This is a genomic window from Mesorhizobium intechi, assembly GCF_002879535.1.
In the GTDB taxonomy this organism is placed as follows: Bacteria; Pseudomonadota; Alphaproteobacteria; order Rhizobiales; family Rhizobiaceae; genus Mesorhizobium; species Mesorhizobium intechi.
In genome coordinates, this window is the sequence record NZ_PNOT02000189.1 from 1 (window position 1) to 55,772 (window position 55,772).

The 55,772-nt window shown below is 64.0% G+C and carries 55 protein-coding genes, 1 other RNA gene and 1 pseudogene (1 of these 57 running past the window's edge); 26 read left to right on the forward strand and 31 right to left on the reverse strand.

Translation table 11 applies throughout. The annotated features are described in order from the left end of the window. Positions 1-796, forward strand: a 796-nt coding sequence (locus C1D09_RS15850) for an ABC transporter permease (protein ID WP_143975198.1), incomplete at its 5' end; no start/stop codon positions are given. Positions 797-828: 32 nt separating this feature from the next. Continuing rightward, complete coding sequence (locus C1D09_RS15855; protein WP_167514634.1) at positions 829-1,782, forward strand: D-ribose ABC transporter substrate-binding protein; 954 nt, start codon at positions 829-831, stop codon at positions 1,780-1,782. A gap of 184 nt (positions 1,783-1,966) precedes the next feature. Here C1D09_RS15855 and C1D09_RS15860 read toward each other — a convergent pair whose 3' ends face one another. The 5 genes from C1D09_RS15860 to modA all read right to left on the reverse strand — a co-directional run bounded on the left by C1D09_RS15860 (position 1,967) and on the right by modA (position 5,953). Then, positions 1,967-2,716 (reverse strand): class I SAM-dependent methyltransferase, encoded by a 750-nt coding sequence (locus tag C1D09_RS15860; protein ID WP_143975199.1) that lies wholly within the window; start codon positions 2,714-2,716, stop codon positions 1,967-1,969. A gap of 177 nt (positions 2,717-2,893) precedes the next feature. Next, positions 2,894-3,235 (reverse strand): winged helix-turn-helix domain-containing protein, encoded by a 342-nt coding sequence (locus tag C1D09_RS15865; RefSeq protein ID WP_143975200.1) that lies wholly within the window; start codon positions 3,233-3,235, stop codon positions 2,894-2,896. 89 nt (positions 3,236-3,324) lie between these two features. After that, positions 3,325-4,437, reverse strand: coding sequence for a molybdenum ABC transporter ATP-binding protein (gene modC, locus C1D09_RS15870; protein ID WP_143975201.1), 1,113 nt, complete (start codon positions 4,435-4,437; stop codon positions 3,325-3,327). Next, positions 4,434-5,138, reverse strand: coding sequence for a molybdate ABC transporter permease subunit (modB, locus tag C1D09_RS15875; RefSeq protein ID WP_143975202.1), 705 nt, complete (start codon positions 5,136-5,138; stop codon positions 4,434-4,436). The genes modC and modB overlap by 4 nt, the downstream gene beginning before the upstream one ends. A gap of 20 nt (positions 5,139-5,158) precedes the next feature. Further along, positions 5,159-5,953: a molybdate ABC transporter substrate-binding protein gene (gene modA, locus C1D09_RS15880; RefSeq protein ID WP_143975203.1), complete on the reverse strand. Its 795-nt coding sequence runs from the start codon at positions 5,951-5,953 to the stop codon at positions 5,159-5,161. Positions 5,954-6,165: 212 nt separating this feature from the next. Between modA and C1D09_RS15885 the strand changes: the two are divergent. After that, positions 6,166-6,370, forward strand: a pseudogene (locus tag C1D09_RS15885) (TOBE domain-containing protein); the annotation flags it as partial. A gap of 33 nt (positions 6,371-6,403) precedes the next feature. Here C1D09_RS15885 and C1D09_RS15890 read toward each other — a convergent pair. Together C1D09_RS15890 and C1D09_RS15895 are read right to left on the reverse strand one after the other, a co-directional pair. Beyond that, complete coding sequence (locus tag C1D09_RS15890) at positions 6,404-7,198, reverse strand: thymidylate synthase (protein WP_143975204.1); 795 nt, start codon at positions 7,196-7,198, stop codon at positions 6,404-6,406. A 260-nt stretch (positions 7,199-7,458) separates the two neighbouring features. Continuing rightward, positions 7,459-7,770 (reverse strand): DUF2853 family protein, encoded by a 312-nt coding sequence (locus C1D09_RS15895; RefSeq protein ID WP_143975205.1) that lies wholly within the window; start codon positions 7,768-7,770, stop codon positions 7,459-7,461. Between the two features lie 169 nt (positions 7,771-7,939). On the opposite strand from C1D09_RS15895, the gene ssrA reads away from it, so the two are divergent. Further along, positions 7,940-8,300: a transfer-messenger RNA gene (gene ssrA, locus C1D09_RS15900) on the forward strand. A gap of 110 nt (positions 8,301-8,410) precedes the next feature. After that, positions 8,411-8,962 carry an AAA family ATPase gene (locus tag C1D09_RS15905; RefSeq protein ID WP_143975206.1) on the forward strand — a complete coding sequence of 184 codons (552 nt, stop codon included), beginning with the start codon at positions 8,411-8,413 and terminating at the stop codon, positions 8,960-8,962. Between the two features lie 48 nt (positions 8,963-9,010). Here the strand turns inward: C1D09_RS15905 and C1D09_RS15910 are convergent, their stop codons facing one another. Beyond that, positions 9,011-10,216: a multidrug effflux MFS transporter gene (locus C1D09_RS15910; RefSeq protein ID WP_019859029.1), complete on the reverse strand. Its 1,206-nt coding sequence runs from the start codon at positions 10,214-10,216 to the stop codon at positions 9,011-9,013. A gap of 186 nt (positions 10,217-10,402) precedes the next feature. On the opposite strand from C1D09_RS15910, the gene C1D09_RS15915 reads away from it, so the two are divergent. From C1D09_RS15915 to C1D09_RS15930, 4 genes are all read left to right on the forward strand, one after another. Continuing rightward, complete coding sequence (locus C1D09_RS15915) at positions 10,403-11,092, forward strand: TetR/AcrR family transcriptional regulator (RefSeq protein WP_143975207.1); 690 nt, start codon at positions 10,403-10,405, stop codon at positions 11,090-11,092. A gap of 146 nt (positions 11,093-11,238) precedes the next feature. Then, positions 11,239-11,775 carry an SspB family protein gene (locus tag C1D09_RS15920; RefSeq protein ID WP_140889441.1) on the forward strand — a complete coding sequence of 179 codons (537 nt, stop codon included), beginning with the start codon at positions 11,239-11,241 and terminating at the stop codon, positions 11,773-11,775. Between the two features lie 16 nt (positions 11,776-11,791). After that, positions 11,792-11,986 (forward strand): DUF4169 family protein, encoded by a 195-nt coding sequence (locus C1D09_RS15925; protein ID WP_143975208.1) that lies wholly within the window; start codon positions 11,792-11,794, stop codon positions 11,984-11,986. A 10-nt stretch (positions 11,987-11,996) separates the two neighbouring features. Beyond that, positions 11,997-12,224: a ribbon-helix-helix domain-containing protein gene (locus C1D09_RS15930; RefSeq protein WP_143975209.1), complete on the forward strand. Its 228-nt coding sequence runs from the start codon at positions 11,997-11,999 to the stop codon at positions 12,222-12,224. Here the strand turns inward: C1D09_RS15930 and C1D09_RS15935 are convergent. Beyond that, positions 12,221-14,017: a chloride channel protein gene (locus C1D09_RS15935; RefSeq protein ID WP_143975210.1), complete on the reverse strand. Its 1,797-nt coding sequence runs from the start codon at positions 14,015-14,017 to the stop codon at positions 12,221-12,223. The two genes, C1D09_RS15930 and C1D09_RS15935, sit on opposite strands and share 4 nt — an antisense overlap. Before the next feature lie 149 nt (positions 14,018-14,166). Between C1D09_RS15935 and C1D09_RS15940 the strand changes: the two genes are divergently transcribed. The 3 genes from C1D09_RS15940 (at position 14,167) to C1D09_RS15950 (ending at position 15,952) form a co-directional block, all read left to right on the forward strand. Next, complete coding sequence (locus C1D09_RS15940; protein WP_143975211.1) at positions 14,167-14,604, forward strand: MarR family winged helix-turn-helix transcriptional regulator; 438 nt, start codon at positions 14,167-14,169, stop codon at positions 14,602-14,604. A gap of 122 nt (positions 14,605-14,726) precedes the next feature. Continuing rightward, positions 14,727-15,032: a hypothetical protein gene (locus C1D09_RS15945; RefSeq protein WP_143975212.1), complete on the forward strand. Its 306-nt coding sequence runs from the start codon at positions 14,727-14,729 to the stop codon at positions 15,030-15,032. A gap of 32 nt (positions 15,033-15,064) precedes the next feature. Continuing rightward, positions 15,065-15,952, forward strand: a complete 888-nt coding sequence (locus C1D09_RS15950) for an RNA polymerase sigma factor (RefSeq protein WP_167514636.1) — start codon at positions 15,065-15,067, stop codon at positions 15,950-15,952. Between the two features lie 41 nt (positions 15,953-15,993). On the opposite strand, the gene C1D09_RS15955 is transcribed toward C1D09_RS15950, so the two are convergent. After that, on the reverse strand, positions 15,994-19,989 hold the full coding sequence (locus C1D09_RS15955; protein ID WP_143975214.1) for an AsmA family protein: 3,996 nt from the start codon (positions 19,987-19,989) through the stop codon (positions 15,994-15,996). 133 nt (positions 19,990-20,122) lie between these two features. Between C1D09_RS15955 and C1D09_RS15960 the strand changes: the two genes are divergently transcribed. Then, on the forward strand, positions 20,123-21,109 hold the full coding sequence (locus tag C1D09_RS15960) for a Dyp-type peroxidase (protein ID WP_143975215.1): 987 nt from the start codon (positions 20,123-20,125) through the stop codon (positions 21,107-21,109). Between the two features lie 30 nt (positions 21,110-21,139). Here C1D09_RS15960 and C1D09_RS15965 read toward each other — a convergent pair whose 3' ends face one another. The 3 genes from C1D09_RS15965 to C1D09_RS15975 all read right to left on the reverse strand — a co-directional run bounded on the left by C1D09_RS15965 (position 21,140) and on the right by C1D09_RS15975 (position 23,760). Further along, positions 21,140-21,661, reverse strand: coding sequence for a hypothetical protein (locus C1D09_RS15965; protein ID WP_143975216.1), 522 nt, complete (start codon positions 21,659-21,661; stop codon positions 21,140-21,142). Between the two features lie 176 nt (positions 21,662-21,837). Continuing rightward, the gene (locus tag C1D09_RS15970) at positions 21,838-22,341 is read right to left on the reverse strand and encodes a hypothetical protein (RefSeq protein WP_143975217.1); all 504 of its coding nucleotides are present in this window, start codon (positions 22,339-22,341) and stop codon (positions 21,838-21,840) included. Beyond that, the gene (locus C1D09_RS15975; RefSeq protein WP_143975218.1) at positions 22,342-23,760 is read right to left on the reverse strand and encodes an FAD-binding oxidoreductase; all 1,419 of its coding nucleotides are present in this window, start codon (positions 23,758-23,760) and stop codon (positions 22,342-22,344) included. A 102-nt stretch (positions 23,761-23,862) separates the two neighbouring features. Here C1D09_RS15975 and C1D09_RS15980 point away from each other — a divergent pair, with 102 nt between their 5' ends. Together C1D09_RS15980 and C1D09_RS15985 are read left to right on the forward strand one after the other, a co-directional pair. Continuing rightward, a complete protein-coding gene (locus C1D09_RS15980; protein ID WP_143975219.1) occupies positions 23,863-24,342 on the forward strand; it encodes a thioesterase family protein in 480 nt (159 codons plus the stop codon). A 247-nt stretch (positions 24,343-24,589) separates the two neighbouring features. Then, positions 24,590-24,787 (forward strand): hypothetical protein, encoded by a 198-nt coding sequence (locus C1D09_RS15985; RefSeq protein ID WP_010910205.1) that lies wholly within the window; start codon positions 24,590-24,592, stop codon positions 24,785-24,787. A gap of 83 nt (positions 24,788-24,870) precedes the next feature. Here C1D09_RS15985 and C1D09_RS15990 read toward each other — a convergent pair whose 3' ends face one another. After that, the gene (locus C1D09_RS15990; RefSeq protein WP_143975220.1) at positions 24,871-25,350 is read right to left on the reverse strand and encodes an Lrp/AsnC family transcriptional regulator; all 480 of its coding nucleotides are present in this window, start codon (positions 25,348-25,350) and stop codon (positions 24,871-24,873) included. 89 nt (positions 25,351-25,439) lie between these two features. On the opposite strand from C1D09_RS15990, the gene C1D09_RS15995 reads away from it, so the two are divergent. The 3 genes from C1D09_RS15995 to C1D09_RS16005 all read left to right on the forward strand — a co-directional run bounded on the left by C1D09_RS15995 (position 25,440) and on the right by C1D09_RS16005 (position 28,096). Beyond that, positions 25,440-26,360, forward strand: coding sequence for an EamA family transporter (locus C1D09_RS15995; RefSeq protein WP_143975221.1), 921 nt, complete (start codon positions 25,440-25,442; stop codon positions 26,358-26,360). Positions 26,361-26,504: 144 nt separating this feature from the next. After that, on the forward strand, positions 26,505-27,653 hold the full coding sequence (locus C1D09_RS16000; RefSeq protein ID WP_143975222.1) for a histidine kinase dimerization/phosphoacceptor domain -containing protein: 1,149 nt from the start codon (positions 26,505-26,507) through the stop codon (positions 27,651-27,653). Continuing rightward, on the forward strand, positions 27,650-28,096 hold the full coding sequence (locus tag C1D09_RS16005) for a response regulator (protein ID WP_143975223.1): 447 nt from the start codon (positions 27,650-27,652) through the stop codon (positions 28,094-28,096). The genes C1D09_RS16000 and C1D09_RS16005 overlap by 4 nt, the downstream gene beginning before the upstream one ends. Before the next feature lie 5 nt (positions 28,097-28,101). Here the strand turns inward: C1D09_RS16005 and C1D09_RS16010 are convergent, their stop codons facing one another. Together C1D09_RS16010 and C1D09_RS33180 are read right to left on the reverse strand one after the other, a co-directional pair. Then, a complete protein-coding gene (locus C1D09_RS16010; protein ID WP_167514639.1) occupies positions 28,102-28,950 on the reverse strand; it encodes a dienelactone hydrolase family protein in 849 nt (282 codons plus the stop codon). A 158-nt stretch (positions 28,951-29,108) separates the two neighbouring features. Beyond that, the gene (locus tag C1D09_RS33180) at positions 29,109-29,336 is read right to left on the reverse strand and encodes a hypothetical protein (RefSeq protein ID WP_167514637.1); all 228 of its coding nucleotides are present in this window, start codon (positions 29,334-29,336) and stop codon (positions 29,109-29,111) included. A 49-nt stretch (positions 29,337-29,385) separates the two neighbouring features. Here C1D09_RS33180 and C1D09_RS16015 point away from each other — a divergent pair, with 49 nt between their 5' ends. Beyond that, positions 29,386-29,823, forward strand: a complete 438-nt coding sequence (locus tag C1D09_RS16015) for a hypothetical protein (protein WP_143975225.1) — start codon at positions 29,386-29,388, stop codon at positions 29,821-29,823. A 154-nt stretch (positions 29,824-29,977) separates the two neighbouring features. Here the strand turns inward: C1D09_RS16015 and C1D09_RS16020 are convergent, their stop codons facing one another. Beyond that, positions 29,978-32,293, reverse strand: coding sequence for a glucose/quinate/shikimate family membrane-bound PQQ-dependent dehydrogenase (locus C1D09_RS16020; protein WP_143975226.1), 2,316 nt, complete (start codon positions 32,291-32,293; stop codon positions 29,978-29,980). Between the two features lie 219 nt (positions 32,294-32,512). Between C1D09_RS16020 and C1D09_RS16025 the strand changes: the two genes are divergently transcribed. Then, entirely contained in the window at positions 32,513-33,319 is an 807-nt protein-coding gene (locus C1D09_RS16025) for a DUF2059 domain-containing protein (RefSeq protein ID WP_246135765.1), read from the forward strand. An 82-nt stretch (positions 33,320-33,401) separates the two neighbouring features. Beyond that, positions 33,402-35,942, forward strand: a complete 2,541-nt coding sequence (locus tag C1D09_RS16030) for an ATP-dependent helicase (protein WP_143975228.1) — start codon at positions 33,402-33,404, stop codon at positions 35,940-35,942. Between the two features lie 52 nt (positions 35,943-35,994). On the opposite strand, the gene C1D09_RS16035 is transcribed toward C1D09_RS16030, so the two are convergent. The 5 genes from C1D09_RS16035 to C1D09_RS16055 form a co-directional block, all read right to left on the reverse strand. Next, complete coding sequence (locus tag C1D09_RS16035; RefSeq protein ID WP_143975229.1) at positions 35,995-37,041, reverse strand: ABC transporter permease; 1,047 nt, start codon at positions 37,039-37,041, stop codon at positions 35,995-35,997. Further along, positions 37,038-37,835 carry an ATP-binding cassette domain-containing protein gene (locus tag C1D09_RS16040; protein ID WP_143975230.1) on the reverse strand — a complete coding sequence of 266 codons (798 nt, stop codon included), beginning with the start codon at positions 37,833-37,835 and terminating at the stop codon, positions 37,038-37,040. Before C1D09_RS16040 ends, C1D09_RS16035 begins: the two co-directional genes overlap by 4 nt. A gap of 85 nt (positions 37,836-37,920) precedes the next feature. Further along, on the reverse strand, positions 37,921-38,928 hold the full coding sequence (locus C1D09_RS16045) for a substrate-binding domain-containing protein (RefSeq protein ID WP_143975231.1): 1,008 nt from the start codon (positions 38,926-38,928) through the stop codon (positions 37,921-37,923). A gap of 93 nt (positions 38,929-39,021) precedes the next feature. Next, on the reverse strand, positions 39,022-39,930 hold the full coding sequence (locus tag C1D09_RS16050; RefSeq protein ID WP_143975232.1) for a sugar phosphate isomerase/epimerase family protein: 909 nt from the start codon (positions 39,928-39,930) through the stop codon (positions 39,022-39,024). Beyond that, positions 39,927-40,958: a Gfo/Idh/MocA family protein gene (locus C1D09_RS16055; protein WP_143975233.1), complete on the reverse strand. Its 1,032-nt coding sequence runs from the start codon at positions 40,956-40,958 to the stop codon at positions 39,927-39,929. Before C1D09_RS16055 ends, C1D09_RS16050 begins: the two co-directional genes overlap by 4 nt. A gap of 196 nt (positions 40,959-41,154) precedes the next feature. Here C1D09_RS16055 and C1D09_RS16060 point away from each other — a divergent pair, with 196 nt between their 5' ends. Next, complete coding sequence (locus C1D09_RS16060) at positions 41,155-42,180, forward strand: LacI family DNA-binding transcriptional regulator (RefSeq protein ID WP_143975234.1); 1,026 nt, start codon at positions 41,155-41,157, stop codon at positions 42,178-42,180. 15 nt (positions 42,181-42,195) lie between these two features. Here C1D09_RS16060 and C1D09_RS16065 read toward each other — a convergent pair whose 3' ends face one another. From C1D09_RS16065 to C1D09_RS16080, 4 genes are all read right to left on the reverse strand, one after another. Beyond that, entirely contained in the window at positions 42,196-42,513 is a 318-nt protein-coding gene (locus C1D09_RS16065) for a ferritin family protein (protein ID WP_143975235.1), read from the reverse strand. 54 nt (positions 42,514-42,567) lie between these two features. Then, entirely contained in the window at positions 42,568-43,323 is a 756-nt protein-coding gene (locus tag C1D09_RS16070) for a bestrophin-like domain (RefSeq protein ID WP_167514638.1), read from the reverse strand. Positions 43,324-43,428: 105 nt separating this feature from the next. Beyond that, on the reverse strand, positions 43,429-44,982 hold the full coding sequence (locus C1D09_RS16075; protein ID WP_143975237.1) for a trimethylamine methyltransferase family protein: 1,554 nt from the start codon (positions 44,980-44,982) through the stop codon (positions 43,429-43,431). A gap of 13 nt (positions 44,983-44,995) precedes the next feature. Next, a complete protein-coding gene (locus tag C1D09_RS16080) occupies positions 44,996-47,407 on the reverse strand; it encodes a GcvT family protein (RefSeq protein WP_143975238.1) in 2,412 nt (803 codons plus the stop codon). A gap of 292 nt (positions 47,408-47,699) precedes the next feature. Between C1D09_RS16080 and C1D09_RS16085 the strand changes: the two genes are divergently transcribed. Beyond that, positions 47,700-49,169 (forward strand): esterase-like activity of phytase family protein, encoded by a 1,470-nt coding sequence (locus tag C1D09_RS16085; RefSeq protein ID WP_143975239.1) that lies wholly within the window; start codon positions 47,700-47,702, stop codon positions 49,167-49,169. Between the two features lie 74 nt (positions 49,170-49,243). Here the strand turns inward: C1D09_RS16085 and C1D09_RS16090 are convergent, their stop codons facing one another. Continuing rightward, positions 49,244-50,035: a L,D-transpeptidase gene (locus C1D09_RS16090; protein ID WP_143975240.1), complete on the reverse strand. Its 792-nt coding sequence runs from the start codon at positions 50,033-50,035 to the stop codon at positions 49,244-49,246. 222 nt (positions 50,036-50,257) lie between these two features. Between C1D09_RS16090 and C1D09_RS16095 the strand changes: the two genes are divergently transcribed. Both C1D09_RS16095 and C1D09_RS16100 read left to right on the forward strand, forming a co-directional pair. Then, complete coding sequence (locus C1D09_RS16095) at positions 50,258-51,718, forward strand: MATE family efflux transporter (RefSeq protein WP_246135766.1); 1,461 nt, start codon at positions 50,258-50,260, stop codon at positions 51,716-51,718. 120 nt (positions 51,719-51,838) lie between these two features. Then, positions 51,839-52,414 carry a TMEM175 family protein gene (locus C1D09_RS16100; RefSeq protein ID WP_143975242.1) on the forward strand — a complete coding sequence of 192 codons (576 nt, stop codon included), beginning with the start codon at positions 51,839-51,841 and terminating at the stop codon, positions 52,412-52,414. A 15-nt stretch (positions 52,415-52,429) separates the two neighbouring features. Here the strand turns inward: C1D09_RS16100 and C1D09_RS16105 are convergent, their stop codons facing one another. After that, on the reverse strand, positions 52,430-52,711 hold the full coding sequence (locus C1D09_RS16105; RefSeq protein ID WP_095773965.1) for a hypothetical protein: 282 nt from the start codon (positions 52,709-52,711) through the stop codon (positions 52,430-52,432). 177 nt (positions 52,712-52,888) lie between these two features. On the opposite strand from C1D09_RS16105, the gene C1D09_RS16115 reads away from it, so the two are divergent. Continuing rightward, positions 52,889-53,755 (forward strand): SDR family NAD(P)-dependent oxidoreductase, encoded by an 867-nt coding sequence (locus tag C1D09_RS16115; protein WP_143975244.1) that lies wholly within the window; start codon positions 52,889-52,891, stop codon positions 53,753-53,755. An 11-nt stretch (positions 53,756-53,766) separates the two neighbouring features. Here the strand turns inward: C1D09_RS16115 and C1D09_RS16120 are convergent, their stop codons facing one another. From C1D09_RS16120 to C1D09_RS16130, 3 genes are all read right to left on the reverse strand, one after another. Beyond that, positions 53,767-54,192, reverse strand: a complete 426-nt coding sequence (locus tag C1D09_RS16120; RefSeq protein WP_143975245.1) for a low affinity iron permease family protein — start codon at positions 54,190-54,192, stop codon at positions 53,767-53,769. 387 nt (positions 54,193-54,579) lie between these two features. Further along, positions 54,580-55,221 (reverse strand): transferase hexapeptide repeat family protein, encoded by a 642-nt coding sequence (locus C1D09_RS16125; RefSeq protein WP_143975246.1) that lies wholly within the window; start codon positions 55,219-55,221, stop codon positions 54,580-54,582. Positions 55,222-55,307: 86 nt separating this feature from the next. Then, positions 55,308-55,772, reverse strand: partial view of a CreA family protein gene (locus C1D09_RS16130; protein ID WP_143975247.1) — the 3' portion only. 54 nt of this gene lie beyond the right edge of the window; only the last 465 of its 519 coding nucleotides appear in the window; its start codon lies beyond the right edge, outside the window; it ends in the stop codon at positions 55,308-55,310.

Consider the following 55,772-nt stretch of genomic DNA (forward strand, 5'->3'; position numbering starts at 1 on the left):
CCCGCCGGTCTGGGTCGTCGCGGTACTGGTCTGCGTGCTCGGCGCGCTGGTCGGCCTGGTCAACGGCGTCCTTATCGCCTGGCTGAAGGTACCCGCCTTCGTCGCCACGCTCGGCATGCTGTACGTCGTGCGCGGCGCAGCCCTGCTGATGACCAATGGCCTGACCTACAACGATCTCGGCGGCAAACCGGAACTCGGCAATACCGGCTTCGAATGGCTGGGCTTCAACCGCCTGCTCGACATCCCGATCGGCGTGCTGGTCATGGCCGTCATCGCCATCATCGGCAGCATCATCCTCAACCGCACCGCCTTCGGCCGCTGGCTCTACGCTTCGGGCGGCAACGAGCGCGCCGCCGAACTCTCTGGCGTGCCGGTCAAGCAGGTGCAGGTCTCGGTCTATATGCTCTCGGGCATCTGCGCGGCCGTGGCCGGCCTCATCCTGTCCTCCGAGCTGACCTCGGCGGGCCCGACCGCCGGCACCTCATACGAGCTCACGGCAATTGCCGCGGTCGTCATCGGCGGCGCGGCCCTCACCGGTGGTCGGGGCAACATCCGTGGCACGCTGGTCGGCGCCTTCGTCATCGGCTTCCTGTCCGATGGTCTGGTGATCATCGGCGTCTCCGCATATTGGCAGACAGTCTTCACCGGCGCGGTCATCGTGTTGGCGGTGCTGCTCAATGCCATCCAGTACCGCCGCCGCGTCAAGCTTCCGAGCCCGGCCGGCAGCTCTCCCACTTCTCCACAAAAGGACAAGGCCACAACGGCCGATCCCGCCCTCGAGAAGACCGCCGGTTGACCGGCGCGATTGCTAACCAAAGGAGGAACTCTATGTATCGCAGTGCCAGAATTCTGATGCTCTCGGCCTTTGCCCTGGCCGCACCGATCGTCGCGGCAAGCGCGGCGTCGGCCGGCGGCCTCATCTCGATCATCGTCATCGATCCCGCCAACCCCTACTGGCTCACCGAAGGCAATGTCGCCAAGGCCGAAGCCGAGAAGCTCGGCTACACCGCGACCGTCGGCGCCTCCAAGGCCGACACCAACACCGAGAGCAAGCTGATCGACACGGCGATCACCAACAAGTCCGTGGCCATCATCCTGGACCCGGCCGACGCCAGCGGTTCGATCGGCGCGGTGAAGAAGGCGATCGCCGCCAACATCCCTGTCTTCCTCGTCAATGCCGAGATCAACCAGGAGGGCCTCGCCAAGGCGCAGCTCGTCTCGAACAACGCCCAGGGCGCCGCACTCGGCGGCCAGCAATGGGTGACGGCCATTGGCGAGAAGGGCAACTATGTCGAACTGCTCGGCGCGCCGTCCGACAACAATGCCGCGACACGGTCAAACGGCTACGAGACCGTGATCAGCCAGTATCCCGACCTCAAGAAAGTCGGCTCGGAAGTCGCCAACTGGGACCGCACCCAGGGCCACGACAAGATGCAGAGCCTGCTCCAGGCCCATCCCGACATCATCGGCGTGACCAGCGGCAATGACGAAATGGCGCTCGGCGCGATCGCGGCGCTGAAGGAGGCCGGAAAACTGTCAGGCATCAAGGTCGGTGGCTTCGACGGGTCGCCGGACGCTGTAGCCGCCATCAAGGCGGGTGACCTGCAATACACCGTGCTGCAGCCGGTGGCCGTCTACTCGGCGAAAGCCGTGCAGCAGGCTGACTCCTTCATCAAGACCGGCAAGACCGGCGCCGCCACCGAGAAGCAGCTCTTCGACTGCCTCCTCATCACCAAGGACAATGTCGACAAGTACACGGCTCCGTTCACGCTCTCGGAGTAAGAAAACGACGGGGGCGGCCTTCTGGTCGCCCCTCGTCCGGTGATGCGGGCCGGCACGGCTGCGCCATTGCAATCGAGGGCAGGATCTCGGCCCTGCGCCTCGTCGAGCCAGGCCTGAGGGTCACCCATGAGCAGCAATCTGGGTCCGGCGAGCAGTCCCCGCCCGATCGCCACGCGCTGCTTCTCTACGCCAGCCGTCGCTTCAAGATGGCGCAGAACTCAAAAGTGTTGTGCGGCGTGGCATAGACTTGCTCTACTTCCAGCCCAATGAGACCGAGATTGGAAAGTACCTCTATTCCCGAGCGAAAACTTTGAGGTGTAAATTGCCAAGCGTGAACATCGATGTAGGCCCCGCCGGAGGTGTCGTACTGGCTCATGGCCACGGAAACACTGGACAGATTGTGCCGAAATCTTGGCACCCCGTGATCGCCGGCCCAATGGCGAACCGGATCATTATGCGTGGCTAGAGCTATGTGTTCGATGACGCTCTTTGCGCTGTGAACTTTGTTGCCTCGAGCGCCGATGAAATCGGCAATTGAACTCTCTGCGATGAAATGGTCGAAGCAGTAGCGCTTGTCCGGGATAATCAGGAGGTATCTGCCCGTCGCGGTGAGAATCCTTGCGACTTGGTTCAAGTGGTAAATCAGGTCTGGTTGATGCTCGACGCAGTGACTGCTCAGGCAAAAATCAAACTTTTTGTCCACGATGCTCAAGTCGCCGGTGCTGGAAACATAGTCGATATCCACCGGGACGGTATAGACATAACCGATCGCATTAGCCCTGTTGATCAGTCCTTGTTTGTCCATGACGTCGAAATATTTAACGTTTGGACCGCGCAAAGTCGGATTCGTGAAAGGCCCCACCTCAAGCGTTGATTTGCCGTCGACAAGAGAAGCGAGGGCATTTCGGTTGAACTCTGGCGGAGCGGCGTCCATCTCAAATTCCTCATTGGTCTTGTTGGCGAAATTGCGAAACTACCAATCATGGTCGAGCGCGACAATCAATCGAGAGCTGGGGATTGCGGTGATGGTATAGGCGGCACGATCGCGGTATGTGGTCCGGGCGGTGAGCTGACCCGATTGCGTTGGCGGTGAGAAACCTCCCTCCGCCTCTCAGCCCGCATCAATCTCCGCCTGCAGCGCGTCCATATGCATCGCCGCCGCCGCCGTGGCCGCACGCTCGATGGCGCGGAAACGGCTGACCACCGCCAGGCCAATGGCCGTCAGCTGTGCGCCGCCGCCCTTGCGGCCTCCGGTCTGCGCGGCGACCAGCGGCTTGCCGAACACCCGGTTCATGTCCTCCACCAGATCCCAGGCGTGCTTGTAGGACATCTCCATGCAGCGCGCGGCGGCCGAGATCGAGCCGAAGGTGGCGATCTGCTCCAGAAGCTCGATCTTGCCCGGACCGATCCGCCCGTCGGGGTCGAGATTTATCCGCAGGCTCAGCGATGGCATCTTTGCTCCTCCGCGGTCGCCATGACTCCTGCCGAAGCCTTCGGCGACACCGTTATTCCAAATCAATATAGCGGCGATCGTCGCTTCTGTCAGCCATCGACATCGAGCGTCAGGCCGGCGCTGGTGTTGGCCCGGTCGAAACTCACTGTCTTGACCACGGCGAAAACCTTGCCGCCGAGCCGCAGTTCCAGCGCCTGCCGCGACTGTTCGGTGATGCGGGCGAGCACGGTTGCGCCATTGCAATCGATGTCGACCTCGACCGCCGGCCCTTCGCCCGGGCGAATCGCGACGATTGTGCCGGGCAGGATGTTGAGCGCGCTGAGGCCCGTCGGCTTTTCCGTGGCGATCATCACATCGCGAGCACGGATGCGAACACGCACGGGAGCCCCGGTTTTCATCGCCACGCGCGGGACGCGGATTTCTCCGGCGGCCGAGGCGAGCACGGTCATGCCGAAAGTCTCGTCGTGGCGAAGCACCTTGGTGTCCAGCACCGCACCGCCCTCGCCGCGCTCTTCCGCCGGCAGCAGGTCGAGCCTTTGCATCACCGCCTCGGTCGGACCGCTGGCAACAACCTTGCCTTGCGCCAGCATCACCACGTCACTGGCCAGCCGCGCCACCTCGGCGACCGAATGGCTGACATAGACGATCGGGATCTTCGTCTCATCGCGCAGCCGTTCGATATAGGGCAGGATCTCGGCCTTGCGCGCCTCGTCGAGCGAGGCCAGCGGCTCGTCCATGAGCAACAGTCCGGGGCTGGCGAGCAGCGCCCGGCCGATCGCCACGCGCTGCTTCTCGCCGCCCGAGAGCTTCAACGGGCGCCTGTTCAGCAGCGGGCCGATGCCGAGCAGGTCGACGACGGCATCCATGTCGGCGTAGCGCTCCTTGGCCGGCGTGAACCAGCGGCCATAGCGCAGATTGCTGGCCACGCTCATATGTGGAAACAGGCGCGCGTCCTGGAACACCATGCCGATGCGGCGCCGGTGCTTCGGCACGAAAATGCCGGCACGGGTGTCGACCAGTGCACGGCCATCCACCTCGATGCGGCCCTTGTCGGGTCGGATCAGCCCGGCGATCATGTTGATGAGTGTGGTCTTGCCCGACCCGGACGACCCGAACAGCGCGGTGAGCCGCCCGGCGCTCTCGAAGCGTGCCTCGATGGCGAAATCGCCGACCCGGTGGCCGATGTCGAGAACCACGCTCATTCGATGTCCATGTGCCGCCCGACCCGCCGCGCCAAAACTTCGGAAGCGACCAAAGCCGCCATCGAGATGACGATCGAGATCAATGTCAGCCGCAATGCGCCCTCATCGCCGCCCGGCACCTGCGTGAAAGTGTAGATCGCCGAGGGCAGCGTCTGCGTTTCGTTGGGGATGTTGGACACGAAGGTGATGGTCGCGCCGAACTCGCCCATCGCCTTGGCGAAGGCCAGGATGGCGCCGGCGATCAGCCCGGGCAGGATCAGCGGCAGCGTGATGGTGGCGAACACCCACAAGGGATTGGCGCCAAGCGTTCCTGCCGCCGCCTCCATCTTGCGGTCCACCGCTTCGATCGACAGCCGGATTGCCCGCACCATCAGGGGAAAGCCCATGACGCCGCAAGCCAGTGCCGCACCCGTCCAGCGAAACGAGAAGACAATGCCGAAATGCTCGGCCAGGAAGGCGCCGGCCGGACCGCGCCTGCCAAAGGTCAAAAGCAGGAGATAGCCCGTCACGACAGGTGGCAGGATCAGCGGCAAGTGAACGACGCCGTTAAGCAGCGTCTTGCCCCAGAATTGTCCGCGGGCAAGCAGCAGGGCAATCAAGATGCCCGGTGGCAGGCTGAAAAGCATCGCCACGGTCGCCACCTTGACGGACAGCCGGACCGCATTCCATTCATCGGGAGTGAGGTCCAGCAGCCAGGTCATATTGCGCGATCGGGCCCTGTTCAGTTGCTCGGCGTAAGCACGGTAAAACCCTGTTCCTTGAAGAGCGCGCCGGCCTTGGCGGACTGCAGGCATTTCAGGAAGGCGGTCGTATCCTTGTCCTTCGAATCGGCCGTCTGGGCAACCGGGTAGATGATCGGCGGATGCGAATCCTCCGGGAAGGTGCCGACCACCTTGACGCCCGTGTCGGCATGCGCGTCGGTGGCATAGACGATGCCGAGAGCGGCCTCGCCTGTCGAAACCAGCTTGAGCGCCGCGCGCACATTCTCGGCCTGCGCCACCTTGCCCTCGACCGAGGACCAGACGCCGAGCGATTCCAGTGCCGCCTTGCCGTACTTGCCGGCCGGCACCGCCTTGAAGTCGCCCATGGCGAGCTTGCCGTCGCCGACAAGCTTGGCGAGGTCGAAACCCTTCTCGATATTGGTCTCGACCTTCGAATCCTTCGGTGCCACCAGCACGATCTGGTTGCCGAGCAGCTTCACCTCGGTGTCGGCCTTGGTCAGCTTCTTGTCGGAAAGATATTTCATCCAGTCGAGATCGGCCGAAATGAAGACGTCGGCAGGCGCCCCCGCCTCGATCTGCTTGGCCAGGGCCGAGCTTGCCGCGTAGGAGACGGTCGCGGCCGAGCCGACATCGGCCTCGCAGGCTTTGTTCACCCCATCGAGCCCGTCCTTGAGGCTGGCCGCCGCGAAAACGACGACCTTGTCTTGCGCATGTGCGGCCGGCACCACAGCCATCAACGTCGCCGCGAGACCGCCAATGGCGATCGCCCTCAACCCGAAACCTTTGCGCGTCATCCAAAACTCTCCCTGGTTTGAAACCCGTGCGGCGCGAGGCCCGTCGATCGATATATCCATATGAATATAACAAGGGAAGGCTGACGACTTGCGAAAACGCCCATGCCCCGTCGATTGTTCTGGGTACGACGAGTGGGAAACCCCAATGCATGTTACCCAGAAGTGACCTCGGTTTTCGGAGAACGGCATCCATAAAAGCAATGGAGAGCACGATGAAGATCAGCGCCCCAGTGTGCTCAAGGGAACGATCATCGGGATCGTCACGAGAGCCACCACTTCGCATGTCAGGATCGACATTGGCGGCGGCGCCATCGTCACCGCGTCGATCACCAACGAGGCCGTCGCCGACCTCAAGCTCGAAAGGGCAAGCACCCCTGCGCCGTGGTCAAGGCCTTGGACGTGATGGTCGGACGGGGGCTCAGGCCGGCATCACCTGAATATCGGCATGCCTTAGACGGCGATCGGCGCCTTGATCGAGGCATCGGCCACGTAGTTTTCCAGCCGGAAATCCTCGAAGCGGAAGGCGAACAGGTCCTTCACCTCAGGATTGATCCACATCGTCGGCAGTGCCCTCGGCGTGCGCCGCAACTGCTCGCGCGCCTGTTCGAAATGGTTCGAATAGAGATGCGCATCGCCCAGCGTATGGACGAAATCGCCTGGCTTCAGCCCGGTCACCTGCGCCACCATCAGCGTCAGCAGCGCGTAGGACGCAATGTTGAACGGCACGCCGAGGAAGATGTCGGCCGAACGCTGGTAGAGCTGGCAGGACAGCCGACCCTCGGACACGTAGAACTGGAACAGGCAGTGGCAGGGCGGCAGCGCCATCGCCTCCACTTCGGCTGGATTCCACGCCGAAACGATCAGCCGACGCGATTGGGGATTGCGGCGTATCTCCTTGAGCAGGCCCGCGATCTGGTCGATCGAGCCGCCATGGCCGTCCGGCCAGGAGCGCCACTGCCTGCCGTAGACGGGGCCAAGATCGCCATTCTCGTCGGCCCATTCGTCCCAGATCGTGACGCCGTGGTCGGTCAGGTACTTGATGTTGGTATCGCCGGCCAGGAACCACAGGAGCTCGTGGATGATCGACTTCAGGTGCAGCTTCTTGGTCGTGGTGACCGGAAAGCCGCGCGACAGGTCGAAACGCATCTGGTAGCCGAAGACGGAGCGCGTGCCGGTGCCCGTGCGGTCGCCGCGGTCGGCGCCGTTGTCCAGCACATGCTGCAAGAGGTCGAGATATTGGCGCATCGGTTCCAGCTCGATTCGAGTCTACGCTTAATATAGCGATCAGACCGGCGCTCGAACACAGCGAAACGGCGCTAGTCGGACCTGCGCACCACTCTTGTTGTAGATGCCTGCGCCGCCCTCATTGCCCTACCGGGCGTTCGTCGTTCGAAAAGCCAAGCAGCTGGCTTTTCGTCCGCTGTGCGTGCCCTCACCCACGTGAACGGGGAGAAAGTGGCTGGCCGCAACGCCGGCGCCAGCCTTCGCGGATTGACGCGCGATCGTCAGAGGGCGCCGAGTTTGCCCAGATCCTTGGCCACTAGGTAGTAAAAGGTCACACGGCTCTTGGTGTTGTCGGCGTGCATCGCCTTGCAGGTCTTCTCGATCGAGGCGTCGGCCTTGGCCCCGTCGCTGACACCGAGCTTCTTGGACACCCAGCTCTCCTTGACGCGCTCGAGCTCCTTGGGGTCGGTGCAGGATACCAACGAGGAATCACGGTTCCTCAGCGCAATGCCCAGATGCTTGACGATCTTTTCGACCGCGTCGGCGCTGGCGCCCGCGTCGTATTTCTTCACATCCGCAAGATAGTCGGCCATCAGAAAATTCCCCTCGTCGGCGCCACGGATCCGATCGATGAGGGCTGTGGCGCGCTTCGCAACTTGTGCGCTAGGTCGGTAACTCCTCACCGCTCGCAAAGCTTCCGTTGAGACCGCGTCCAAGTCAACCCTTGCCGTCGCGATTTGACACAGGACAAAGCCTCATTGCGGCCTTTCATTTCCGGCGAACGCCCCCTATATTCGATTTGTCGGCTTGACCGACTATGGCGATAAATGGGCGATGAAATAAGCCGTTCGGACCCGGGGGCGGTACCCGGCGCCTCCACCAAAAGCCGCTGTTGACGACACAACGGTTTTTGCTGGGGGCGAAATAGGATCGACGAAGGTGTAAAGATCGTACTTTTGCCCGGCATTGTACCACCGTCATCGGGCTAAACTTATAGTTGCCAACGACAACTATGCGGAAGCACGTCTCGCTGCTTAATGCAGTGCGATAGCTTCAAATCAAGCCCTAGGGGTTCGCACTTCTAGGCGGGGTTCGGAGGTACCTGGCAACAGAAACCTCCACTTCTCCCCTCCTCAACCGACGTCACGCGCAACGGCCGCTTTTTGCTGTCCGGGCTTCATACGGCCATGGGCGGCGAAGGCGCATCGCGTGCCTCTTTCTCCATGGACAAGAATGCAAAACGATTCCGATCGATTCTTCGTGCTGACCGGTGGCCCGGGCTCCGGCAAGACCACTTTGATCGCAGCCCTGCGCCAGGCTGGCTTCGCGACGTCAGTCGAAGCCGGGCGCGCCATCATCCGCGACCAGTCCTCGATAGGCGGAACCGCCCTGCCCTGGAGCGACCGCGCGCTGTTTGCCGAACTCATGCTGTCGTGGGAAATGCGCTCATATCGGAACGCACTCGAACAGAAGGGACCGGTCTTCTTCGATCGCGGCGTGCCGGACACGCTCGGCTATCTCAGGTTGACCGGCCTGCCCGTGCCAGACCACATCGCCACCGCTGCCAAGCGCTTCCGCTACAATCCTCGTGTGTTCATCGCTCCGCCCTGGCCGGACATTTTCGCGCAGGACGGAGAACGCAAGCAGACTTCAGACGAGGCCGAGCGCACCTACCATGCCCTGGCCGGCGTCTATACGGAGCTGGGCTACGAGCTTGTTCCGCTGCCCCTGGCGCCAGTCGAGACACGGTTGCGTTTTGTATTGGCCGAGGCTGGGCTGAACTGAAAAGGCCGGGAAAACCCGGCCTTTTCATGGGCTTGCGGATGACACGCCTTACTCGGCTGGCGCCTCGACGGCTTCGCGCGAGCGGCCGAGCGTGACCTTGGCCAGCGTGAACGAGATCACCGCGCAGAGCGTAATGCCGGCGACCATCGGCAGCGGCGTGCCGTCGAAGAACACGCCGGCGACACCCATGGCGAGCGCGCCGATGGCGAAGTGCAGCGTGCCCATCAGTGCCGAGGCCGTGCCGGCGATCTCGCCATGCTCTTCCATGGCCAGCACCGAGGTGGTCGGAATGACCAGACCAAGGAAGCCGTAGCCGACGAACAGCAGGGCTGCCATCACGTCGAGCCGGTCGACGCCCGTCGCCATGATCGCCAGCAGCACCACCATCGTCGAGGCGTAGCCGGTCACCGCGACGCGCACCACGCGCCGCAGCCCGAAACGCTCGGCCAGCAGGCCCGTCAGCTGCGACATGCCGATGAAGGCCACCGCATTGATCGAGAAGAACACGCTGTAGACCGAAGGCGACAGCCCGTAATGGTCGATCAGGATGAAGGACGAGCTCGACAGATAGACGAAGAAGCTCGCAATGCCGAAGCCCGCGATCGCCACAAGGCCTAGGAAGTTGCGGTCACCCATCAGGAAGCGGTAACCGGCAAGTGCGGTGCCAAAGGAAGAACCCACGCGCTCTGCCGCCGGCCGCGTTTCCTTGAGCGAAGTCGCGAGCAGGATGGTGGCAAGGGCTGCCGCACCGGTCACCGTCCAGAACACGGCACGCCAGCCGAAATTCTCGATGATCTGGCTGCCGGTCAGCGGCGCCAGGATCGGCGACACCGAAAACACCAGCATCAGCAGGGACATCAGCTTGGCCGCCTCATTGCCGGTGTGCAGGTCGCGCACGATGGCGCGCGGCACGGCCATGCCGGCGCTGGCGCCAAGACCCTGCAGGAAGCGGAAGGCGATCAGCCACTCGATGGTCGGCGCCATTGCCGAACCGATGCCGCCGACCATGAACAACGCAAGCCCGCCATAGAGCGGCAGCTTGCGGCCGACCATGTCGGAGATCGGCCCGACGACGATCTGGCCGAAGCCCATCGACAGGAAGAAGATCAGCAGGCTCATCTGCACGGCGGCGGTGCCGGCGTGCAGATCCGCGCCGATCGACGGCAAAGCCGGAAGGTACATGTCGATCGCGAAGGGGCCGATAGCGGACAACAGGCCGAGCACGACCGCGATGCGGAGGAATTTGGGACTCATGATATTGGCTTCTTTCGAAATCTGGTTGCCGCCGCCAGGCGGCGTCTGGCCTAGGACGTTCCATCCCGTGAGCTTCCGACGCCCAGCAGGGAATTTTATCGTCTCCCGGCGCGAAATCTCTTTGTCTTATGTCCACAAATTTAGACAGTCTTGTCCAAATCGTCAATCGCCTCTATATACATTTCCATGAGAGCGAGCGTTTCTCCTGACACTTTCCCGCCACGCGGCCACGAGGCCAAGCGCCTGTCGATCGTCGATGCAGCCGCTGGCGTGTTCTGCCGCGAAGGCTTTGCCGGCGCCAATATCGACCTGATCGCCGCCGAGGCCGGCGTGTCGCGTCAGACCGTCTACAACCACCATGGAGACAAGGAAAAGCTCTTCATGGCCGTGGTGCGCGACCTCACCGATCGCTGCAATGTCGGCATCTTCGCCACCATTGCCACCTTCCCTGACCAGCCCGGCGATCTCGAAGCGGATTTGATCGGCTTTGCCGTGCGCATGAACCAGAACTGCATCTGCAACCGCGACGGAAAATTCCTGCGCAAGCTGATCCAGACCGAAGGCGAGCGCTACCCCGAACTGTTTGCCGAATGGCGCGAACAGGGTCCGGGCACGACATTGCCGGCAATCGCCGCCCGCTTCGCCCGCCTCGCCTATGGCGGTTACCTGACGATCGACGACCCCGACGTCGCGGCGCGCCAGTTCTTCGGCCTGGTGAATGCCGACCTGCAGACCACCTTCATGCTCGGCGGCACGCCGCGGGAGGGCGAAGTGGTGCAATCGGCGACGAATGGCGTGCGCACCTTCCTGCGCGCCTTCGGCAAGCGCCATGCCCCGGGCAGCGTCAAGAAGCACGCTGCGCTGGCTAACGCATAACATTTGCGGTTGTCAGTAAGCCGTCTTGCCGATCAAATCGTTGGCAATACCCCTCGCTTCGACGCGACGGTGGGCTATATCAGGTTTACGCCGCGCTCAAGCTTGATTACAGCTATGCGGACGACTCAACGGAACCCGACCACCACATGGCCGACGACCACATCCGCTACGACATTCTGGCCCAGGAGGCGTTGCGCGGCGTCATGCGCAAGGTCCTGGCCGAGGTCGCACGCACCGGCCTCCCCGGCAACCATCATTTCTTCATCACCTTCCTGACCGGAGCGCCCGGCGTGCGCGTGTCGTCGCGCCTGCGCGAGCGCTATCCGGAGCAGATGACGATCGTCATCCAGTTCCAGTATTGGGACCTGAAGGTGACCGACACCGGCTTCGAGGTTGGCCTGTCCTTCTCCGACGTGCCGGAGAAACTTGAAATCCCGTTCTCGGCTGTGCGTGGCTTCTATGATCCCTCGGTCAATTTCGAGCTCGAGTTCGACGTCAAGACCGATGCGCAGCCTGAGGAAGAACCGGCCCAGCCGGCGCCGGAGCCGCTGACCATCGTTTCCGAGAAGAAGCCGAAGGCCGAGAAGAAGGCTGCAGCCGAGCCGGAGAAGAAGCCCGCCGCGACCGAGGCCGGTGCCAAGGGCGCCGAAGTGGTTTCGCTCGACGCCTTCCGCAAGAAATAGCTTCGCGGTCCGCGCCATGGCCGACATCGTCAATCTCCGCCAGGTTCGCAAACAGAAGGCGCGGGACGAGAAAACGCGCGTCGCCGAACAGAACCGGGCCCTGCATGGCCGTTCCAAGGCGGACAGGCAACGCGACCGGCTGAATGCCGACAAGGCCGAAAAATTTGTCGCCGGCCATCGCCTTGAGCCGTCCAGCAAGGATGATCAGTGAGTCTCCGGCCGTGAGCGTCGTCGAAAAGCGCTCCGTGACCATTCGCGGCCATCGCACCAGCTATTCCCTCGAAAAGCCATTCTATGACGACCTCGTCGCCATCGCGGCGGCGAGAAAGCTGACGCTGGCCGCACTCGTCGCCGAAGTCGATGAGACGCGGCCCCGCGACACCAACCTGTCCTCGGCGCTGCGGCTAACTGTCCTGGAATGGGCGAAGCGCGGAACTGGCTTGGGCTAGACGCCTTCCACGGCGTCCGCCTTTTTCCCGCGCCTGGTGCCGAAACCAAGCAAGGTCGAACGGTCGCGCTCCTCGGCCTGTTTCCTCGAGCGCACGCGCATCAGATCCTTCCAGCCGACATAGCCGACCAGTTGCAGGCTGTCGCGGGTCACGACCGGCAGATGCGACACATTGGCCATCAACAGCTTGTCGGAGAGACCTTCGAGATACTCGTCGGGATAGGCAAGCGTCACCTTGCTTCCGGCAAGCAGGTCGCCGAGCGTCGTCGTCCTGTGCTTGCCGGAACGGCGCCAGCGCAGGATCGCCGGCGGATCGATGAGACCGAGCACCCGCCTGTTCTCGTCGATGACCGGGAAGCTCGGATGCCGGGTTTCCGGCGCGGTCAGGAACGCCGCCGCACCATGCAACGTCATCGTCGCCGGCACGCTCTCGACCTGCGCGGTCATCACCTCGCGCACCCTGGTCAGCGCGAACGGGTCCACGCGGTACTCGCGCACGAGGTGGTGCCCGCGCCTGGCGATCTTCTCGGTCAGGATCGACCGCTTCATCAGGAGCACGGTGACGGCGTGCGCCGCGGCGCAAGCCGAGATCAGCGGCACCAGCACGTGCGTGTTGCCGGTCAGTTCCACGGCAAAGAACGTCGCCGTCAGCGGCGCCCGCATCGTGCCGCCCATGGTCGCCGACATCGCAAGCAGGGCCCAGAACCCCGGATCCGCCTCGGGCAGGATGCCGGCGAGCACCGCCCCCATTGCGCCGCCCATGATCAACAGCGGCGCCAGCACGCCCCCTGATGTTCCCGAACCGAGCGCCACCGACCAGATGATGGCTTTGACCACCAGCAGCATCAGCGCGGCCGCCGCGAGCGTGTGGCCATCAAGCATGTCGGCGATGTTATCGTAGCCGACGCCGAGCGCCCGCGGCTCGATCAGCCCGCCAATGCCGACCACCAGGCCGCCGATCATCGGCCACCACATCCAGTGGATGGGCAGTTTCTGGAAGGCGTCCTCGCAGGCATAGACCATCTGGGTGAGCAGCCCCGACAACAGGCCGGCGCAGATGCCGACCAGAACCCAACCGCCGAGCCCGGTGAACGAGACGGCCATGCCACCTTGAAACGGAAAGATCGGCCCAGGCAAATGCAGCACGGTGCGCTCGACCTCGGCAATGATCGCCGCGACCGCCACGGGAATGAAGGAGCGCGGCGTCCATTCGAACAGCAGCAGTTCCACCGCCAGCATGATGGCCGCGATCGGCGTGCCGAACACGGTGGTCATGCCCGCTGCCGCGCCTGCCACCAGTAGCGTCTTGCGTTCGTTGTCGGTGACCGGCAGCATCTGCGCGATCAGCGAGCCGATCGCGCCGCCGGTCATGATGATCGGGCCCTCGGCGCCGAACGGCCCGCCTGAGCCGATCGAGATCGCCGACGACAACGGCTTCAGGATCGCAACCTTGGCATCGAGTTTTGAACGCCCGAGGAGGATCGCCTCGATCGCTTCGGGAATGCCATGTCCACGGATCTTCTCGCTGCCGTAGCGCGCCATCAGCCCGATGATCAGGGCGCCGATAACCGGCACCACCACGGCTGCAAGCCCAAGCGGCGTATCCTGCAATTTCAGCTCGGCGAGCGTGAACTGGCCGAAATAGGCGATGTTAGTGGCAAGCCGGATCAGTTTCAAAAGCACGATGCCGGCGAACAGCCCCGCCGTGGCGACCACCACCGCGATAGTCGCAATAGTCAGCACGCGCGCGTCGGTGGTGAAATCCCTGAGATGGCGGTTTTCGGAGGGCTTCATGGCGGGCTTTCTGGCGGCGGCCGGATCTCGAATACGCGGCTCGGCGAAGACGCCGGCCGGCTTGTCGGCTCGCTATGTATCGTAACACGATATAAATTCAAGCTGGTTTTGCATCAAAACCGTTTGAGCCTTTGGCCGGAATGGAACAAATGTCTGGAATGACGCAGCCCCGGAAATCTCGCCCCGCCATCGGACTGACCGACTACCAGCGGCTGTCCGAGTTTCGCTATCTTATCCGCCGCTTCCTCGAATTCAGTCAGTTGCAGGCGGAAGATGCCGGCCTGACGCCGCGCCAGCATCAGGCCTTGCTGGCGATCAAGGGCTATCCGGGCGGCGGACCGGTGACGGTCGGCGATCTGGCGGAGCGCCTGCGCATCCGCCATCACAGCGCCGTCGAGTTGATCAATCGCCTGAGCGACGCCGGACTGGTCGTGCGTGACCAGGACAAGGACGACCATCGCCGCGTGCTGCTGCGGCTGACCGGACGCGCCGACGATTGCCTGGCCGAACTGTCGGCGGCGCATCTCGACGAGCTTTCGCGCATAGAACCCATGCTGAGGCGCTTGCTCGATCAGGGCCACGAGTGATGCTTCGGCATCCTGCGCTAGATGGCACATTTCTTTTCGGGCGCCCGCATCTTTTGGCTCCCCGGCATCGTCTAGGCGATGAGAGGCTCAAAAGCGCAAGGCAATCGAGAGGAAGACCAGCGATGAAACGCCATCTGATACGCTACAAGATGAAGCCCGAACGAGCCGATGAGAACGAGCGGCTGATCCAGGCCGTTTTCCAGGAATTGCGCGACAGATCGCCGGACGGCGTCCGTTACATGACCTTGCGGTCCGGCGACGGGACATTCATCCATCTGGTCGAAACGCAAACCGACGCGCATTCCGATAGCATCACCGGCCTGGCCACATTCAAGGCTTTTCAAAGTGGCTTCGGGGATCGCTGCAGCGAAGCTCCGCAACGCGACGAGATGGCCGTGATCGGCAGCTACCGGATGCTGGGTGCCTGATCGAGGCAGACGAGATCGCAGAACGGAGGCTCATGAACATTCCCATTCCTGGCGGGCAGCATGGGCTCTTCGAGCGCCTGTTTGGGGAATTGCGTCCCAAGCTTCACCGCTACTGTGCCCGCATGACGGGCTCGGTCTTCGATGGCGAGGACGTGTTGCAGGAGGCTCTGGCCAAGGCGATCGAGGCCTTGCCCGGTGCCGGCCCGATCGCCAATCCGGAAGGCTGGCTGTTTCGCATCGCCCACAATACGGCGCTCGATTTCCTGCGCCGCCGCAGCCGCGAACAGGCCTATTCCGACGAGGATTTGGACATGATCGTCGACCCGGCGAACCCCACGATCGATCGCCAGGCCGCTTCTGCCGGGCTGCATACCTTCATGCGCCTTCCCGTCACGCAGCGAAGCAGCGTCATCATGATGGACGTTCTGGGCTACTCCCTGCAGGAGATCAGCGCCACGCTCGATGCCAGCATCCCCGCGGTGAAGGCCGCGCTGCATCGCGGCCGCGACCGGCTGCGCCAGATTGCGCAAGAGCCCGACGACCGCCCCCTCCCGAGACTGAGCGCTGCGGAACGTCAGTTGCTCAACGCCTATATCGATCGCTTCAATGCCCGTGATTTCGACGCGGTGCGCGACATGCTGGCTGAAGAGGTGCGGCTGGAACTGGTGGCCAGGACACGGCTCAACGGCAGCAAGGAAGTCAGCACCTATTTCGGCAACTATTCCAGGGTGCAGGATTGGCATCTCGTACCCGGGTTTGTCGAAGACAGGCCGGCAATCCTCGTCCGTGATCCCATCGACCCGACAGCGCGACCCGTCTATTTCATCCTGCCGGCCTGGCAGGACGGCAGGCTTGCCGGCATCCGCGATTTCCGCCACGCCCGCTATGTCACTGACAGTGCCGAGATGCTCGTTCTCTGAAACGATTTCGAGACGGGAAGGCTTCGCGCCACCGCCCTACGCTACTGCAACGACTTCAACAAATTATCGATCGTGAACGGATTGGACTTCGGCTTGGCTGGCGGCGGCTTGTCGTTGGCCTCCGGCAACGGCGCAGGGCCGACCTTGGGCGCCTGTTCGGCGGCCTTGCGTTCGGCTTCCAGCCTGGCCTTTTCCTGCGTGGCGATGCGCATCGCCTCTTCCGCCTTCTGGCGTTCCTGCTCGGCCTGCGCCTTGGCCGCTTCGTCGGCGGCTTGCTGCTCGGCCGCGGCCTTGGCGTCGGCATCGGCTTTGGCCTTTGCGTCGGCATCGGCTTTAGCCTTGGCGTCGGCATCAGCCTTGGCTTTCGCTTCCGCGTCGGCCTTCGCCTTGGCATCCGCTTCAGCCTGCGCCTGGGCTTCAGCCTCCGCTTTCGCCTTGGCGTCGGCCTCGGCTTTCAGCCGGGCCGCCTCTTCCTGCTGGCGCAGTTCCTCGGCGGCCTTGTCGCGCGCGTCCTGCAGTGCCGCGTAGTAGCGCACTTCGCGCCGCAGGCGCTGCTTCTCCAGCAACGCCGCCTGCATCGCCTCGACGCGCTGCTGCTCCTTCTCCAGCGCGCGCTGGGTCAGGAACTGCGCCAAAGGCTCGCTGTCGAACTGTCGTTTGACGGCGCCGAACGGCCCCTCGGCGGTGAAATTGACGACCGGCTCGGAGCCGACCAGCGCCTCGTCGCCGGGCCGATAGGTAATGGCGCCCTTGGCGGAAACCGTGCTGGTGTTGAGATCGGCCGTGATATCGGCGGACAAGGTCGCCGCCGGGTTTTCGAGGCTGATCGGCGGTGCCCTAAGCGTGCCGCCGGCGATCGTGAAGGCGATGTCGGCATTCCCGGCGGGGAAATTGCCATCGGCGGCGATCCCGGGCGCGAAATCAGCGGTCTTGGCCGCATCGATGTCGCGCCCGATCGCGTCCGCCTTGGCCAGCAACGCGTTGAACGCGTCGGGATTGACGCCCGCCACCTGCAGACCCCTCAGCGTCGCCGTGCCCGAACCCGAGAGGGCGGCGATCATCGCATCGACCGACTTGCCGCTGGTCGACAGCGTCGTCGAGAAATCGCCGACGCCGCCAATGCCGGCATCCGGCAGTACGTTTGCCAGATCCGCGCCCGCCAGCTTCATCTCGCCGGTGAAAAGCCCGGTGCCCTCATTGTTCTTCAACTCGAACAGGCCGGTCAGCGCCCCGCCAAGAAATTTCGCCCTCAGGTCCGAAACGCGGATGCCTTCCTGGTCGAGCTTCAGCGAAAAAGCGGCGTCATAGGCAGTGGCGAACGGTCCGGCGGCAAGCGCCGCCGTCGTCAGGTCGAGAGCGGCGGTAAACGGCAGGCTGGACTTCTGGCTGAAGGGTGCTGCCGGCCAGGAGCCGCTCTTGTCGCTCGCGCTCTTGTCAGCCGTATTTTTGTCGGCGCCATTTTTGTCAACAAGGAAAGCGGAATCGCCGAACAGCGCCACGGCCATCGGATCGAGATCGAGCTCGTCGAGTGCCAGCGCGCCCGCCAGATGCGGCACGCCGTCCTTGGCGTCGATGTTGACGTCGCCGGACACCGCCGCCTCGTTGATCGCGCCGTTGACATTGTCCAGCACGAGCAGCCCATTGCCGTAGTCGCCCTGCGCCGAAAGCGACGTCGACATGCCAGCCCCCATGCCCGGCAGGCCGACGCCCGACGTCATCAGCCACGGTTCGATGTCGGCCGCATCGAGATTGATCTTGCCCTTGGCGGCAGGCCCTTGCGGCGTGTCGGCAACGGTTCCCTCGAAGCTGGCCTTGAAGTCATTGCCGGCGAGACTGAAAGTCGTCGCCAGCCCGCCGCCCAATGTGCCCTTTGCCTGGATGTCGGTTGTTGCCTCGCCCAGCATGCCGAGCGGCAGCGCCGGCAGGCCGTAAAGCGCGAGCAGCGCGGTCGCGTCGGGGTTCTTGGCATTGAAGGTCAGTGTCACCGGCGCCTCGAGAAGCTTGTCCGGCGCGCCCTTCCCCGACAGCGAAGCCGAAAAGGCCGAGCCGCCGGCCTTGCCCTGTCCGCTCACCGCCAGGCCCGTCGTGCCATCGCCATTGTCGGCGGCACTCGCCACGACATCGACGCGTGCATCCTGGAACAGGTCGGGATAGGCGGCAGCGCGGCTCGCCAGCCCCTTCAGCACGGAATTGTCTGGATAATGCTGGGCGGCGACGTCGACCAGCGGCTTGAGGTCCACAGCGACAACCGACGCGTCGAGCTTGCCGGTCGGGCTCGCCGGGAACCCCTTGATCCGGCCCGTGGCGCTGATCGAGGCGCCCGCCAACCCGCCGACCGACAGCCGGTCAACCTCAAGTAAACCATCGCGCAGCCTGAGCGCGGTGTCGACCGTGTCGGCGGTCAGCCCGCCGGCGCTGACCGGCCCGGCCTTGATCTGGAAATCCAGATCGCGGTCGGCAAAGCGGTTCGCGCCCTTGTCACTGACGAAGATCGAGGCGAAGGCCGCCAGCCCGTCGACGTCAAACTCACCGCCTTCGAGCTTCATCAGCACCGATGGCCTGGCTTCGTCAGGCTGGCTGGAATCGATGCGGCCGGAGAATTTCGCCTTGCCCAGGATGAGTTCGAGATCGCTGAAGGCCTGGCGCTTTTCCGTCAGGTCTACCTTGGCCTTGAAGCCTGCGGCGGGCAGACGGCGGATCGCCTCGTCGACATCCTTCGACAGCCAGGCCGCAAAACCCGATGGCTGCGCCACGGCAAGTAGCAGCGAGCCGCTGAAGCCGAAATGACCTTCGACGCTGAGCATGCCATCGGCTTCCAGCGTGGTGCGTCCGGGCAAGGTCGCGGCCAGCGATTTGACCGACCAGCCGCCCTCGGCCGGCTCGGCGGACAGATGCACGTCACGCACGGTGGTGTCGCCGGCCACCACAGCCGGCAGCTTCACCTCGACGGTGCCGGGGATGGTCGGCTTCGGCAGAGCGATCAGCGCCTGCTCGAGCCCGGCGATGCGCTGATCGAGCGTCAGGCCGGCGCCGGCCCCTGCGCCCACGGCCTCATCGAACTGCACCTGCGCGCCATTGGCCTCGATGGCGAAATTCGGCTTCTGGCCGAGATCGACAGAAGCCTTGCCGTCGGCGGTGTAGGGATTGTCCAGCGGCCCGGTTTCGAAACGGAATTCGTCGACGCCAAGCTTCTGGTGGTCGAGCGAGAACTTGCCGTTCAGGCGAAAGCCCGGATCGGGCTTGCCGGCGCTGACCTTCACCGTCTCGCCATCGGTGCCGCGCAATTGGGCTGAATTCTTGTCGGCGCCGGAGATTTTGAACTGGCCGGAATAAACGGCCGCACCTTTGACGATGCCGGCATTGCCGTCGGTTTCGATCACCAGCGGATAGGCGTCGGGATCGGCCTTCAGCCGCAGCCGCATCTGGCCGTTGCCTTCGGCCTTGCCGGTCGATGCCGCGACCGCGGTGCGCAATCCGTCGAGCCGCAACGTGCCGTCCATGCGCCACGGGCCGGCCAGCGACTTTGCCGAAATGGTCGAATTGATCTCGGAGAAGATATGGCTGCGTCCACCAGCGGCATGGCGCAGTTCGATCTGCCCTTCCGTCACCGTCAGCTTCTCGATCGAGATCTGGTTGAGGTCGAAGGGCGAGGACGGCCGCATCGCCCAGTCGACGGTGCCGTCATTGGCGATATCGATCGTCGCCTTCGGGTGTACCAGCCGCATGTCGAAGATCAGCACCTCGCCGCGCAGGAAAGGCGCCAGTTCGGCATCCATCGAAAACGTCTCGACTGTCATGGCCGGCTGGCCGTTGGGCCCGCCGGCGACGGCAACGTTGGAGAAGGTCACCGACGGGAACGGCAACAGCCTTGCCGTGGCGTCGCCCTGTACGGTTACCTTGCGGCCAAGGATGGCGCTTGCCTCACGCTCGAACTGGGCGCGGTAGCCGGTCCAGTCGACAAAATACGGGACCACCAGCGCCGCGCACAGCACCAGCACGAACAGGCCACCGAAGATCACGAACAGGCGTGCGAGCATCAGCTCCGAACAGGTTGAATGAAATTCTGCCGCACTCTACCTGCATCCGCGTGTCGATAAAGAGGCAATTCATCCAGTATTGCGTCATCCCGGGCGATCTGAAACAAATCCGGCCAAAGCGGAGATTTTTCAGATGTCAGGCAAGAACTGGGACCGCGTGCCGATCGACGCGCAGAGCGTCGATGCGCCGCTTTCGCAATCGGCGATTTTCCTTGTCGTCACCGTCGCCGGCCAACAGCCGACCCTTGCCAAGGTTTGTTCCGTGCTCGGCGAACTTGACGATCTCGTCAAGACCGTCGGTTTCCGCGACCTTGGCGGCCACCTGTCGTGCATTGCCGGCATCGGCCGCGATCTCTGGGATCGGCTCAGCCCCAGCCGGGGGCCGCGGGAACTGAAACCGTTCGCGCCGATCAGGGGCGCGGTCCATTCGGCGCCATCGACGCCGGGCGACCTTCTGTTCCATATCCGTGCCGAACGCCCCGACATGTGCTTCGAGTTCGAGCGTATCCTGCTCGACCGGCTTGGCCCCGATGTCACCGTCGTCGACGAAGTGACGGGCTTTCGCTATTTCGATGCCCGCGACCTGCTCGGCTTCATCGACGGCACAGCCAACCCGACCGGCCTCGACCTGCCTGCCTCCGCGCTGATCGGCGACGAGGATGGCGACTTTGCCGGCGGCTCCTATGTCGTCGTCCAGAAATACCTGCACGACATGCAGGCCTGGGCACGCATTCCGACGCCGGAGCAGGAGGCGATCATCGGCCGCACCAAGATCGACAACATCGAGATCGACGATGACGACGCGCCCCGCAAATCGCACAAATCGCTAGCCACCATCGAGGATGGCGACGGCAACGAATACGACATATTGCGCGACAACATGCCGTTCGGCCGGCCCGGGCAGAATGAGTTCGGCACCTACTTCATCGGCTATTCCAGGTATCTCTGGGTCACCGAAAAGATGCTGCAACGCATGTATGTCGGCGATCCGCCGGGCGCCTATGACCGCCTGCTCGATGTCTCGACACCGCAGACCGGCACGACATTCTTCGCGCCAACCCGCCCAATGCTGCAGGCCCTTGTCGAGGGCGTACGGCAGCAGCTTCCCGCGGCACTGTAAAGCAGCTGCCGATAGCCCTTGCCGCGGGGATCAGCGTGCGTCGCGCTTGGCTTGCGCCACCTTGCCTGCCTTGCGCTGCCGGCCGAGTTCCGCCGGCGGCACCAGCTTCGGCGCCCGCTCGTTGGTGACGGCCCGCATGCCCTTGTGGGCCGTGCGCGAATTGTGCGCGGGGCCGTCCACCGGCGCGTTTTGCTTCATCGCCAGAGCCTTGCGTGCGTTTCCGACGAGTGAAACGCGGGCCGCCAATTGGCGCCGCCTCTCGGCTTCGCCATTCAGACGCCGCATCGCCGTGGCCAGCACCGCGAGCTTCACCTGCGAGCCGCCATCGGCCTTTGATGGCGCAGCGCCCTTCGGCGCCCCCTTGCCGCGTATTTCGCGGCGGCGGCGGTGTGCTTCGGCCTGCGCCTTGTCGCGCCGCTCGCGCAGCAGCTTGACCAGGCCGGAAAGGTCGCCGTCGGAAAGCTCCTGCACCGCCGGATGGTGCGACTTCTCCACCAATTCCTTCTCATCGGCGCTCAGCGCGCGCGCTTCTTCCTTGCGTGAAATGGCCATGACAGTCCTCCTCTGCTGGCAACGCCTGTCTTGTCAGGCCGCCGCGCAAGGAGCCTCGACCCGAATGGCGGCGCGGTCAAGACGAGCGTTTTTGTCCCGACGCGTTCGAGTTGTCTTCACCAGGCCAGGCCTGCGTATCGCGCGTGACGAGCTTGCGGGACCTTCGCCTGGAGAGTTCAGGCGCCCTCTCCGGCGGCCTCCATCAGCGCAGTCAAAACCGCTCCCTTGCGAAGGCTTGTCGAGAAACTCTTGGCGATGAACTCCAGCGTCGAATCGTGGAAAGTCAAGATGAAATGCCGATGGTCTGAAAACAGTTCGGCTGTATGGGACGAATGAACGCGATTTGCTTTTTCCAGGGAGGCTATCCACGACGAGTTGCAGACCTCAAATGCCCCGTAGGCCCGCAAGCCCAGCGGATAGAGACGATGACCACTGATGGCCTCGTCATTCGGCGGGCCGAACTGAAGTGCCAGACAAGGCTCAGCCGCCAGGACGGCGATGGACTGGCTGCCTATTGCCGGTGGAACCGAGCGCGGATTCGTGCCATCGAAGGACGGATCCGAAGCATTGGCGATGTAGGCAACGACCAGTCTGCCTTCATCCGCAAACAGATGAGGCAACGCCGCGCCAGCGGAGGACGGCGGCACCTGGATCGCCACTAGAGTCTCGGCAGCCGACATCTAATGTCCCGCGCCCGGCAATATCTTGCCCGGATTCATGATGTTGTGCGGGTCCAGCGCCTGCTTGATGGTGCGCATGATGTCGACGCCGTGACCAAGCTCGCTGCGCATGAAACCGATCTTGCCCTGGCCGATGCCGTGCTCGCCGGTGCAGGTGCCGTCCATCGCGATCGCCCGCAGGTTGAGCCGCGCGACGAATTTCTCCGACAGCGCGATCTCCTTGGGATCATTCACATCCATCAGCACCAGCACGTGGAAATTGCCGTCGCCGGCATGGCCGACGATCGGCGCGATCAAGCCCATGTCGGCGATATCGACCTCGGTCTCGGTGACGCATTCGGCAAAGCGCGAGATCGGCACGCAGACATCGGTCGACAGGCCCTTGGCACCGGGCCGCAGCGTCAGCGAGGCCCAGTAGGCATCGTGCCTGGCCTTCCATAGTTTGGCGCGTTCCTCGGCGACGCTGGTCCACAGGAACGGCCCGCCGCCATTTTCCTCGGCGATCATGCCAAAGGTCTCGGCTTGTTCGGCGACGCCGGCATCGCTGCCATGGAATTCGACGAACAGGCACGGGCTTTCAGGATAGTCGAGCTTGGAATAATTCTTCATCGCCCGCATCTGCAGCGCATTGACCAGTTCGATGCGCGCCACGGGAATGCCCATCTGGATCGTCGCGATGACTGCGTTGCAGGCCGCCTCGACGCTGGGGAACGGGCAGACGCCGCCGGAGATCGCCTGCGGAATGCCTTGCAGCTTCAGCGTCATCGACGTGATGATGCCGAGCGTGCCTTCGGAGCCGACCAGCAGCCGGGTCAGATCGTAGCCTGCCGAGCTCTTTTTCGCCCGCTTGCCGGTCGTCACTGTCTCGCCATCGGCCATGACGGCGGTCAGCGACAGCACGTTCTCGCGCATCGTGCCGTAGCGCACGGCGTTGGTGCCGGACGCCCGCGTCGCCGCCATCCCGCCGAGCGAGGCATTGGCACCCGGATCGATCGGGAAGAACAGGCCGGTGTCGCGCAGATGCCGGTTCAGATCCTCGCGCGTCACGCCGGGTTCGACCGTGCAGTCGAGATCCTGGGGGTTGACCGCGAGAATGCGGTTCATGCGCGACGTGTCGACCGAGATGCCGCCGCCCGGTGCGTTGGTGTGGCCTTCCAGCGAGGAGCCGACGCCGAAGGCGATGACCGGCACGCGATGCGCGGCGCAGGCGCGCACGATCTCCTGCACCTCGATCGTCGTTTCCGGGAAAGCGACGCCATCTGGTGCCTGCGTCGGGATGTAGGTGGTGGTGTGCGCATGCTGCGACCGGATCGCCTGCCCGGTCTGAAAACGTTCGCCCAGCTGTTGCTTGAGGATGCCGAGCACCGCCGTGATGCCTTCCTCGTTGCGTTCGACCGGATTGAGGTCGCTCAGAGCCATGAATTCCTCCGCGAATGGACCAGCGTCCACGCTTGTTATGTAGCTATGGATGCGTAGTCTCCGCAGCCACGCTGTGTCCAGCATCAGAACAAGGAAGTTTCAATGTCCATCCCCGCCCCCTTCGTCTCCAAGCCCATGGACATCGAGAAGGACTGGATCGATTACAACGGCCATCTCAACATGGCCTATTACAACGTGCTGTTCGACCGCTGCTCGGACGAGGCTTTCGAGGCCATGGGCATGGGGCTGGACTATGTGAAGGGGCGGCGGCTCACCATCTACACCGCCGAAGTCCATGTCTGCTATGTCCAGGAACTGCATCTGGACCACAAGGTCCAGGTGTCCTTCCAACTCATCGACCATGACGAGAAACGGCTCCGGGCCTACCAGGAAATCCGCCATGTCGACGGCTGGCTCGCCGCCACCTCCGAGACGCTGTCGCTGCATGTCGACATGTCTGGGCCGAAGGTCGCGCCCTTCCCCGCCGATGTGATGGCCAAGGTCGAAGCCATGCGCGCCGCCCATTCGATGCTGCCGATGCCGGAGCGTGCCGGCCGCTCGATCGGCATCAAACGCAAATAGGGCGAAGCCGATACCCGCACCGAACAGGGTGGCGGGACCTCAAGGCCACACCGGCAATCCAAAATCGCGGAACCCTCAAATCGGCTGGCAGCCGTGCTTGAAGCCGGCTCGCACCGGCGTTAACCTTACCGAGGTTTTAACGGGAACAAGCCAATTGAGCCGTTGAACGACTCAGCGGAGCGGTCGAAAACCATCCACATCGAGTTGCGATACGGACGGCGGGGCGAAGCCGGTTCGAGGGACGTGCATGAAAACCGACATCAAGATCGAGGTGGACAGGCTGGCCGCTGATCCGCGCATCACGGACTATGATTTCTGGCGTTCGCTCAAGAACGTCGACAACGAGATCTTCCACATCGCCAACAACAACGAGCCGATCCCGTTCGACATGATCCGCTGGCGCAGCATTTTGAAGCGTGCCCGGCTGAAGCGTGGCCACGCCTGACGCCGACCCGGCCCGCGGTCGGTGCCACCACTCTTTGCAAGCCGGCGCTGCGGCCTATCAGGTGCAGGACTGCCCCGGGGGGCTCATGCTTGGCGCCTCGCCGCTGCCAGCGGCGAGCGCGCCGCCACCGGCGACGACTGGATGATGGCCGTATTCGTCATCGCATAGGGAATGATCCGGTCGATCACCCGTTCGAGTTCGGCCACCGAGCCGACATGCGCGAGCGCGATGAAGCAATCCTCGCCGGTCACGCGGTCGCATTGCGCGATCTCCGGTGTTTCGCGGATGATCTCGGCCACCACGGATAATTGGCCCGGCACCGGCCGGATGCGCAGCCATGCCGACAGCTTCAGGCCCAGCGCCGCGGGGTTGATCTTGACGCAATAGGCCTCGATCACGCCGTTTTCCTGCAGCCGCTTGATGCGCTCGGCGACGCTCGGCGCCGACAGGCTGACCGAACGCGCAAGCTCCGCCGTAGTGGCGCGCGCATCCCTTTCCAGCAGGCGCAGGATCTTCATGTCGGCCGCGTCGAGATCGACATTTTCAGTTCGAAGGCGTTTCACGGATAAATCCTTGCTTTCGATAGAGATCTGATCAGATAGATCGAACTTCATCCATGTTGGCTGCCGATACGGCCTGCGATACTGATCCGATGGATGATCAAGCGCAAGCTCCCGTGGCAGGCCCTGTGCTTGCCCCCGCCTCCGCCGGCTCTGGCCTTGGCGGCCTGGCAACAAAATTGCCGCCGCATATCTGGTTCGGCGTCAGCGCCGTCTTCCACTATCTCGGCCCGGCGTTCGCCGTGCTGCTTTTCCCGTATGTCGGCGTGCTCGGCATGGCGTGGCTGCGCATCGCCACCGCGGCGCTGATCTTCGCACCGCTGACCAGCCCGTGGCGAAGCTTCGCCCGCGCCGATCCCCCGACGCGTCTGCTGTTGCTGGCCTTTGGCGCCTGCCTGGCGGTGATGAACTGCTCCTTCTACCTTGCCCTCGACCGCTTGCCGATCTCACTGGTTGCGGCAATCGAATTCGTCGGCACAATCGGCGTCGCACTGATTGGCCTCAGGAGCGTTCGCAACGTCGTCGCCCTTGCCGTGGCAGTCACCGGCACCTTGCTCCTCATCGACGTCAAATGGTCCAGCGATCCCGTCGGGCTGTTCTGGGCCTTCCTCAACGGCGCGCTCTTTGTCGGGTACATCGTGCTCGGCCACCGCGTCGCACGTTCAGGTGCCGGCGACGGCATTGCGGGCCTGGGTGCCGCCATGGCGGTTGCCTTCATCGTCGTGCTGCCGATCGGCTTCCGCGACGCACTGCCGGCCGTTTTCTCACCGACGCTGCTCATAGCGGCCATCGGCGTCGGCATCTGCTCCTCTGTCATTCCCTACATCTGCGACCAGCTTGCCATGTCGCGATTGCCGCGCTCGAGTTTCGCGCTGATGCTGTCGCTGCTGCCAGTCACGGCCACGCTGATCGGCGTCATCGTGCTGCGCCAGATTCCAAGCCTCGGCGACTGCCTGGGGATCGCACTGGTGGTCGCCGGCGTCGCCTTCCATAAGCCTGCATCGACGATCTAGACGCAGGATACCCTTTATCATCAAATAGTTGCAGAACTCGCCAGTCGGTTCCCAATCTCGCCGAAAGTGCGACAACACGTCCAGGATTGAACCAATTCCGCACTTGAGCCGTTGTCCCCCACGATAACGGCTTGGAGTGACAAAATGGACTGGAAACGGACCAGGGAGCCCGACGACGCTTGGCACATGACCGACGATCTTCACGTCGAGCATGGCAAGGGCGACCCGTTCGCGGCTGCCATCCGCGCCACCCGCATGTCGATGATCATCACCGATCCCCGGCGCCCCGACAACCCGATCGTCTTTGCCAATGAGGCGTTCTTGCGGCTGACCGGCTATGAACGCCACGAGGTGCTGGGCAAGAACTGCCGCTTCTTGCAGGGACCGAAGACGGACAAGTCCGCTGTCGAACATATCCGCACGGCAATCGCGGACAACGCCGATGTCAGCGTCGATATCCTGAACTATCGCAAGGACGGTTCGACCTTCTGGAACGCGCTCTACATCAGCCCTGTCTCCAATCACAAAGGCGAGGTGCAGTTCTTTTTCGCCTCGCAACTCGATGTCTCGGACCGCAAGCTCTCGGAGCATCGCATGACCGCCGACAAGGACCGCTTCGAGAGAGCGGTGAAGGAACGCACCGCCGAACTGGAAGCGGCACTGGAGGCGCAGACCACACTGCTGCACGAGGTCGATCATCGGGTGAAAAACAACCTTCAGATGATCTCATCGCTGATCATCATGCAGCGCCGGACCATAAAGGATGAGGCGACCAGGCATTCGCTGACCACCATGCTGGAGCGCATCGAGGCTCTCAGCACCGTGCATCGCCGGCTCTATCAGTCGAAGGATGTCAGCCGGTTCGACGTCTCGGATTTCGCCAAGGATCTGGTCACGGATTTGCTGACGGCGTCGGGCCGTTCGGGGATCGAGCCGAAACTCGAACTCGATCCCATCGTGATTTCAGCCGAGAAGGCGACGCCCGTCGCGCTCATGGTCAACGAGCTCGTCACCAATGCCTTGAAGCACGCTTTCAAGGAGGGACCGGACGGGACCACCGCCGGGCGCATCGGCATCAAGATGAGCCAGCCCGACGGCCACTTCAAAATCGAGGTGTCCGACGATGGCGTCGGCATGGCCGAAGCCAATGGCGATGCCTCGTTCGGCATGCGGCTGATCAAATCGCTCGCCCGCCAGTTGCACGCCGATATCGAATGGCATGACGCCGGCCCCGGCACCAAGGTCGTGATCTCGATGCCAAACGAACAGCAGCAAAAAAGGACTCTCTCATGACTGAACCGCTCAAGGTCCTGATCGTCGAGGATGAGGCGCTGTTGGCGATGGAATTGGAAAGCCTGGTTGAGGAGGCCGGCCATAGTGTCGTCGGCTGGGCGACGTCCTCGGCGGAAGCAAGAAGCATGGTCGAGTCCACGGATGCCGACATCGCCTTTGTCGACATCCACCTCACCGACGGCCCGACCGGCGTCGACGTAGCCCATTACATCGGCGAGAAGAAACGTTCGATGGTGGTGTTCATGACCGCCAATCCGAAGCGCATCCCCGACCATTTCGCCGGTGCGATCGGCGTCATCGCAAAGCCCTATACGATGAACGGTCTGACGTCGGCGTTGCGATACCTGCAGGAAGGCATGCGCCGCCCGCCGCCTGTCTCCACGCGGCCGGCCGGCTTCACCTTGTCGCCGGCCTTCGAGGCAGTCTGGGCACCCGCGGCCTGACGTCCCTACGCCAGTTTCTGCTTCAGGAAAGCGATCGTCCTGCCCCAGGCAAGATCGGCCGCTTTCTTGTCGTAACGCGCCGCCGACGTATCGTTGTTGAACGCATGGTTGGCGCCTTCATAGACATAGACCGTGTATTCGACATGCGCGGCATCGAGCGCCTTCTTGAAGGCATCGATGCCGGCATTGGTGCGATCATCCAGCCCGGCATAGTGCAGCAGCAACGCCGCCTTGATCTTCGCCGCGTCAGCGGCATTCGGCTGCATGCCGTAATAGGCGACGCTGGCTGCGAGATCAGGCGCGTTGACGGCCAGCATGTTGGCCGTGCCGCCGCCCCAGCAGAAGCCGATGGCGCCGACCTTGCCGTTGCCATCCTTGTCGGCCTTGAGGTAGGCGACCGTCGCCACCGCGTTGGCGACGGTCTGTGCCGGATCGAGTTTCGTGAACATGTCGCGCGCCTTGTCCTCGTCATCGGGTGTGCCGCCAAGCGGCGACAGGAAATCCGGCGCCAGCGCCACGAACCCCTCCAGCGCCACGCGACGGGCGACGTCGCGTATGTGCGGGTTCAGCCCCCTGTTTTCGTGGATGACGATGACGGTGCCGAGCTTGCCCGCCCGGCTTGCCGGCTTGACCAGATAGCCCTTCATCTTGCCGCCACTGCCGGGATAGCTGATGTCCTCGCCTTTTACGCGGGTATCGTTTTCGGCGACGATCGCCGCTTGGGCGGAATTCGCCGCCAGCATTGGCGCGATCGCGGCCGCAGCGGCACCTGATCCGGCAAGCCGGGTCAGCTGCTCCATGAAGCGGCGGCGGTCGAGCGTCAGATGGGTGTATTCGTCATAAGCGTCGATCATCGCCTGGGTGATGATGGGTTTGTCAGCGATGGTGGGTTTGGTCACGGGGCGCTCCTCGACTTTGGTGTCCTTGCGTTCGCAAGATAGGGGCGAGCCTTACATCGTCCAGTCACGGCTCGGTGACGCTCCCCGTCCTCGGCAAGCCGCGACAACCATCATCACAATTTTGTCATCGGCGACAAATCTTGATGGCGCTGCCACAATAGTGGGAGAAACTGCCTATCCGGCTGGCCCATGACATCGCCGCGGTCCTGAAGGGCCTGAAGTGAAGGAAAACCGATGACCATGACCTCGCCGATCCTGGCAGCCGCCTTCATGATTGCCACAGCCGCCATTCTGGCGATGCGCGCAACCATGGTGGCGGCGAACCGGAAGTCGTTCGTCAAGGCCCGCAGCCGCCAGCAAAACACGAAAACCAGGGGTTGAGGTGAAGTCATGGACGTACAGGATATCGTGAACACCGTCTCGCAGAAGGCCGGCCTTGACCAGGCAACGACCGAAAAGGTCGTCGGCACCATTTTCTCGGTGCTCGAGCACGAGGCGGACGGCACCAGCGCCGCATCCTTCTTCGCCAAGATTCCCGGCGCCGATGCGCTGGCGCAGAAATATGACGTCATGGCAGCCGCTCCGGCCGGCGGCGGTGGTGGCTTCCTGTCCTCGCTGCAAGGCGCGCTTGGCGGCGTCCTCGGCGAAAAGGCGGGCGCGCTGGTCAACGGCCTCGCCGCCCTCAAGGCATCCGGGCTCGACGTGGCGCAGATCCGGAAGGCCGGCGAGACGCTGGTCCAGCAGGCCGAAGCCGCCGCCGGCCCCGATCTGACCAACCAGGTGCTGGGCTCGGTACCCAGCCTGAAGAGCCATCTCGGGCTCGGCTAGACTTCCAGGAAGAGTATGTACGGCTTTGCCGGGGGAAAGCGCGTAACGCTTCCCCCGGCTATTGCGTCAAAACCATGTGTTAGAGTAGTTCGCCGTTTCCGTGAAACGGTGAACTGATCCAGCACCGAGGCCGCTTTCGGCTGGCGCTGCCCAGCTATTTCGGCAGCGCGTAGGCCATCACATAATCCCCCGGTTTGGTGCCGACCGAGCCGTGGCCGCCGGCGACGATCACCACGAACTGGCGCCCGTCGGCGACCGTATAGGTCATCGGCGTCGATTGCCCGCCCGCCGGCAATCGGGCCCGCCAGAGCTGCTTGCCTGACGTCAGGTCATAGGCGCGCAGATAGTCATCCACCGCCGCGCCCAGGAAGGCGACACCGCCGGCGGTGATCATCGGCCCGCCAATGCCGGGCACGCCGACCTTCAACGGCAACGGCAATGGCGTCATGTCGTAGACGGTGCCGTTGCGGTGCTTGTAGTTGATCGTGCCCGTCCTGAGGTCGACGCCGGCCACGTAACCCCACGGCGGCGCCTGGCAAGGGATGCCCAGCGGCGACAGGAACGGTCCCATCACCACCGCATAGGGGGCGCCCTCATTGCGGTTCAGCCCCTGCTCGCTGCCGCGTCCTTGATCCGGCGGCGGCACCTGGTCGCGCGGGATGAGCTGCGACTTGAACGCCAGATAGGTTGGCATGCCGAACATCACCTGCCGAACCGGATCGACAGCCACGCCGCCCCAGTTGAAGATGCCGAAATTGCCGGGATAGACCAGCGAGCCCTGTACGGAAGGCGGCGTATAGCGGCCTTCGTAGCGCAAGCCCTGGAATTCGATCCGGCAGGCCAACTGGTCGAACATGGTGATGCCCCACATATCGGCGCCGGTGAGCGGCTTCGGCATGAAGGTAAGATCGGAGACCGGCTGCGTCGGCGACGTGTGGTCGCCCTCGATGGCACCGCCGGGCGCCGGCACTTCCTTGACACCGATCACCGGTTCGCCGGTGCGCCGGTCAAGCACATAGACGTCGCCCTGCTTGGTCGGCCCGACCAGCGCCGGCACGACGGAACCATCGGCCTTGGTAATGTCGATCAGGCTCGGCTGCGCCGGCACGTCCATGTCCCAGAGATCGTGGTGCACGGTCTGCCGCACCCATTTCAACTGCCCGGTGTTGAGGTCGAGCGCGGTGATCGAGGAGGAGAATTTCTCGACATTGGCGCTGCGTCCGGCGCCGAGCTGATCCGGTGTCTGGTTGCCGAGCGGCACGTAGAGCAGGCCGAGCTTCTCATCGGCGCTCGGCGTCGACCACATGTTGGGCGAGTTGGCGGTGTAGGTCTGGCCGGCCGGCAGCGGCGTCGTCTGGTCTGGATTGCCGGAATCCCAGTTCCAGATCAGTTTGCCGGTGCTCGCATCATAGGCGCGGATGACGCCGGACGGCTCCTGCGTCGAATAATTGTCGTTGACCGCGCCGCCAACGATGATCTTGCCGCCTGATATCAGCGGCGCCGAGGTCGAGTAGTAATAGCCCGATTTCGGGTACGGCATGCCGGTCAGCAGGTTGAGCGTGCCGCCCTCGGCAAAAGCGGGACAGACCTGCCCATTGGCGGCGTCGAGCGCGATCAGCCGCGCATCCGAGGTCGGCAGGTAGACGCGGGCGGCACAAGGCTGGCCGGCGGCGCCGGTGGCATCGGCATAGTAGGACACGCCGCGGCAGGTCTGGTGCTGGCGGTCCTTGTCGAGCTTGATCTTGGGATCGTAGCGCCATTTTTCCTTGCCGGTCGCGGCGTCCACCGCGATGGCGAAATTGTGCGGCGTGCAGATGTAGAGCGTGTCGCCGATCTTGAGTGGCGTCACCTGATAGGTGGTCTCGCCGATATCATCAGGCCCTTTCACGTCGCCGGTACGGTAGGTCCAGGCCGGCTGCAGGTTGGCGACATTGTCCGGTGTGATCTGGTCGAGCGGCGAATAGCGCTGGCCGAACTGCGTGCGCCCATAGAAGTGCCATTCGCCCGCCGGCACATCATTGCCCAGATTGGCGTTGGGAATCACCTTGTCGGTGTCGAGCGTGCCGGCAATGTCCTTCGGGTCCGTCGTCATCGAATAGCCGGCCACCGCCAGCGATGCCAGCACGGCCAGGATCAGCGGCGCGCGCCCGTCAGGCCCGGCAAGGCCCCGCCTTGCCCACGGTGTCAGCAGCCATAGCGCCACCAGCACGATGATGCCGCCGCGCGGGCCGAGCTCCCACCAGTCGAAGCCGATTTCCCAGACCGCCCAGGCCAGTGTGCCGATCACGATCGCCGCATAGAGCCAGAGCGCCGTGGAACGGCGCCGGTAGAGCAGCCACGCGGCGATCAGGAAGGCAAGGCCGACGACGATGTAGTACCAACTGCCCCCCAGCGAAGCCAGCCAGATGCCACCGCCACCAAGCGCCAGACCGAGGAGAAAGAGAACGAGAGAGGTGATGGGGACAGCCAAGATGATACTCCTTCGACTGTTGCGCGCTCGCGCGGCCACGGGCAACCCGGTGCACCGCTCCTGCCCTGCGCACAGCTTTCTCCCGCCTGCCCCGCCTGTCAAGCGGCCCACACGCCAAGGTGGCAACCCATCTTGCCTGCGTCGGGGTTTTCCCGCAGTCTCATGGATCATCTACCGTGGAGCAAGCACATGCCGTCACTCGTTTCGCCGCTGACGCGCATGGCGCTGATGCTCTACTGCCTCGCCCCGCTCTTTGCTGGTACCGTGGCCGCGCCGGCGCAGACGATCAGCGAGATCAACAAGGCGAACGGCTTTCACGAGATGCTGATGAGCATTGGCCCGGGTTTCACCGCGGCCGTGAAATCGGCGCCGGGAATGCCGCCGCAAAAGGTCCAGGACGCGCTTGCCGCCGCCATGGAAGGCGCCTTTGACCCGGAGAAGATGGAAGCGGCCATCGAAGCCCGGATGGCGGACAGGCTCAGTGCCAAGGACCTGTCCGAACTGGCCTCGTTTTATGCTTCCCCCCTGGGCAAACAGGTCACCGCGCTCGAGATCCAGGCTTCGTCGCCGCAAGCAAGGGAGGCCAAGAAGATCGAGGGCGCCAAAATCCTCGGCGAGCTTCCATCCAAGGATCCGGCCAGGCTCGCTCTGTACAGGAAGATGATGGACGATATCAGCGCCGTCGACACCGGAGAAGCCGTCGGCTTGAACATGGGCTATGCGATGCTTTCCGAAATGCTGGGCGCGGCCGGAAAGCCCCTGCCCGACGACCAGGTCATGGCCCTGCTGCGCAAGCAAACCGAAGGGCTTCGCCGTGACATCGACAACGATGCCATGGAATCTGCAGCCTATATCTATCGGGATATGTCCATGGCCGATCTGAAGCTCTATGAGGCCTTCCTGGCCTCACCCGCCGGCAGCCGCTATTACGACCAGATGCAGGTCGCGCTGGGCGCGGTAATGACGGACGAGGCACGCTCCTTCGGCCATCGTTTTTTCGTCGCTCTCGGCTACCGCAAGGCCTGAACCGCGATATCGGGCACTTTACCCGGAACAAAACGTAGACAGTTCTGGTCTTTCCCTGCCGAATCACTACATTCGGGGGAAGATGTCCGGCTTTTCCGAAGACATGCCCTTTTTCGATGAACCCAATGCGCGGCCGACGGCCCCGTCGGGCATTGCCGCGCGCGCCATGGCTGCCCGCAGCGGCCAGAACAATGCACCCGATTATCTGAAGGGGCTGAATCCGGAACAAAGGCTGGCGGTGGAGACCACCGAAGGCCCGGTTCTGGTGCTGGCCGGCGCCGGCACCGGCAAGACGCGTGTGCTCACCACCCGCATCGCCCACATCCTTGCCACCGGCAAGGCCTTCCCCTCGCAGATCCTCGCCGTGACCTTCACCAACAAGGCGGCGCGCGAGATGAAGCAGCGCATCGGCATCCTGATCGGCGAAGGCAATGTCGAGGGCATGCCGTGGCTCGGTACCTTCCATTCGATCGGCGTGAAGCTGCTGCGCCGCCACGCCGAACTCGCCGGCTTGCGTTCCGACTTCACCATCCTCGACACCGACGATGTCGTGCGGCTGATCAAGCAGTTGATCCAGGCCGAGGGCCTCGACGACAAGCGCTGGCCGGCCAAGCAGTTCGCCCAGATGATCGACGGCTGGAAGAACAAGGGGCAAGGTCCGGCCGATATCGCCGAGGGCGACGCGCGCAGCTTCGCCAACGGCAAGGGCCGCGAACTCTACAAGGCCTATCAGGACCGGCTGCAGACGCTGAACGCGTGCGACTTCGGCGACCTGCTGTGCCATCCCATCCGCATCTTCCGCGCCAATCCGGACGTGCTGAAGGACTATCACCGGCGCTTCAAATACATCCTCGTCGACGAATATCAGGACACCAATACCGCCCAGTACATGTGGCTGCGCCTGCTGGCGCAGCGTGCGGACGGCCGCGCCACCGTTAATATCTGCTGCGTCGGCGACGACGACCAGTCCATCTATGGCTGGCGCGGCGCCGAGGTCGACAACATCCTGCGCTTCGACAAGGATTTTCCCGGCGCCACCATCATCAGGCTGGAGCGCAACTACCGCTCGACCGCGCACATCCTTGGCGCCGCCTCCCACCTCATCGCCCACAATGAGGGCCGTTTCGGCAAGACGCTGTTCACCGACCGCAACGACCCCGAGGACGGCAAGGTCAATGTCCACGCCGCCTGGGATTCCGAGGAGGAAGCCCGCGCCGTCGGCGAGACCATCGAGGCCTATCAGCGCCAGAAGCACGATCTCAACGACATGGCGATCCTGGTGCGCGCGTCCTTTCAGATGCGCGCCTTCGAGGATCGCTTCATCACGCTCGGCCTCAACTACCGCGTCATCGGCGGCCCGCGCTTCTACGAGCGCATGGAAATCCGCGATGCGCTGGCCTTTTTTCGCGTCGTTGCCAACAGCGGCGACGACCTCGCCTTCGAGCGCATCGTCAATGTGCCCAAGCGCGGGCTGGGCGAAGCCACCATCCGCCAGATTCACGACACGGCGCGCGCGCTGCGCATCCCGATGCTGGAGGCCGCCGGCAACCTCGCCGAGAGTGACGAGCTGAAGCCAAAGCCGCGCGCCGCGTTGCGCGAAGTGGCCGCCAATTTCGAGCGCTGGCAGAAGGCGCTGGAGACCAAGCCGCATACCGAGCTCGCCGAGACCATTCTCGAGGAGAGCGGCTACACCGACATGTGGAAGAACGACCGTTCGGCCGAAGCACCGGGCCGGCTGGAGAACCTCAAGGAACTGATCCGCTCGATGGAGGAGTACGAGTCGCTGCGCTCCTTCCTCGAACATGTGGCGCTGGTCATGGATGCCGAGCAGAATGCCGGGCAGGACGCCGTGTCCATCATGACGCTGCATTCTGCCAAGGGCCTCGAATTCGAGACCGTCTTCCTGCCCGGCTGGGAGGAAGGCCTGTTCCCGCACCAGCGCGCGCTCGATGAAGGCGGCCGCTCCGGGCTGGAAGAGGAGCGCCGGCTGGCCTATGTCGGCCTCACCCGGGCCAAGAAGAACCTGCATATCTGGTTCGTGTCCAACCGCCTCATCCATGGGCTGTGGCAATCGACCATCCCGTCGCGCTTCCTCGAGGAGCTGCCGGAATCCCATGTCGAGATCGCCGAAAGCGGCAATTCCCATGGCGGCTACGGCAACCCCTATGGCGGCGGCTCCTTCGCCTCCGGCCGTGGCGGTGGGCGACAGAACCCCTACGGCGCCTCGCGTTTCGACAGTGTCGGTGCCAACGCCGAAAAATCCGGCGCCTTCTCCAACACCTATTCGACGCCCGGCTGGCAGCGCGCTCAGGCCAACCGCACGGAGGCGACCGACCGTAACTGGGGCACGCGATCCGGCCACCAGGTCGAGCGCATCGGCTATGGCGAGACCGACTCGGGCTACGGCGCCGGCCGCACGAGCGTGAAGGGCCGGACCATCGACGGCGAACTGGTCGCCAAGTCCGTCGCCGACAAGCCGTCGCCCTTCAGCGTCGGCGACCGCGTCTTCCACCAGAAATTCGGCAACGGCAATATCTCGGCCATCGAAGGCAACAAGCTGACCATCGACTTCGACAAGGCCGGCCAGAAACGCGTGCTGGACGGGTTCGTCGCGGCGGTGTGAGCTGCCCTTCCGAGCAGCTCCCGGCGCCGTTGCAACAACGGCAGTGCCTCCCTCACCTATATCTTGCCTGGTTCCACTTGTGCCCGAGCAGCGACAGGATGATGATCAGCCCGTTGAAGAACTGCACGTAAAAGCCGCTCAGGCCCGCCGCCACCACGCCGGTCTGGATGAACGACACGGTGACCGCGCCGATGGCACCGCCGACGACCGTGCCGATGCCGCCCCAGGTTGGCGTACCGCCGACGAACACCGAGGCCAGGACCGGCAGGAGATAGCCGTCGCCGGCTGTCGGCCACCAGGTGAAGTTGATCATAACCGAAAACGTGCCGGCGATCGCCGCCCCTATGCCGACGAAGACGAACACCTTGACCCGCACGCGCTTGACGTCGATGCCCATCTGCTGGGCGCTGTCGGGGTTGTCGCCGACCACCCTCACCTGTGCGCCGAAACGATGCCTGTTGTAGAGCATCGCCGACAGCACGACGAATGCGATGGCCCAGAAGATCTGCACGGGAATGCCGTAGACCTGGCTGGAGAAGATCTTGTAGGCCCAGCTGTTGCTGAGGCTGGTCAGCGACATCGACTTGCCTTCGTTGATGATCTGGATCAGGCCGCGCAGCAGGAAATTCATGCCGAGCGTGGCGATCAGCGACGACAGCCCGCCATAGACGACCAGCGAGCCGACGAGGAAACCGAGCAGCATGCCCGTCACGAGTGCGGCGGCAATGCCGAGGAACGGGTCGTAGCCGGCCTGCACCACAAGGGCGAAAACCCAGGAAGCAAACCCCATCGTGGCCGGAAACGACAGGTCGATCTCGCCGCAGGTGACGACGAAGACCAGCGGCACCACCACGAACAGCGCCACGGGGAGCGTCGTCAGCACGGAGCTGTAGAGATACCAGGTGGTGAACACGGTCGGGTTGGCGACCATGAACACCGCCATCATGACGATGAACACCGCGAGCGTGCCGAGCGAGGCGCGATTGTCGAGGACGAAGCCGCGCAGCCAGTGGTCGGATGGATGTTTCCACTCCTGGCGGGCGGACCCGGCATGAGCGCGCAGAGGGCTTTCGAGATCGGGTTCCATGGTCTTGCTCATCGCGCTTGCTGCTCCGCTTCGCCGGCCTCGCGCAGTCCAGGCAATCCGCCGGGATGCGCGACGTCCTCCATGAAATTGATCAACTCGTCCGCCGACTTGACCGCGCTGCGGTCGGCGGTCAGCGCCACCTTGCCGCGATCGAGCACCACGAAGCGGTCGGCGATGTCGAAGACATGATGGATGTTGTGGCCGATGAACAGGATCGAACGTCCGCTCGCCCGCACCTGGCGCACGAAATGGAACACCTTGGCGGTCTCGGTCAGTGACAGCGCCGTGGTCGGCTCGTCGAGGATGATCAGCTCGGCCTGCTTGTAGATGGCGCGCGCGATCGCCACGCCCTGGCGTTCGCCGCCCGACAGCTGGCCCACGATCGAGTGCGGGGTGAACACTTTCGAGGTGAAGCCGATCTCGCGCATCAGCCGGCTTGCCTCCTCGATCTCCTTGTTGACCTTCAGCCAGCCCATGAAGCCGGTCAGCTCGCGGCCCATGAAGATGTTACGCACGATGGTCTGCTGCACGGCCAGCGCCCGGTCCTGGAACACCGTCTCGATGCCGGCGTCGCGCGAGCGCGCCGCGCTCCAGCCGCTCACCGGCTTGTCGCGCACGAGGATGTCGCCGCTGGTCGGCCTGACCACACCGGACAGGATCTTGATCAGCGTCGACTTGCCGGCGCCATTGTCGCCGATGAGGCCGACCACCTCGCCGCGGTCGACACTGAGATTGACGCCGCCCAGCGCATAGACCTGGCCGTAGGACTTCGTGATATCGCGCAGTTCGATGATGCGTTCGGCCATCGGATCCTCGCTTTGATTGTCGCATGCCGGCCCTTTGCCGGGGGTCCTGCCGGCCGGGTCCAACCCGGCCGGCAGCCTTGGGAGGTCAGCGCAGCGCCTGCTTGGCGAGCTCTGAGACGATCTCGTAGTTCTGCGGCGTGACGAAGCCGGCACCGGTGTCGACATTCATCGGCGCCAGACCCAGCACCACCTGCTGGCAGAGGCTGAGGATCGGCAGATAACCCTGCATGAATGGCTGCTGGTCGGCCGTCAGCTGCACCCAGCCACCCTTGAAGCCCTCGACGATCTGCGGGCTGGTGTCGAAGCCGAAATTGAAGATATCGCCGGCCTTCCGGCCCGCGGCCTGCATGTATGTCGGCACATTGCCGAGCATCTGCCCGCCCGGATAGCCGACTGCCTTGACACCGGGATTGTTGAGCAACGCCGCGGTGATCACCGGTATGGCGAGGTTCGGATCGGCGGCCCACTCGGTCGCGGAATTGATTTGAACGACATCGACGCCGGCCTCTTTCAGTGCGGCGACCGTCCCACGCTCGCGTGCGCCCCGGCTCTCATTGTCGAAGGGGCCGATCATGATCGCCTTGTCACCGGACTTCAGCCCGGCCAGCTTGAACGCCTCGGCGCCGAGCGCGCGGCCCTGCTGCTCCTGCTGCGCGCCGACATAGCCGCCGCCGAACGCCGCCGTCACCTTCGGCACCGGCACGTTCTGGTACATCATCTTGATGCCGTCCTTATGCGCCTGCTCGGCCAGCGGCATGATCGCGTCTTCGCCTGGATGGCCCATCATGGCGATGCCGTTGGGCTTGACCGCAACCGCCTCGCGCAATTGCTGCACCATCTTTTCGACGTCCCAGCCGGAGAAGATGTAGTCGACCTTGGGGCCGAGATCGGCCGCCGCCTGCTTTGCGCCATTGTAGACGATTGTACCGAAAGCGTCGCCTTCGGCGCCGCCGACGAAGAAGCGGATATGGACATCCTTGCACCACTGGGCGTCGAGCGCCCGTGCCGGCAAGGTCGAGATGGCGGCGCAAAGCGCCGTGGCGGCGGCCACGACGGTCGTGCGCAGAAGTGTCGTTCTGATCGCGATGCTCATGCACTTGTCCTCCCATTGTTTCCCTCGTCAGCCGAGGGGCTGTTGACGATTGTTTCGCCACTTACGAACCGGCTCCTCCCGCCGGCCGGGTCCTCACGTCGGATTCTGCAGGTAGCTGGCGCCTCCCCGGCATTGCTTGAGATACTCCAGCGCCCGGACCTGGCCGGTGATCTCGAGATCGCCGCGATAGACCGGATCGTGCCAGCCTTCGATGTCGATGGCGCCCTTGTAGCCGGCCAGCCGCAATTCGCTGATCACCCGCGTCCAGTCGCTGTCGCCGAAACCGGGCGTGCGCATCTGTACGAAGGGCAGCCGGCCGAACACGCCGTGCTCGCGGATGACGTCCCAGCGCACGGTGGCGTCCTTGCCATGGACATGGAAGATGCGCGGCGCCCATTTGCGGATCTGCGGGATCGGATCGATCAGATAGACGAGCTGGTGGCAGGGCTCCCATTCGAGACCCAGATTGTCGTCCGGCACTTCGTTGAACATTAGCTCCCAGGCGTCCGGATTGTGGGCGATGTTCCAGTCGCCGGCCGCCCAGTTGCCGTCCATGGCACAGTTCTCGAACGCAATGCGCACGCCCTTGTCGGCGGCGCGCTTGGCCAGCGGGCCCCACACTTCGCGAAAGCGCGGCAGGCTGTCGGTCAGCTTCTTGCCGCGCAGGCGCCCGGTGAAGCCGCTGACCGTCGAAGCGCCGAACAGATGCGCATTGTCGATCACCGTTTCCCAGGCCGCGAGAACGCCGCGATCGACCTCGCCGCTCTCCAGCGGATTGCCGAATACGCCGATCGAGGACACGCCGACATCGGCGTCGCCGATCGCCTCGCGGATCTCGGCTGCAAGGCGTGGAAGGTCCTTGCCGCCAAGCGTCTGCCAGAAGAAGGGCTGGATGCTCTCGAAACCGAGCGGCAGGATCTGCTTGATGTACGCCGCCGGGTCGTCGAGGTTGGCCCGCACCATGGTGCCGATCCTGATGTCGAGAAGCGGGTTTGGCATCATGGTGTTTCCTGTGTAATCGCCACGCGGCGTCCGGTTTCGGCGCTTTCGATGGCGCCAAAAACCATGGCCAGGCTTTTGATGTTGTCGGCGCCGCGCGTCTCCGGCTCGGTGCCGGTCTCGATGGCGTGCATGAAATCCCTGATGATGCCGAGATGACCGCCGACTCGGTCGGCTGGATCGAGCGGCGGCACGTCGATCGGCTGGGTCTTGGCGAACAGCCCGTCGCGGCCCGTCGCCACCACCTCCGCCGTCAAGAGGTCATGGCCGTCCCAGATGAGGCTGCCCCGCTCGGCGACGATGCGCCAGCTGCCTTCCCAGCTGGTTCGGAAGCCGTCGGCGCACCAAGAGCCGGCATAGGTGAAGACCTTGCCGCCACCGAGATCGAAGACCGCACTTGCCGACGATCCCTGCCGGTACCAGGAATTGGCCGGCTCCCATTCCTGGCAGTAGACGCCGGCCGGCTCGCCGCCGGCCATATAGCGGGCGGCGTCGAAAGTGTGGATGGCCATGTCGAGCAGCAAGACATGTGCCATCTCCTCGCGAAAGCCGCCGAAATGCGGCGCGACGAAGAAATCGGCATGGATGCTGGTCGCAGCGCCAATGGCGCCGGAGTCCAGGAAGCGGCGGATGCGCCTGACATTGGCAACGTAGCGGCGGTTCTGCACGACGGCATGGATGCGCCCGGCCAGGCGGGCCGCCTCGACGATGGCGCGCGCGTTTTCAGGACTGTCGGCCAGCGGCTTTTCGGTCAACAGATGGCAATTGTGGGCAAGGGCCGAAAGCGCGACTTCGCGCCGGGCAGCGGGAACCACGACATCGAACACCGCGTCGGGCCTGGTCTGGTCGAGCACCGCGTCGAGGCTGGTGCCGATGACGATGCCGGTGAGGTCATATTCGTGCGCCCTGGCCTTCGCCCGCTCGGCGTCGAGGTCGACAAGGCCGACAATGGCAAGCCCATCTATCTGCCTCGCGGCATCGAGCCATTGCCTGCTCATCGCGCCGCAGCCGACGAGGACGACATTCATCATCCGGCGTTCCTCCTCCGCTCGGTCCCTCCAGACCGGCCGTCACGGCATCCACGGCATCACCGTAAACGTTTTTCCGTAAACGTTTACGAGAACACACCCGATAGCGTAGAATGTCAATTGGCCGCTCGCGAAAATCGTCCCGAAGCCTTGGCCTGAGCGGCCGCCAATGATAGCGAAGGCCGGGGGGAGAAACTCTTTGGCGTCCAGCATTCACGACCTAGCGCGTCACCTGAACATTTCGATCGGCACCGTGTCGCGGGCGCTGAACGGCCGCGCCGACGTCAATGCCGACACGCGCCAGCGCGTGCTCGACGCCGCCAAGAAGCTGAACTATTCACCCAACCAGTCCGGCCGCAGTCTCAGGCAAGGCGCGACCCACTCGATCGCCTTCATGCTGCAGCCGCATCCTGGCGACCAGCAATATGGCGAACCGTTCTTCATTCCCTTCCTGATCGGGCTGCAGGGCCGCCTTGCCGAAAGCGGGCTCGACCTGACCGTGGTGATGGGCGCGCCAGGCGACTATCAGCAGGAGCGCCTGCGCCGCGTCGTCGAGACCCGCCGCGCCGATGCCGTGCTGTTGGCCTGGACGCGGCGCGAGGACGAGCGCATCGATTATCTCACACAGGTCGGGTTCCCCTTCGCCACGCTTGGCCGCAGCCGCAGCGGCGGCAAGGCCTATCCCTCGCTCGACCTCGATTTCGAGAAGGCAGGCAGTGATGCGGTCGACCGCCTGGTGGCGCGCGGCCACCGCCGGATCGCCGCCATCCGCCCTTCCCTCAATCTCAATTTCGGCCATCTGTTTCTGAACGGCTACCGCAAAGCCCTGAAACGGCACGGCATCGAGGTCGACCCCTCGCTTATCGCCGACGGCTTCATCAACGAGGCCGGCGGCTACCAGGTGACGCCGCGCGTGATACTGGCAAAGGACCGGCCGACGGCCATCATCTTCAACAATGACGCCATGGCGCTCGGCGGTTGCAAGGCGCTGGCCGAGATGGGCATCCGGCCGGGCCACGACATCGCGGTGACCGTGATCGTCGACACGCCGCTCTGCCGCTATTTTTCCCCGGCACTCACCGCCTTCCGTCCGGCGCTGGAGCCGATGGGCCGGCGCCTGGCCGAAATGCTGCTGGCCTCGCTTCCCGCCTTCGCCGGCCCTGAAGGCCCGCGTATCATCCACGAAGTCTGGCCGCTGGAACTGGTCGCCCGCGACAGCGATTGATATCGCCCATAAAGGCTATCGATCCACCTTCTTCTCGCCACGCTCGCCGGCCTCGACGATGTCCCCGGTGGTGAACAGGATTTCCTTCAATTCCGCCCGCCAGTCCTCCTTCTGGCGCAGCAGGAATTCCAGGTCCATGCCGAAATGCTTGAACTCCTCGCCTTGCGCGTTGCGCATGATGGCCCGCGCTTGCGGGTCCTTCTCCACCGAGATGCGTTGTTCGTACCAGCCGATCGCTTCCGCCTCCTCGACCAGCGAGGCGATCATGCGGGCGAAGGTCCGAACCTTCTGCGACAGTTCTTCAGGCGGTTCGTGATACTGGTCGAAACCCATGTCGTCCTCCGTGGTTCATTCCCATGAATGCCTGGGAATGGCACCGGTTCCGCGTCACCGCTGCAATTCCGCCAGCGCGCGCTCCAGCGGTGCCGGCGAAATCTGGATCGGTCCGGAGAACGGCACGTCCATATCGAGGATCAGGTAGATCGCCCCGGCGATCAGCGCGGCCGAGACGACGTAGGTTGCGAGCGTGATGGCATTTTTCGGCGCCCTGAACCCGAAACTGGCGAAGATCAGCGCCAGCCACGCAACCAGCATGGCAATCAGCGGCCAAGGGATGGCGCCTTCCGACTGTTCGATCAGCACCCAGCGCATTTCCAGCACTTTCTGGAGGCGCTGACGGCCATCCTGCAGAAAGGAGACACGCGTGGCGTCAGGCGGCGTCAGCGCGTTCAGCCGCGTGCCGATTTCCGTCAACAGATGTTCGGACAACTGGTTGGCGACGAAAGTCGTTTCATTGTTTTGGGACGAGGTGGCCACCACCCGCTGCACATAGGCGACCAGCGGCTGGCGTACGGCGTCGGCTTCCGCGCCGTACTGGCGCAGTGTCCTGTCGAGCAGGATCAACTCCGTCGCATAGGCGTGTACATTATGGTCGATCGATTCGAAGGTGTTCTTGGCCGAATTGATCATCAGGCCGAGCACCAGCGACGTCATGACGCCGAACAGATTGGCGGCGAGCCGCACGACATTGTTCGTATCGTCGTCGCGATGTCTGGCCGGCAGCCTTGGCCAGACAACCATGCTGACCAGCGGCGCCGCCGCCAGGCACAGGAAAATCACCGATGCGATTGCGATTTCGCGCATGAAGCGCATTTCTGCACGCCGTGCACCGATTGCCAATGACCTCGGCCCCGATCACGCCGCGAAAGTCGCGGCAGGCGCCAGGTGTCTCGCGCGAAAGCTCGCCGCTCACGAAACCGGTGCGGCGCCTCCCGCCTCGGTGCGGCGCGCGATGAATTCGTCGAGCACTCCGGCGGTCGCAGCAGCCGAAGCGGGCGGCTCGAAATCGGCAAGGATGCGTTTCCAGATACCAGTGGCGCGCTCGCTGGCGGTCTTCGATCCGCTTTGCGTCCAGTTGCCGAAATTCGACCAGTCGGCGACCAGTGGCTCGTAGAATGCGGTGCGGTAGCGCGCCATCGTGTGGCCGGCGGAGAAGAAGTGCCCGCCTGGCTGCACTTCGGCGATGGCCTCGAAACCGATCGCGTCGTCGTCGCCGGGAGTTGCCGCGCAAAGCTCGGCGATCGACTGCACCGCCTCGATGTCGGTGATCAGCTTCTCGAAGGAGACACTCAGGCCGCCCTCCAGCCAGCCTGCGGCGTGGATGCAGACAGTGGCGCCGGCAAGCACCGAGCCCCAAAGGGCGAACTGCGACTCATGGGCCGCCTGCGCATCGGAAATATTGGCGGCACTGCCGGCGCCCGAGCGCCAGGGAAGGCCGATGAAGCGCGCCAATTGGCCGGCCCCCAGTGTCGCCTTGACGTGCTCGGGTGTGCCGAACGCCGGAGCGCCCGACTTCATGTCGACATTGGAGGAGAAGGAACCGTAGAGCACGGGCGCGCCCGGCCGCACGATCTGCGCCAGTGCCAGACCGGCCAGTGCCTCGGCATGCTGCAGCGTCAGCGCGCCGGCGACCGTGATCGGCGCCATGGCGCCGGCCAGGCAGAACGGCGTGATGACCAGGACCTGCCCGGCGCGGGCGAAGTCGATGATGCCTTGCGCCATCGGAATGTCGAGCTGGCGCGGTGAATTGGTGTTGATGATGGTGTAGCAATGGGCGCCAGCGCGGAATTCATCCTCCGACAGCCCGCGCGCGAGCCGGATCATCTCAAACCCATCCTCGACCTGCGGCGTGCCGCGCGCGAAGACAAAGGGGAACTTGTCGGAAAGCGTCAACTGCGCGCGGTTGACGGCATAGTGGCGAAAGCGGTTGTCGACATCCTGCGGCTCGATGCACGGGCAAAGCATGTGCAGTACGTCGAAATGCTGGATGAGCTTGGTCAATTCCTCGAAGGCGCCGAGCGTTCCCGGCCGGCGGCCGCGTTCGAGATCGGTGACGTTGGGCGCGCCAGCGCCGGCGAGGAACGTTATCGAGCCGAGTTCGAGCAAAAGATCGCGGCTGCGGTCGCCCGCCAGCGCCGGGATTGATTTTGGCGCCGAGGCCAGTGCCGCCGCCACGATGTCGCGGCCGATGTGCACCATGTCGGTGTCCGGGTCCACAAGCGCACCGGCGCGGGCGAAAATCTCCCGCGCCTGCGGCAGCAGCACCTTGATGCCGAGCTCCTCCAGCACGCGCAGCGCCGTGTCGTGGATGGAAGCCACCTGGTCATCCGAGAAGATCGGCTGCGGCAGGAACGGGTTCTTCAGCGATCGGTAGTTGGGCCGGCGGCTGCTTTGGCTGCCGGCTTCGCCGGTGCGTCCACGCCGGCGCTCGCGCCTGCTGTCTCGTGCCGCCTCATCGATCATCGAAGAATCCTCCTCATTGCCGCATCGCCTTGCCCGAGGGGTCGTAGGGCGCCGCCGCGATGACGCGAGCCCGCCGTTCGACGCCGGCAATGTGCACCGAAAGCGCCGTACCCTCCTCGGCAAAACCGGCGTCGACCAACGCCAGCGCGACACTCCTGCCGATCGTGTAGCCAAAGCCGCCCGAAGTGACCAAGCCGACGCGCCGGCCATCACGCCAGACCGGCTCGAAGCCGCTGGCGTCGCCATCGACGGCATCGACCTCCAGCGTCACGATCCGTTGCGCCGCACCAACGTTGTGCTCCTTCAGCGCCGCCTCGCGGCCGACGAAATCGCCCTTGTCGAAGGCAATGAACCGGTCGAGGCCGGTCTGGCCTGGCGTGTAGCCCTGCGTGAATTCGCGCGACCAGATGCCGAAGCTTTTCTCCAGCCTGAGCGCATTGAGCGCGTGGTAGCCGATCTCGGCGAGGCCAAGATCCTCGCCGGCGGCAAGCAGTGCCTCACGCAACGTCGCATGCATGGTTACCGGGCAGTTGATCTCGAAGCCCAGCTCGCCCGCGATGGAGAGGCGGGCAATCCTTGCCTGCACCATGCCGATGTCGAACGTGCCGCAGGCCATGAACGGCAGTGCCGCGCCGGAGACATCCTGATGCGTCGTGCGTTCGAGGATTCTGCGCGCATTCGGCCCGGTCAGCAGGAAGCCGCCCGTCGCATCGGAAATATCGGTGACCGTGATGCCCTCTCCTGCCCGGCTCTCGAACCAGCGCATGTGGAATTCCCTGAGATAGTAGGAGCCCATCAGCCAATAGTCGTCGCCGCCCCAATTCATCACGGTGAGGTCGCCCTTCAGCCGCCCGTCCGGCCCGAGCATCGGCGCCAGCCGTGCCTGCCCCGCCTTCGGCAGCCGGCAGGCCAGCAGCCGGTCGAGCCATGCCTGCGCACCCGCGCCGGACACGGAATAGCGCGCATAGGCCGAGATATCGACGAGACCGGCGGCCCGCCGGACCTGCAGCGCCTCGTCCCCAACGATCGCAAAGGCGTTGGAGCGCTTGAGCGCGGTGTTCTCGCGAAACCCCATCGGTGCGAAATAGGCCGGGATTTCCAGCCCCCATGACGCCGTCCACTCGCAGCCGGCGGCACTCATCCCGTCATAGGCGCCGGGGCGTTTCAGGGGCCGGCCCGCCGGCAGCCGCTCGTTGGGAAAGGTCATGACGAAACGGCGCGCGTAGAATTGACGAGTCGTTTGTCTCAGATATTCGCGGTTGGCGGCGAAGGCGCCGTAGCGCGCAATGTCCATGCCGAAAATGTCGGCCTGCGGCTCGCCATGGATCATCCATTCAGCCAGCGATTTGCCGACTCCACCGCCCTGGCTGAAGCCGGCCATGACGCCGCAGGCGACCCAGTAGTTCTTCAAGCCGCGCACCGGCCCGACGATCGGGTTGCCGTCGGGGGTAAAGGTGAATGCACCGTTGACCCATTTGCGGATGCCGGCGCTCGCCAGGCAGGGAAAGCGCTCATGCGCCCTGGCGAGCTCCGGGCTGATGCGGTCTATGTCTTCCGGGATCAGCTCGATGCCGTAATTCCATGGCGCACCGTCCATGTTCCAATGCCTGGGGTTCTGCTCGTAGACGCCGAGCAACACGCCCTTTCGCTCCTGGCGCAGGTAGGAAAAGCCGTCGAGATCGACCGCAAGGCCGAGCTCCCGGTCGAGCGCCGCGATCTCTGGAATGTCCTCGGTGACAAAATAATGGTGCTCCATCGGCGTCACTGGCAGGTCGATGCCGGCCATGCGGCCGAGTTGCTTCGCCCACAGACCGCCGGCGTTGACGACATGCTCGGCAACGATGGTGCCCTGTTCGGTAACGACGTCCCAGTGGCCGTCCGCGCGAGACTTCAGCTCGACGACACGGTTGCGCAGGATCACGTCTGCGCCGCGCCTTTTCGCGGCGCCGGCATAAGCGTGCGTCGTGCCGTAGGGGTCGAGATGACCCTCATTGGCATCGTAAAGACCGCCGAGCACACCGCTGACGTCGACGATCGGGCAGATTTCCTTGATCTCGTCGGGGGTCACCAGCCGGGCAGTTACGATGCCGACCGACTGGAACACCGCCCAGGCCGATTTCAGCCATTCCCAACGTTGGGGATCGCTGGCCATGTTGACGCCGCCGGTCATGTGCAGGCCGATATTATGGCCGGATTCGGCCTCGATCTCGCGGTAGAGCTTGATTGTGTAGTCCTGCAGCGCCGCGACGTTGGGATCGGCATTGAGCGCATGAAACCCGGCCGCCGCGTGCCAGGTCGAACCGGCGGTCAGTTCCGCGCGCTCGATCAGCGCCACGTCAGACCAGCCGAACCGCGCCAGATGGTAAAGCACCGAGGCGCCGACCACCCCGCCCCCGATCACGACTGCACGGTAGTGCGACTTCAAGGCTTCCCTCCCGGTCTGTCAGAAGCGCAACATATATGCACTAGACATAAGTGTCCAGTACTGCGCCTGCACACGCGAACGGATGCGTGGGGATGATCCATTCTTCCCCGGCGCGTGCTTTTTCTCGGCTTCTGGACACGCCGGCGGGCAGGCATGCCGCGCTGTCACGCAGGCATCATGTTCGCGACGTAGACCGCTTGTCGGGGGGCACGCGGCATCATCGATGTACCGCCTCTTTTCAGCTTTTTGCTCTTCGGCCGCTCCGGCACATCTGTCACAACGAGGATCATCCATGAGAAATCTGCACCGAACCGGCTCGCTCGGCGTCGCGCTGGCCTTGTTCACCGCGCTCACGCCGGCGCTTGCCGACAGCACCGCCACAGTCGGCGGCCTCGTCAACAAGGGCTTGGTCGGCGTCGGTCGCATCCCGGCCGCTCAGCGCGACAAATTCGGCGAGACGTTCGGGTCTGGTTCCGGCATGGCGATCGACACATCAAGCTGGACACATGATGCCGGCACCTACAAGGGTTCGCTCTGGCTGCTGCCGGATCGCGGCTACAATGTCGCCGGCACCACGAACTACCGGCCGCGCCTCAACACGATCAGCATCGAGTTCACGCCGGCAGCTTCAGGCGCCGCTGGCCAGGAACAGACCGAAGTCAAGGCGACGCTCACCGACACCATGCTGCTCTCCGACGACAAGGGCGCCGATGCCACCGGCCTCGATCCGCTGTCGGATGTGCGTGCCGCCGCAGGCGACATGCCGATGCTGCCCGCCGCCACCAATGGCAAGCTCGCCCTCGACAACGAGGCGATCGTGCGGCTGCCCGACGGCTCGATGTTCATCTCCGACGAATATGGCCCCAACATCTACCGCTTCTCGGCGCAAGGCCGCCTGCTGTCGGCGACCCAGCCGCCGGCGGCCCTGGTGCCGATGCGCAAGGGCGCGCCGAACTTCTCCTCGGACAATCCTGGCCCGGGTGCCGCCGAGCCCGATCCGAAGGATCCCGAGACCGGCCGCCAGAACAACCAGGGCCTCGAAGGCATGGCGATGACGCCGGACGGCAAGTTCCTGATCGCCGTGCTGCAGTCGGCGACCCGGCAGGATGGCGGCGATTCAGGTTCGACCCGGCAAAACACCAGGGCGCTGGTCTATGACGCTTCCGACCTCGCCCATCTCAAGCTGGCGCACGAATATGTCTTGCCGCTGCCGGTGTTCAAGGACGCCAAGGGCAAGACCAAGGTCGCCGCGCAAAGCGAGATCGTGGCGCTGTCGGACACGTCCTTCCTGATCCTGACGCGTGACAGCGGCAACGGACAGGGCCTGAAGGGCGACACCTCGCTCTATCGCCGGATCAACGTCGTCGACGTTTCGGCGGCGACCGACATTGCGGGCGGGCCTTTCGACGCCGCCGACAAGCCGGTCGCACCCAAGGGCGTGCTCGATCCGTCGGTGACGCCGGCCAGGCTGACGCCGTTCATCGACATCAACGACAACGCGCAGCTCAATCGCTTCGGCCTGCACAATGGCGCGCCGAACGACCACAACAACCTGTCCGAGAAATGGGAAGCAATGTCGCTGGCCAGCGTGCTCGATCCGAAGCTGCCCGACGACTATTTCCTGTTCGTCGCCAATGACAACGACTTCCTCGCTCAGGACGGTTTCCAGATCGGCGTTCCCTACAAGGCCGATGACGGCGCCAATGTCGACACCATGTTCCTGGTCTATCAGGTCACGCTTCCCGGCCTCGCCAGGAAGTAATCAGCACGATCCGGGCGGACGCGCGTGGCGCGTCCGCCTGACTGTTCCGGTCGAACCGTCGATCCTGAAGGTGCTTATTTCAAGAACTCCGCGTCCTTCGGCACGCCCGCATCGATCGGCTCGGCCGTCCTGCTCGACACGGCCATGATCTTGCCGGCGGCCGACAAGTTCGGTCGCACGAAGACCTGCGCGGGGCCGTTGACGCGGCTGTAGAGGTCGATGATGTCCTGGTTCATGAAGCGCACACAACCCGACGAGGCGTTCTTGCCGATGGAATCCCATTCCGGCGTGCCATGCAGCCGGTACATCGTGTCCTTGCCGTCGCGGAACAGATAGAGCGCGCGGGCGCCGAGCGGGCTCTGCGGGCCGGGCGGCATGCCGTCCTTGAATTTCGCCAGTTCGGGCCGGCGCTGGATCATTTCGGGCGGCGGCGTCCACACCGGCCACTTCTTCCGCGCCTGGACCACGGCGCTGCCGGTCCAGCCGAAACCGGCCTTGCCGAGGCTGACGCCATAGCGGATGGCCTTGCCGCCGTCGCGCACAAGATAGAGGAAGTGCTCGGAGACATCGACGACGATGGTTCCGGGCTTTTCTCCTGTCGGGTCGGCCACGATCTGGCGCACGAACTTCGGATCGAGCTTGGCCACCGGGATCGCCGGCAGTTGATAGCCCTCGTCGGTGCGCGCCGCGTACATGGTTGCGGTATCGCCGAACGCCGTGTCGGGTGGCGCCGCGACCACCGGCGGCGGCGCCACCACCTCGGTCGTCGTACACGCTGACAGAGCCATCGAGACCGCGCCAAAGGCGGACGCACCAAGAAACGCGCGCCGGTCCAGGCGCTCGGAAAACAGCGGACTATCGGACATTACCCCCCCGGCTATTCGCAAGATCTGATAGGAATGCGGGCCCCACGCCCCCAGCAATCAATATCCCATTCCGGGCGCTTTGAGAACATGGCCAGATCAAGGTGCGCCAGGAGACCTCCGGCCAACCTTTTCCGGCCCCGCATCGACCTGCCTCGTTGAATCGGCAATGATGGTGGAACGGATCCAAACACCCTTGCCGAGTCGCCAGCCATGGACGAGAAAATGCCTGCGCGCCGGCGCACCGGCGACCTGACCAGCGGCCCGATCCCGCGCACGCTGCTGCTGTTTGCCCTGCCGGTGCTGGGTTCCAACGTGCTGCAGTCGCTCAACGGGTCGATCAATGCCGTCTGGGTCGGCCGCTTTCTTGGTGAATCGGCGCTGACCGCCACCTCCAACGCCAACCTCGTCCTGTTCCTGATCCTGGGCACCGTGTTCGGCATCGGCATGGCGGCGACCATCCTGGTGGCGCAGTCGGTCGGCGCCCGCGACCTGCCCGAGGCGCGCCGCATCGTCGGCACCAGCGCCACCTTCTTCTTCTTCGTTTCGGTGGTCTTCGCCGTCTGCGGCTGGATCTGGGTCGACGCCATCCTCAACACGCTTGGTACGCCGGCCGACGCCTTGCCGCTGGCGCGTTCCTATCTGCGCATCATCTTCGTCGCCGTGCCGATGATGAACCTTCTGTCCTTCGTCATGACCGTGCTGCGCGGCGCGGGCGATTCCCGCACGCCCTTCATCTTCATGGCGCTGGCGGTCGTCCTCGACATCGTGCTCAACCCCCTGCTGATCCGCGGCATCGGCCCCTTCCCCGAGTTCGGCATCGCCGGTTCCGCCACCGCGACGCTGATCGGCCAGACAGTCAGCGTCATCGCCATCCTCGTCGTGCTCTACGCGCGCAAGCACCCGCTGCGGCTGGCCGGCGCCAATCTCGCTCTGCTGCGGCCCGACCCCGCCTTGCTGCGCATCATCGTCGTCAAGGGCGTGCCGATGGGCCTGCAGATGATCGTCATTTCGGCAGCGGCCCTGACGGTGATGGGCATCGTCAATTCCTACGGTTCGCAGGTCGCCGCCGCCTATGGCATCGCCGCGCAGTTGTGGACCTATATCCAGATGCCGGCGCTGGCCATCGGTGCCGCGGTCTCCTCGATGGCCGCACAGAATGTCGGCGCCGGCCGTTGGGACCGGATCGGCCGCGTCGCCGCCTCCGGTGTCGGCTTCAACCTCGTCCTGACGGGCGCCCTGGTCGCGATGCTGTGGCTCTTCGACCGCCCGATCCTCGGCCTGTTCCTGAGCGGCGACGGCGCGGCGATCGACATCGCCGCCCACATCAACACGGCCGCATCCTGGTCGTTCATCCTGTTCGGCATCACCATCGTGCTGTTCGCGACCGTGCGCGCCACGGGCGCGGTGATGCCGCCGCTGGTCATCCTGGTGATTTCGGTGCTCATCGTGCGCACCGGCTTTGCCTATTTCATGCGCGGCGTGATCGGCGAGGAAGCGTTGTGGTGGAGTTTCCCGGCGGGCTCGATCACCTCGCTTGTACTGGCCGCGGCCTACTACCGTTTCGGCGGCTGGCGCAAATTGCACATGATCGAGAACAGGCCGGCCGCCGGCGAGCCGCCGGACACCGGGCTCGGCGTGCCGCGCGGCCGCGCCAACATGGCGCCAGAGACACCGAACGGCTGAATGCACACCTTTCGCCAGTCGCCTGGACAGGTGCGGGCCATCCACCGTTTGCCCAGCCACATGGCGGGTAGCCGCACGTCCAGCCATCGCGTAGATTTTACCGGACAATAGGGGGGCTCAATGGGCAAAGGCAGGGTCGAGGCATTCACCGACGGCGTGGTGGCCATCATCATCACCATCATGGTGCTTGAGCTGAAAGTGCCGGACGGCGAGAACTTCGCGGCCCTGGTGCCGCAATTGCCGGTCTTCCTGTGCTACGTGCTCTCCTTCATCAATGTCGGCATCTACTGGAACAATCTGCACAACATGTTCCACACCGTGCAGCGCGTCGACGGCGGGGTGCTGTGGGCAAACCTGCATCTGTTGTTCTGGTTGTCCCTGATGCCGGTGACGACCGCTTTCATGGGCGAGAACCATTTCGCCACGGTTCCGGTTGCGGTCTACGGTTTCGATCTCGCTCTGTGCGGCATTGCCTATACGCTTCTGGCCGTCGCGCTGCATCGCCTGCATGGGCAAGACACGGCCTTCGCCAAGGCAATCGGCAGCGACCGCAAGGGAAGGCTTTCGCTTGCGGTCTATATCGCGGCCATTGCGCTGACCTTCCTCAACCGCTGGATCGGTGTGTGCCTCTATGTCGCCGTCGCGCTGGTATGGCTGGTGCCGGACACGCGTTTCTCGCGCGTTCTCGAAAAATAGCTCCAGAAAGCAACTCTATTTACGCATCGCTTTCAGCTTTTCAGCAACCGACGCCGCAAGATCGGCATAGCGCTCCTCCAGCCTTTCGGCCGCCTTGATGATCGAGAAATCATGGCCGAATTTCTCCAGCGCCATGCGCAGCTTCTCGACGAATTCGGCCTGCTTTTCCAGCGCCGAAAACAATGTCTTCACCTGGGCTTCGCTGATATCGGGGTTGGCCAGCATCTGCGGCACCTCGCGCCCCATCTGGTCACCGGTGGCGGTCTGCTCTTTCAGAATTGCGATCCAGTCCGTCAATCAAAAACTCCATGCTGCCCCTGCAAAGTCTCTCTTGCCTGGGCAAAAATCTCTTGTGCCCAGGCAGCATGCGCAGCCGCGGCCCTGCTGGTCAACCCGAACACATGCTGAGGAAGGCTTGCGCAAGCGCGTTCCGGCGCTAAGTTCGGCGCCATCGAGAAAAGGATGCTGTTGCTCATGATCACCGACGCTGAAATCCAGGCCGCCCTGCCCGCGCTTGGCCCCGGCAACACCGCCGTCATCACCGGCGCCGCCAGCGGCATAGGTCTGGCAGCCGCCAGGCGGCTTGCGCTGATGGGCATGAAGATCGTGCTCGCCGACATTGGCGGCGCGCGCCTCGACGATGCCTCCCGCGCCGTTTCGGCCATTGCCGGCGACGAGGCCGTGCTTGCCGTCGCGGCCGATGTTTCGAAGGCCGATGAGGTCGATCGTCTCGCCGACCGCGCATTCGGCGCCTTCGGCGAGGTCTCGCTGCTGATGAACAATGCCGGGGTCGGCGACAATCCGGGAAAACCCTGGGAAAACCGCGATGGCTGGAAACGGCTGCTCGATATCAATTTCTGGGGCGTCGTGCATGGCGTCGAAGCCTTCGCGCCGCGCATGCTGGCGTCGGCCAAGCCGGGCTTGATCATCAACACCGGTTCCAAGCAAGGCATCACCACGCCGCCCGGCAACCTCGCCTACAATGTCTCCAAGGCAGGTGTGAAGACATTCACCGAAGGCCTGGCGCATGCGCTGCGCAACGAGCCGGGCGACCGCCTGTCGGCGCATCTGCTGATCCCCGGTTTCACCTATACCGGGCTCACCGAAGGGGCGACGGAAAAGCCGGCCGGCGCCTGGACCGGCGAACAGGTCATTGACTTCATGCTGGAATCCCTGGTCAGGGGCGACTTCTACATCCTGTGCCCGGACAATGACGTGGCGCGGCCGCTGGACGAGAAACGCATGGCCTGGGCGATCGGCGACATCATCGAAAACCGCCCGGCTCTGTCGCGCTGGCACCCCGATCACAAGGATGCCTTCGCGGCCTTCATCAAAGGCTGATCAGCAAGCCCTCAAGCCGCGTGCTTTTTCGGGCTTCGCTTTTGCGCCACGGCCTTCTTGGCGGCCATGGCGGCGATCTTTTCGTCATGCCGCCGCGCCGCCAGTTCGCACTTTTCGCGGATTTCCTCGACCTCGGATTCCGTCAGGTGCTCGATGCCGATGAAATGGTTCTGGCCCTCGCCGACCCGGATCAGTTCATCGAGCTTGGCCTGGATCGCCGCGCCATCGCGGTTCTGGGTGTTCTGGATCAGGAACACCATCAGGAAGGTGATGATGGTCGTGCCGGTGTTGATCACCAATTGCCAGGTGTCCGAGAAGCCGAAGAAAGGCCCGCTGACCGCCCAGACGACGATAACCACACAGCAGCCGGCAAAAGTCAGCGGCAGACCCGTTACGTGGGCGACCCAATTGGCGATCTTGGTGAAGAGCTTTTCCATATGTCGAGAATCCTGAATGGCTGCGGCGATGAGAAACAACCGGCGACCGCCTCGGGTTCCCGTCGATAACAAATACGGCAGCTGCAATTCGATACACGCGGGGCGCGCATGCGGCGGAAAACACACCTTATCGGTCTGGTGTCATAGTAATCGCGCAGGCAAAAGCGCCTGTTCCTTCCGCCTCCACGGCGGTTTACCTCCGACCCCTTCCGCCGCGCCACCCCCGCATGGCGGAAGGGGTTCCAGTCCGCAGAGCGCGGAGCACAGTCCCCGGCATTCGGCCAGGCGGTCCTCCGCTTTCGGCAGCCCGCGCGCCAGCACCGCTGTCGGCCTGCTGATGGCCTGCCCGGCAGTGGCGGCCAGGGCCAAACCGTTGTCGGCGGAAGCCTAGGCGGCGTCGTTTTCCCAACGATCGAGGAAGGCCTCGACCGGCAGGGACTGGATGTCGGGAACCGCCCTGGCGAGTTTCTCGATCGGCCAGTTCCACCAGGCGAGCGCTTCGATCCGCGCCGCTATGTCGGGAGCAAAGCGCGGCCGCAGCGGCTTGGCCGGCACGCCGGCGGCGATCGTGTAGGACGGCACGTCCTGCGTCACCACCGCATTGGCGCCGATGACCGCGCCATTGCCGATCGCGATGCCGGGCATGATCACCGCGCCGTGGCCGATCCAGACGTCGTGGCCGATGGTCACGGCCTTCGCCTGCCGCCGCTCGCGGAACGCCGCATCGACGCCTAGCCAGCGGAAATATTCGTTCGGCCGATAGCTGACCTTGTGCTGGGTCAACCGCTCGATCGGATGTTCCAGAGCATTGATGCGGCTGTTGGCGGCGATCGAGCAGAATTTGCCGATGGTGGTGTAGATGGCTTCCGAATGGCGTTCGAAATAGGAGAAATCACCGACGCTGACCTCGCGCAGCACCACTCTCTCGCCGATCGAAGCGTAACGGCCAAGCTTGCACGCCTTCAGCTCCGCGGTCGGGTGGATGCGCGGCTCGGGGTCTTTCAGGACAAGGTTTTCGGTGCGGTCCATGCGCGCGGCTTTACGCCGGGACAATTGCTCCCGCAAGGCAAGAGCAATTGTCCCGGGGGCCAATCAGCATAAAAACGCCCATCCACCTATTTCGGCTTGCCCTTGCTCCACACCACGTTCTGGCCGTAGAGCGGCACCGTGGTGACCGACATCTTGGCCGAGCCGTTCTGCACCTGGCGCGAATGCGAGAGATAGATCAGCGTTTCGTTGGCCTTGTCGTAGATGCGGTTCACCACCTGCTTCTTCCAGATCAGGCTGATGCCTTGCTTGAACACCTCCTCGCCACCCTCGCTCATGTCGATGTCACCAATGGTGATCGGGCCGGTCTGGCGGCAGGAGATCGACGAGTCCGAGGGATCCTCGAACCAGTTGCCCTTGTGCAGGCGGTCGATGATGCTGCGGTCGAAATAGGAGACATGGCAGGTCACGCCATCCACCTTGGGATCCTTGATCGCTTCGACGATGATGTCATTGCCGACCCAGTCGACGCCGACCTTGCCGACTTCCTCGGCGATGGCGCTGCCGGCACCAAGCATGACGCAGGCGGCCAA

Coding starts and splice junctions, on each gene's coding strand:
- C1D09_RS15860 (WP_143975199.1), bottom strand. CDS start 2,716: ATGGACGCCGCTCCGCCAGAGTTCAACCGAAATGCCCTCGCTTCTCTT.
- modB (WP_143975202.1), bottom strand. CDS start 5,138: ATGACCTGGCTGCTGGACCTCACTCCCGATGAATGGAATGCGGTCCGG.
- C1D09_RS15935 (WP_143975210.1), bottom strand. CDS start 14,017: ATGAAGCCCTCCGAAAACCGCCATCTCAGGGATTTCACCACCGACGCG.
- C1D09_RS16050 (WP_143975232.1), bottom strand. CDS start 39,930: ATGATGCCAAACCCGCTTCTCGACATCAGGATCGGCACCATGGTGCGG.
- C1D09_RS16040 (WP_143975230.1), bottom strand. CDS start 37,835: ATGGCCGAACGCATCATCGAACTGCGCGATATCACGAAGTCCTACGGC.
- C1D09_RS16065 (WP_143975235.1), bottom strand. CDS start 42,513: ATGGGTTTCGACCAGTATCACGAACCGCCTGAAGAACTGTCGCAGAAG.
- C1D09_RS15925 (WP_143975208.1), top strand. CDS start 11,792: ATGGCCGACATCGTCAATCTCCGCCAGGTTCGCAAACAGAAGGCGCGG.
- C1D09_RS16095 (WP_246135766.1), top strand. CDS start 50,258: ATGCCTGCGCGCCGGCGCACCGGCGACCTGACCAGCGGCCCGATCCCG.
- C1D09_RS15950 (WP_167514636.1), top strand. CDS start 15,065: ATGAACATTCCCATTCCTGGCGGGCAGCATGGGCTCTTCGAGCGCCTG.
- C1D09_RS15865 (WP_143975200.1), bottom strand. CDS start 3,235: ATGCCATCGCTGAGCCTGCGGATAAATCTCGACCCCGACGGGCGGATC.
- C1D09_RS16010 (WP_167514639.1), bottom strand. CDS start 28,950: ATGATCGACGCTTATGACGAATACACCCATCTGACGCTCGACCGCCGC.
- C1D09_RS15985 (WP_010910205.1), top strand. CDS start 24,590: ATGAAAACCGACATCAAGATCGAGGTGGACAGGCTGGCCGCTGATCCG.
- C1D09_RS16070 (WP_167514638.1), bottom strand. CDS start 43,323: ATGCGCGAAATCGCAATCGCATCGGTGATTTTCCTGTGCCTGGCGGCG.
- C1D09_RS15980 (WP_143975219.1), top strand. CDS start 23,863: ATGTCCATCCCCGCCCCCTTCGTCTCCAAGCCCATGGACATCGAGAAG.
- C1D09_RS15975 (WP_143975218.1), bottom strand. CDS start 23,760: ATGGCTCTGAGCGACCTCAATCCGGTCGAACGCAACGAGGAAGGCATC.
- C1D09_RS16085 (WP_143975239.1), top strand. CDS start 47,700: ATGAGAAATCTGCACCGAACCGGCTCGCTCGGCGTCGCGCTGGCCTTG.
- C1D09_RS16025 (WP_246135765.1), top strand. CDS start 32,513: ATGGCGCTGATGCTCTACTGCCTCGCCCCGCTCTTTGCTGGTACCGTG.
- C1D09_RS15895 (WP_143975205.1), bottom strand. CDS start 7,770: ATGGCCGACTATCTTGCGGATGTGAAGAAATACGACGCGGGCGCCAGC.
- C1D09_RS15955 (WP_143975214.1), bottom strand. CDS start 19,989: ATGCTCGCACGCCTGTTCGTGATCTTCGGTGGCCTGTTCGTGCTGGTG.
- C1D09_RS16030 (WP_143975228.1), top strand. CDS start 33,402: ATGTCCGGCTTTTCCGAAGACATGCCCTTTTTCGATGAACCCAATGCG.
- C1D09_RS15915 (WP_143975207.1), top strand. CDS start 10,403: ATGAGAGCGAGCGTTTCTCCTGACACTTTCCCGCCACGCGGCCACGAG.
- modC (WP_143975201.1), bottom strand. CDS start 4,437: ATGAGCGTGGTTCTCGACATCGGCCACCGGGTCGGCGATTTCGCCATC.
- C1D09_RS15960 (WP_143975215.1), top strand. CDS start 20,123: ATGTCAGGCAAGAACTGGGACCGCGTGCCGATCGACGCGCAGAGCGTC.
- C1D09_RS16045 (WP_143975231.1), bottom strand. CDS start 38,928: ATGAGCATCGCGATCAGAACGACACTTCTGCGCACGACCGTCGTGGCC.
- C1D09_RS16115 (WP_143975244.1), top strand. CDS start 52,889: ATGATCACCGACGCTGAAATCCAGGCCGCCCTGCCCGCGCTTGGCCCC.
- C1D09_RS16015 (WP_143975225.1), top strand. CDS start 29,386: ATGGACGTACAGGATATCGTGAACACCGTCTCGCAGAAGGCCGGCCTT.
- C1D09_RS15855 (WP_167514634.1), top strand. CDS start 829: ATGTATCGCAGTGCCAGAATTCTGATGCTCTCGGCCTTTGCCCTGGCC.
- C1D09_RS16090 (WP_143975240.1), bottom strand. CDS start 50,035: ATGTCCGATAGTCCGCTGTTTTCCGAGCGCCTGGACCGGCGCGCGTTT.
- C1D09_RS16035 (WP_143975229.1), bottom strand. CDS start 37,041: ATGAGCAAGACCATGGAACCCGATCTCGAAAGCCCTCTGCGCGCTCAT.
- C1D09_RS16055 (WP_143975233.1), bottom strand. CDS start 40,958: ATGATGAATGTCGTCCTCGTCGGCTGCGGCGCGATGAGCAGGCAATGG.
- C1D09_RS15890 (WP_143975204.1), bottom strand. CDS start 7,198: ATGCGCCAATATCTCGACCTCTTGCAGCATGTGCTGGACAACGGCGCC.
- C1D09_RS15910 (WP_019859029.1), bottom strand. CDS start 10,216: ATGAGTCCCAAATTCCTCCGCATCGCGGTCGTGCTCGGCCTGTTGTCC.
- C1D09_RS15905 (WP_143975206.1), top strand. CDS start 8,411: ATGCAAAACGATTCCGATCGATTCTTCGTGCTGACCGGTGGCCCGGGC.
- C1D09_RS16120 (WP_143975245.1), bottom strand. CDS start 54,192: ATGGAAAAGCTCTTCACCAAGATCGCCAATTGGGTCGCCCACGTAACG.
- C1D09_RS15945 (WP_143975212.1), top strand. CDS start 14,727: ATGAAACGCCATCTGATACGCTACAAGATGAAGCCCGAACGAGCCGAT.
- C1D09_RS16000 (WP_143975222.1), top strand. CDS start 26,505: ATGGACTGGAAACGGACCAGGGAGCCCGACGACGCTTGGCACATGACC.
- C1D09_RS16125 (WP_143975246.1), bottom strand. CDS start 55,221: ATGGACCGCACCGAAAACCTTGTCCTGAAAGACCCCGAGCCGCGCATC.
- C1D09_RS16005 (WP_143975223.1), top strand. CDS start 27,650: ATGACTGAACCGCTCAAGGTCCTGATCGTCGAGGATGAGGCGCTGTTG.
- C1D09_RS16100 (WP_143975242.1), top strand. CDS start 51,839: ATGGGCAAAGGCAGGGTCGAGGCATTCACCGACGGCGTGGTGGCCATC.
- C1D09_RS15940 (WP_143975211.1), top strand. CDS start 14,167: ATGTCTGGAATGACGCAGCCCCGGAAATCTCGCCCCGCCATCGGACTG.
- C1D09_RS15995 (WP_143975221.1), top strand. CDS start 25,440: ATGGATGATCAAGCGCAAGCTCCCGTGGCAGGCCCTGTGCTTGCCCCC.
- modA (WP_143975203.1), bottom strand. CDS start 5,953: ATGACGCGCAAAGGTTTCGGGTTGAGGGCGATCGCCATTGGCGGTCTC.
- C1D09_RS15920 (WP_140889441.1), top strand. CDS start 11,239: ATGGCCGACGACCACATCCGCTACGACATTCTGGCCCAGGAGGCGTTG.
- C1D09_RS16075 (WP_143975237.1), bottom strand. CDS start 44,982: ATGATCGATGAGGCGGCACGAGACAGCAGGCGCGAGCGCCGGCGTGGA.
- C1D09_RS15970 (WP_143975217.1), bottom strand. CDS start 22,341: ATGTCGGCTGCCGAGACTCTAGTGGCGATCCAGGTGCCGCCGTCCTCC.
- C1D09_RS15965 (WP_143975216.1), bottom strand. CDS start 21,661: ATGGCCATTTCACGCAAGGAAGAAGCGCGCGCGCTGAGCGCCGATGAG.